A 57,671-nucleotide genomic window follows, 5' to 3' on the forward strand; every position below is an offset into this window, starting at 1 on the left:
ATCTGATTCTGTTCAAGCGCTGCCGAAAATTCACCATTTAGGGCTTTAGCAGCCGTCGATGCGCGAATCTGGTGATGGGCGGCGTTCCCATGGGCCCAGACCTCGTTGTTGGGCCATTTGCGCTGAACCCGGGCCCGTTCTTGAAGCTTGAGGAATTTGTAGAGTGTTTCCAGCCAAGTCACAGCCGATACTTCGTCAGTCACGGTCAAGCGACTGGCCGCTGGGTAATACAGACAGAACGTGCCGTCATAGTTGATATGGCGTTCAGGGCAAAAGGACGGTAGATGAGTGGGCTGTTCCTCTTGAACGTAAACCGATTCATCGCTCCGTTGAAGGCGCAATTTGTACTGCAAAACCCTGCCGTCGACGAAGCGGATCGGCAATTCCAGAAGCGCCGAAAAGTCTGAGTGAACTGTGCAAACGCCCCCGAAATCGGGGGCGAATTGTGCAATCAGATTAAGTGCGGTGATCAAGAGTTATCTGACTCGCCGGCAGTGGTGATCGCGTAAGGACGAACTTCACGGTTATCCGCGAGAATGATCGCCGGAGCACCAGCATACGCTTCCGTACGTGCCTGTTTGGCTGACTCATCACCCTTGTCGGCCAGCGCCTCAGTGGCCTCGTTATAATCCAGGTTGGCAATCTTGCGAGTCTTGCCAAACAGATCTTTCACGGCGTCAGTCGCGGCTTCATAAGCCGCTTGCCCAATCGCCGTCTCGACACCAGAACAGGCACACTGGCGATTTTCAGATTCGATCACTTTACGCCCTATCGCGCAGCGAACGCGGTCTCCTTGCCTGCCCAGGCGGGTTACCGAAATGGGGCCGATGTCAAAGCCTATCGCGAGACCCAGTTCACCCGTTTCATAATCCTTTGCATTCAAACGCTCGATTGCCAGGTTGAAGCTGCTGCGTAGTGCGCCGGCTAAGCGGGTTGATTCGGAGATCGTTGTTTGTTCGTCCGTGGTGTGGGCAGTACCATCACACGACAGCGCCTGCACACAGTCACCAATGAAGCGGACTCGCCGCCCCTGAAAGTCAGACGTAACCACACGCTCGAGTTCTGCGCGTATTACATGCAGCGTACGGACGACGTCCTCGGCGTTGTCGTCGATATGTTCCGCGACATAGGCCGTGAAGCCGTCGATATCGGCATAAAGGCTCACCATTTCTTGGCGTTTAGAGTTGGCGGGTGTCAGCGTGCTGATGTCCATGTCGCACAGTGGCGGTGTCTGGCGGGTAAACTGGTAGCCGCCAATGGGATTGTTCTTCAGGTCCTCGCGCCATTCCTCGACGATTTCGTCGGCAGTGACGTCCAATTTGGCGGCGTCCTGGCAATCCTTGATTTCTTCATTCGTCAACGCAGCTTTTTCGGGCGCGTCTTTCTCAGTCAAGCCGATTGCCATACGGGCAGCATTGGTAAGGTAGATGCCTTTGGCGCTGTTGTTGCTGGCCAGTTTTGCTGCGTGATTAGCCGGGTCGCCTAGGAATAGCGGTTCACGATTTCCCTTGCGGCCGTTATTAACTGCCAGGGCGAGGCCGGTATCAATGCCGATTCGCAGCTTCGCGGCAGGAATTTGCTCATCATCGTCACCTGTCTGGGCAAGCACATCGATCATGAGTTTGGCCGTCGCGACCGCCCGCTGCACACGCTTCAGTTCGGCATCGGTATCGCTGTTGTAAGGTTTGGTGAACAACGAATGTAGCCGTTGGCTGTGGAAGTCTACCCGTCGAGCGTCAACCCGATTTAGAATGCGCTTGACTGCTCGGTAATGCTGATCGAGGAATCGTAGCGTGCGTTTATGGCAGTCAGTGCCTTCGACATGCGTGATGTTGAGCATGTCCTCTAGGTTCTGGATATCCGCGTACATGTGGACACCGTCGACCCGGTAGGCCACGTTCGTCGGGATCGACTCCAAGGACATGTCGCGGACGTAGTCTTTGACGGTGATGTCTTTCACATCAGCAATTTTCTTATCGATATGTTCGACTGCGCGGTTGTGGCTCCAACTCTTGCTCACTAAACTCTCCTATCCTGAGGGACGCATAACCTGGCATGGTGCAAGGCAGTAATTTGCTGATGATGAATTGGTTTTATCGCGGACCTAGGTCGTTGAAAATTTCCCGCAAAGAGGTGCAGACAGGCCCCAGCTTGGCTGGTTCTTTGTCTGCGGCGGGGCGGTAGGTGATGGTGGTGAGACCTTTCAGATCTGAAGGAAGGCGAACTTCGTCGCCCCTGGGCTCCACCAGAATCGAGCGCATGCGGCCAAGTCGACCGACGAACATGCCGAGTTCAAAAATCACATTGTCACGTGGCGCGCCTTGCGATTGGCCACGGCTTGTCACTTCATCATCCGGCTGGGCGATTGCGATCGCAAAATCGCTTTCGTCCAGCTGTTCTTCCAGACTTTCAATGGTGTACTTCGACGCGCGAAACGTACCTTCGGTCCAGATTTTGACAAAGAACGCGTCATGCTCGAGCTGACGTTCGATTTCGCGTGCAATCGGCAACGCCTCTTTGGACGAGATGATGAACACGCGGGCTGATTTGTGGGAGGGTCGCACCAAAGCGTTGCGTTGATGCAGCCGTTCAACCAGTTCACGGGTGACGTGTTGCCAAATGCGGGGGAAAGCGTTTGCTGCGGCTTTAAAGTCGGGTGCTGAAACCTTCAATACGACCGAAGATTCTGTCGCGACGACGGTCGCTGAACGTTTCGCCGTCACCACCAATGCCGACATTTCCCCGACGTGCTCTCCTTGCCCACGGATTGCCACTTCCCGATCGTGGACTTTGATTTTGAGTTGCCCCGTGATGATAAAAAAAACGTCGGTATCGTGGCCTCCCTGCTCTATGAGAACCTGATCTTGCTTTAGCTCCATCAAGGAGCCAGCCTCAGCCAGAAGTTTGGCCAGCGCTTCATTGCCGAGGACCAATTTCTGCTCTAGCAAAACCTCTTCAAGGGCTGGCCGGCCCGCAGCGCCTTCAAAGCGCTCAATCATTTTTTCCGTAGACATTTATCGACAAGCCCCGCGGGGGTTAAGGGTCTCTCCAGCAAATGGGGGCGTGCCGAAAAAGTTCAATGGGATCCAAAAGATAAATGCCGTCGAGGGTGCGGGTAGCGGAGCAGGAGTTTTTCTGATCCAACTCGCTGTCGAATGGGCCGTCTGTGGGCTGGCGGGGCGTTCTTCAGCTCAGAAACTTTCTGGCGTACATTCCTGACCGAATCGAGCGTGGAGGGCGTGCGACCTTTTGCCGAAAAGATGAAGGGGGTTGATGACCAGTCCAAGACGGGTGGTGCTGGGGACCTGAGGCTTAGCGACAAATGTAACGTCGTGTTGATGGTCGCGGCGCGGGCGGCAGACGATTTTGTAGTGCTTGTTAAGTCATGTTCCGCCCTTCAGGCGTGATGATAAATCTACACCCTCCATTTCCAGGTGGAGGAATACGTCCAAATGCCCATTTCCGTCCAATACTCGCGAACCCACATGTCCGTACCATTGGTTTGTTTCAAGTCTGATGCCAACCTTTCATAGACGTCCTCGGTAATACGACTCGGCTTGTTGGCCAGATTAGTGAGTTTTGCGGCATAATTTGCTGCACGGCCCACCCAAACCAAGTCGTTGTCACCTCGCACTCCAATTCGTGCTGTTTTCAACTGACTGGTGTCGATGCCTACAACATGCTTTAAGACAAAATCTGTAGCCCATCCCTTTGAGATGGCGGGTTGAATAATGTCTTGAACGGCGAAATTGATCTTTAAAGCGCATCGGGCCGCGGAAGTGTTTTTATAATCACCCGTGAAGATTCCCATCACGCGATCGCCATCGTACGCGGTGATGACACCACCCTCATTTTTGATTATGTCTGAAGCACATTTGAGGAAGGTTTTATAGATTTCGGTGCTGAACTCCCATTTCTTGGTGTTCACCATTTCTGTAGACCCGTCCAGATCTGCATACAACACGGTCGCTGAGTCCAGATCTTTTGCATGGTTTGAGTTCAGCCGCAGATCTGCTGGGTTAGGAACCCCAGTCGTCTCTTGAACCTCCCAGGCGGCTGTGAAGGTTTCGTCGACCCATTTTTTCAGGTCTTCAGCTAATGCCATTTTCTCTTCCTTGTTGGTTAGCACGGTAAAAAAAACAAGATTGCGGCACTGGCTGCAGGTAACGCCTCTCGCAGCGGCCGCTTGCGACCGAATGAGCACCGCTAACGGATCATTGTAGTGTTGGCGGTATCCACTAGGTAAGCCAAGGCATCGTCAATGAAACGAGCTGCAAAAGCCTTCGTTGTTTAGATGAAGTACATCGTCAGGTACCGACAAAAATGGTAAATGCCGTTGATTGAGGTCTGAGATCAATTGCTTCAGGGTCACAGGCCATATTCCATTTCTGAGATGAAGGCATCAAATTTTGGCTCGTGCTCAATGGATTCATAAATATGGTTGAGCACGAACAGTGCCGCAGCCATGAGTTCAGTGTCCCTCCGGTTGTCATGCCGTTTATCACCGTGGAATAGATTGTTCCGGGCGATTTTTATGCAATCAAGCAACTCTCGCAATGTGGACGGCGTGGTGGGTGTGCCGGACCATTGGACGCCTTCACCAGTGTCGGCCACCAATCGATCCGGCGGCGCGTCGAAATAAATGGCCACCTCGGGTGCCGCGCACAAGCGGGGAAAAATATCCGCTGGAAGATCGTTAGCGAATTTGGTCCATGCCGCATCAGCGCTGTCACGCCGCCGAAAACCTCCCTTTTTCATCGCGTATTCAAAGCGGGAAAAAACCGCGAACAGATCATAGGCTGCCTGTGAAACGCGGCTGCGAAAGTAGTCTTGCAACTGGATCATGTTGATAAGCACACAGGAAGGGGTGGCAAAGGATAATGGCAGACGCGCGCCGTTCTGCCCAATAAGGCCAAAGTCAGCAGCTCAACGTGAAAATGCCCTGTTCGATAAGTCGATTCATGTGCTCGCGCATGAAGCTCACGCGTGGGTTGTGCAGGGCTGCCTTGTCCCAGGTCAAAAAGAAAGTGTTCTCTGGCGGCGGTAAGGGAAAAGCGTGGCGCGATTGATGAATTTACATCTCAAGGGCCACCTGCCAAGGGATAGGTGCGCCTGCACGAAGCAAAAAACCTCAAACTAACCCAATAACAGAGGAGCAAAGGTCAACGAAGAGCCGACAAACCACTCAATGTGGTGAGTAGGTTCTCCGATGGTGATCGTGCCTGCGTTCGGCCCAGCTGAAAATCCGCGATCCTTCCCTCACGGTTTTGATGGTCAGAACAGTGGCAGGTTATAGCTGATGATCATTCTGTTTTCATCGATATCACGCAAGTAGTTCGAGCGCAGCGTTGCATAGCGCCAAAGTACCGCGACATTTTTCAATGTCCCGCTTTGAATCGCATAGCCAATATCGGTGTCAAGCTCCCATTCCCTGCCTTCACCCGCCACGGTCGCCGGGTTGGCATGATCGGCCTTTGTGTAGCGCGTGGAGAAGGTCAGGCCTGGCACACCGAAGACGGCGAAATCGTAGGTGTAGCGCAGTTGCCAGGAGCGTTCGTCGCGCTCCATGAAGTCGTTTGCCATCATGTAGTTAGTCAAGTACGCATCGGTACCAACGATGTAAGGCATTGCAGTTGATCCGCTCAATCCCTGATAACCGAGCCCGACGCCATGGCCACCCAAGCTGTAGGCGATCAGTGCGTTAAGGGTACGGTTGTCGACCTTGCCGGCACCGGCATTACCGACATCATTGCTGAGGTAATACCGCACATCTGTCTTTAGAGTACCGCTACCCAATGGTAGGGAATGCACCAAGCCCAGATACTGCTGACGATAGATGTTTTCCAGCTCACCGTACTGATAACTCAAGGTCAGATTCTTGCTTAGAGCGTAGTCAGCGCCGGCCATTTTGAAGTCGTCGGCGTCGGGAGTGGCTTTGAAGCGCTTGTTCTTGTTGACCAGGGTCAGAGGCTGGTTATGGGAGTAGTCACGCAGCGTGGTGCGGTTGATGTCGCCCAGGGTCAGTGTGAAGTTGTCCAGTTCCTTGGCGGTGAGGATGCCGCCCTGGAAGGTCTGGGGCAGGATACGTCCGGTGCTGGAAGATATGACCGGATACTTGAGAATCTGCGTACCGACCTTCAGCTCGGTTTTCGACACCTTGATCTTGGCTGCCGCGCCGAACTTGCTGTACTCGTCAGGGGCCCGACCATCTTCGCCGACCGGCAACAAACCGGTGCCACTGCGATCGGGGGCCGAGTCTAGCTTGATCCCCAGCATGCCAATGGCATCGAGCCCGAAGCCGAGGGTGCCTGCGGTGTAGCCGGACTTGTAGTCGAGGACGAAACCCTGTGCCCATTCTTCACGTGTGGAGATACCCGGGTCTTCGCGAAAGTCTCGGTTCAAGTAGAAATTACTGGTCTGCAGTGTGGCGTGGCTGTCTTCAAGGAAACCTGCTGCGTGGCCGGTACTGCTGAACAGTCCCATTGGTAGCAAAGTCGAGCAGATGAGCACTTTGTTGTTGTGTTGCATGGTGGCTCCCGTGAATCGCAGGCATGGCTGCGCCAACCGCCTTTTCGGCGGAATCGTTGTTGTTATTTGAAGGAGAACTCAGTGCACACGGTGACTCATACGTGACGAGTCAGCCGAGCATCCTATCGAGCGACCTGCCGCAAGGCCATGCGGCAGGGGCAACGTGTAGCGACAACGGCACCGGTGTCATGCAAGCACGCCGATCTGCCATGGGCAGAACTCGTCTTCACCCAGGCCGTTGAGTTCGCTCTTGGTTTTATCGCCCGAGGCGTGGGCCAGCAGGCGCTCGAAGATTTCCTGGCCCATTTGCTGGATGGTCTTGTCGCCGTCGATGATCTGGCCGCAGTTCATGTCCATGTCATCGCTCATGCGATTGAACATGGGCGAATTGCTCGCCAGTTTGAAGGTCGGTGCCGGAACCGAACCGAAGCACGAACCACGCCCGGTGGTAAACGCGATCATGTTGGCGCCACCGGCGATCTGGCCGGTCGCGGACACCGGGTCATAGCCGGGGGTGTCCATGAACACCAGGCCATGGGTCGTAACCGGGTAGGCGTATTCATACACATCCATCAGTGGTGCGTTGCCGCCTTTTTTGGCACCGCCCAAGGATTTTTCCAGCACGTTGGCCAGGCCACCGGCGTTGTTGCCGGGGCTGACGCGACCATTGATCTGGGTGTCGCGGCCCTTGTTGTATTCCAGCCACCAGTCGATGCGGTCAATCAGTTTGCGACCGACTTCGGGGGTGGCGGCGCGGGCGGTCAAGGTGTGTTCGACGCCGAAAATTTCCGAGGTCTCGGAGAGAATCGCGGTCCCGCCGTGGCGCACCAGAATGTCAACCGCTGCGCCTAGCGCCGGGTTGGCCGAGAGGCCGGAGAAGCCGTCAGAGCCACCGCATTGCATGCCGATGATCAGGTGTTCGGCCGACACGGTTTCGCGTTGCACGGCGTTGGCCTGGGGCAGCATCGCTTGAATCATCTTGATGCCTTGGTCTACTGCGGTTTTAACGCCGCCGACGTCCTGGATCACCAGCGACTTGAGCATGTCTCCCAGTACAAGCTGCTCCTGCTCGATGAAACCATAGATATTGTTGCGCTCGCAGCCCAGGGCAATCAGCAGGCCGCCGGCGGTGTTGGCGTGCTTGATGTGGCCGCCGATGGTACGGCGCAGTAGGTTCATCGGTTCGCCGGTCATTTCCATGCCGCAACCGATTTCATGCACGAAGGGCACGACGCCGTCGATGTTCGGGAAGGCGGCCAGGCGCTCTTCGTCAAAGTGATTGGCAATTTTGCGTGCCACGGTGGCGCCGCAATTGCCGACGACAAAAATGCCGAGGTAGTTGCGCGTGGCCACCCGGCCATCTTCGCGAATGATGCCCTGGAACGTCGCGCGCTGATCGGCTGGCAACAGGTCGGTGGGCACGTAATCCAGGCCGTAGCGATAATCGCGAGCGGTTTCACCGAACTCAATGTTGTGGCTGTGCATCCAGGTACCTGGTGGCAAGTCTTCGCTGGCATAGCCAATCACGGTGTTGTACTTGAGCACCGGCTGGCCTTTTTCGATCATGCGTGCGGCGATCTTGTGTCCCAGCGGGACGTCCTGCAGGGTAGTCAATGATTCGTAAGCAATGGCAGTGCCTAGCGGGATTTCTACGCGGGCTACCACTACGTTGTCGGCAGGGTCCAGGCGGATCACGGGACAGATTTCACGGGGGGTCATAATTGAGTCCTGCTTTTCTTATGAGGTCGATGCAATTGACCGGGCGCGGTATGACCGAAGCGTCTATTTGCCGCGAGACAGTTCTCGCGTGAAGCATGCATTCGACTGCGCACGCGGCAATATACTGGCAATGCTTCAGCTGGTGATTCGATCACGCTACTACTTCGGGTCCTTGTTTTTGCAGCACTGCCTTCGTTTTTTCCTTGCCGATGCCTTCCCACAAACCCTGCAAGTACATGATGCCCAGTGCACGATCGTACAAGCCGTATCCTGGTACGCCTGTCTCTCCCCAAATCATGCGGCCATGGTCTGGACGGGCGTAGCCGGTGAAGTTGGCGTCATGCAGGGCCTTCAGGATTTCCGCCATATCCAGCGAACCACACTGCGTCGGGTGGGCGCTTTCATAAAAGTCACCGTTGTCGAACACCTTGACGTTACGCAGGTGAACGTAGTGCACACGCTGGCGAGCGGCGAATTCGTTGATGAACGACGGCACATCGTTGTTGAGGTCCGAGCCGATGGTGCCGCTGCATAACGTCAGGCCGTTCGCAGGCGAGTCAATGATGCTCAGCACGCGGCGGTGATCCTCGATGTTTTTGATAATTCGGGGAAGGCCAAACACCGAACGAGGCGGATCGTCTGCGTGTAGGGCCAGTTTCAGGCCAAGTTGCTCGGCAACCGGCACCAGTTTGCCCAGGAACCACTCAAGGTTTTTCCACATCTGTTCGGTGCTGACATCCTTGTATTCTTCAAGCAGTGCCTGGAGCTTCTCTGCAGGGTATTTTGTACCGATGCCGGGTAGGGGAATCACACCTTTAGATACGTCCAGTCGATCAACCAACGAGGCCTCGAAAGACAATGTGTTGGAGCCATCGGACAGTTGGTAATCCATCTGTGTACGAGTCCAGTCGAAAACAGGCATGAAGTTGTAGCAGACGATCTTGATACCGCTGGCGGCAAGATTCTTCAGCGTTTCGATGTACTGCGGAATAAGCACTTCACGATTGGGCTTTCCCAACTTGATGTCTTCGTGCACGCGGAAGCTGTCGACGACGTCCATTTTCAAACCATAAGCCGCCGCTGCGTCACGTAGACCGGTGATACGCTCCACCGGCCAGACTTCTCCGAGCGGGGTGTCATACAGCGATGAAACAATGCCGTATAACCCGGGGATCTGATTGATGTACTGCAAATTGATTGGATCTTTCGGACCGTGCCAACGAAAAATCATCTTCATTTTTGGTGCCTCGCATATCTTTTATTGGAGTCAGTTGGAAACCGAATTCAAGTTGTCGGATGAAGCTTGAAGCGTTGGATCTTGCCGACGATCAGCCAGTAACTGGCGACCGCTACCAATCCGTGAGCGCCGACGTAGAGCAGTGCGCCATCGAAGGAACCTGTGGTCTGAAGGATGTAGCCGATGACCACCGGCGTTACGATTCCCGCGGTGTTGCCGAAGGCATTAAATACGCCACCGGTAGTCCCGATAAGCTCTTTGGGCGCGGTGTCGGCGACCACTGTCCAGCCCATCGAACCGAAACCCTTACCGAAGAACGCCAGGCTCATCAGCACAACGACCACGGTAGCGCTGTCGGCATAGTTACAGAGAATGATGCTGGCGCTGAGCAACAGGCCAATGGTGATCGGGGTTTTACGAGCAATGCTCAAAGAGCCCGTTTTCTTCAGGATTAGGTCGGAGATAAAACCGCTGGACACGCCGCCCACCAAGCCGCACAACGCTGGAATTGCTGCGATAAACCCGGCCTGAAGGATGTCAAATCCACGTTCCTTGACCAGATAAATCGGAAACCAGGTCATGAAGAACCAGGTGATCGAAGTGATGCAGTATTGGGCCAGAAAGATCCCGACCAGCATGCGACTGCGAAACAACTGTCCGATCTCGCCGAGCTTCATGCCCTTGCCGGTATTTGCCGCTTTGGATTTCAAACTCTCCAGATCAACAAGGCCATCGCCAGCGCGGATGTATTCCAGTTCCTCGTTGTTCATCTTCGGATGGTCAATGGGCAGGTAGTAGAATTTCCACCAGATGGCACCAATCACCAGGCCGATGGCGCCCATGATGATGAATACGTACTCCCAGCCGTAGGTGTAGCAGAGCCATCCCATGACTGGGGTGAAGACAGCCAGCGACAGGTACTGCGCGCTGTTGAAGATGGCGCCGGCAATACCGCGTTCGGAGGAGGGGAACCATGCGGCAATGATGCGGCCCGAGGCTGGTCCGACCGGAGATTCAGCAGCGCCGAGCAAAAAGCGCAGGGCCAGAAGCAGTGGTACCACCATGCCAATGAAATGCACCATACCCATCATCACCGTGAAGCAAGACCAGATCACCACGGCCAGCATCATTGAAAGCTTGGAGCCGATACGGTCGGTCAGCCACCCGGAGGGGATCAGGAAGATTACGTACGCCCAGCTGAATGCCGAGAACAGGTATCCCATTTCCACAGAACTGATACCGAGCTCCTTGCTCATGTCGGTCCCTGCGACCGACAGTGCAGCACGATCCCCCGTACTCAGGGCGAGAACGATGGTGATCAACGCCAGAATCAGAAAGCGATAGCTGCTCTTTTTCGTGGTCGCCACCGCTGCCTCCTGATGGCCCTTGGATTGGGCCGAGACCGCGGCAACCGGCGTGTTGCCTTCCAGCGCATAGCGCTCGTTCTTGTTCATGTGTGCCTCGTCTAATTATTTTTGTAGAGTGCTCAGGCATTGGCGACCCTTGGGAGCCAACGCCTGTACCGAGATCAAGCGGCCTGGGTGTCTGCCTCCGTGTAGTCCACAGCGACCCATTCGAAGTACTTTTTAAGTTCGGTGACCAGCGCAACGTGTGCCGGGTGAGGTAGGTAACGGTTGACCGCATCGGCATCGTCGAACGTCGTTTCCAGCACGTAATCCCAGCAGATCGGACGGTCCAACTCATTGGCCGACACCTTCCAGCTGCGGGCAAACTCGATGTCCTTGGCGAGATCGCTCATCCAGTGCACAAGATGGCTTTCCAGCTGCGGGTTTCTCTCCACCGCAGGCAGGCGCCGGAACATCACGATGTGTTTCATCATGGCTGTGCTCCTCGCTGGGTGAGTGCCCATGCCGGAGCATCCTGCAGCGCCACCGGGCGCAGGAAGCGCTGCAGCGCGGCGTAGCCCACCGAAGTGCTTTGCGGTTGAGTCGACGCAGGCCAAGGGCCGCCGTGTTGCTGTGCATGCGTGACGGCAACGCCTGTCGGCACGCCCGAGAACAACACTCGACCGGCAATCTGGCGAGCGGCGCGAAGCAGCGCACGGGTGTCGTCGGTGGCGTCTTCGAAGCCCCAAAGCGTCGCCGTCAAGCTGCCTCCAATGGCGTGCAACACAGCGGTCGCCTGTTCGATGGACTCGACTGTCAGTACCACGGCGGCGGGGCCGAACATTTCTTCGCGAAGATTGGCGTCTTCAATAAAGGCCTTGGCGTCGACCTTGAACAGACGCGGAGCCGGGCCTTCGCTATCGGCCAGGGGCTCGAATACTTGGCTCGCTACATCGGATGCCAGCAGATGGGCGACTCCTGCATCAAATCCGTTTCGCATACCGGGAGTCAGCATGCGATGGGTCTTGATCGGTTGCAGTGCCGCGGTCAATTGCGCGACAAAACGGTCACTGGCCGGATGGTCGAGTAAAACGATCACCCCCGGGCTGGTGCAGAATTGTCCGGTGCCTTGGGTGATCGAAGCAGCAAGGGTGTTCGCCAGGGCCTCGCTGTCACGCTCTAGAATGCCGGGCAGGGCGATCAATGGATTGATGGACCCCAACTCACCGAAAAACGGAACAGGGCGACGGCGTTCGTTTGCGGCTTTCCAAAGCGCGGTTCCGCCTTGATAGGAACCGGTAAATGCAACGGCGGCAATCTGCGGATGAGCGACTAGATGCAGGCCCGCTGCGCGGGAGGCGCCATCGACCAGTCCAAGCAGTCCGCCAGGCAAGTTCATGCCGTCAAGTACGCCCTGAGCAACCTCATGTACTGCGCGCGACAGCCGTGGGTGCCCGGAATGAGTCTTGACTACCACAGGGCAACCGGCCGCCAATGCCGAAGCGGTATCGCCGCCCAGGACCGAAAAAGCGAACGGGAAGTTGCTGGCTGAAAACATCGCCACCGGCCCCAGCGGTTCGTGGGTGCGTGTCAGGCGTGGGCGACCTACGGGCGGCGCGCCAGCCACGGCCTGATCGTCGATGGTCTGGTATGGCACACCGGCCTCTACCTCGTCGGCGAAACCACGCAGGTGAAAGGCCGTTCGCGCCACTTCACCGTTGAGTCGCCCGGCACCCAGGCCGGTTTCTTCGTCGGCCAGTGCCACAAAAGCGGCTTGGTGCTGTTCAAGACCGCTGGCCAGTCCACGTAGTAAGCCGCTGCGAACGGAGGGCGCGGAGGCCGCCCAGAACCCGGCGACGGCACCGGCAGCCTCGACAGCTGCATCGATCAATTGAAAGTCGGTGGTGCTCATTGTTCACCTCCTGTGGCCGGTTCCAGGTGGTAACCACGACCCGCGTAATCGAAGTCGACGATTTCGTTGATGGCCACTTCCTTGTCGGCAGGTGAGGCGTAGTAAGCGCGGATCTCTTTGATCAGACCAGTATGCTCGTCAAAGATGTACCACTCGTCACCACGCAGTGCGGTACCCAGTTTACCCTTCCAGTGTGTCCACTCGATCACCGCTTCAGGGCTGTCATGGCTGACGAGAATCTTCTCGATGGTCCATTGCGAGCCGAGGTTCTCGACGCACCACACCCATTTGGACGCGATGGTCTCGGCAGTGCGCCAAGGAATTTCTGGCAATCCGGCTGGGAAGTAGTGCACGGCATCCGGAGTGAAGCACGACACCAATTCGGCGTGATCGCCCGCGTTGCAAGCAGCAAAGTAGCGACGGATCCGTGCGGCGTATTCGGCTTGTTTGCTCATTGTTCATCCCCCTTGTTGATGATGCTCGGGATGGCAGGACGACCTGAGGCTACCCATGCGTGGTAGTCAGAGATGGCGGTTGGACCTGGTGGATAGACGCCCCAGAGTGCTTCGCCGGCGGCGATGCGCATCGCCAGATAGCCTTCCAGGTCGTCCTGCACGGTGCAGTAATCGGCCAGCTCTTCTGCCAGATGCGCAGGAATCACCGTCAAGCCATCGCCATCGCCGACAATGATGTCTCCCGGATATACCGCCACACCGGCGCAGCCGATCGGCACCTGCAAGTCAGCCACGTGGTGATAGGAGATGCGCGTGGTCGCAGTGACTTCGCGGGCATAGGCCGGGAGTGGCAAAGCGGCAATTTCGCTGCCGTCGCGCAGGGCACCGTCGGTGACGATCGCCCGGGCACCACGGGCCAGCAGGCGGGTCACCAGGATATTGCCCGCCGACGCCGCACGCGGGTCGTTCTGGCTGTCGATGACCAGCACGTCGCCCGGCTGGATCTGTTCCACACCCTGCCATTGCAGATTGTTGTGGTTGGGTTTGGTGGTCATGGTGCCGTAGGTGTCGATGTCCTCGCGGGCCGGTATGAAGCGCATGGTGAACGCGCGGCCAGCGAACGGCTTGATGTCTTTGTTCATGGCGCGAAGGCCGACCAGGGCTGGCTGACGAAAACCCAATTTGAACAGTTGGGTGGTCAGCGAACCGCTGCTGCAACGGGCCAGGCGTGCCAGCACTTCATCGCTGACATGAACCTGACGCTCGTCGGTTTCTTCCAGTGTGTCGGCGTATTGGTGGATCTGCGTCATTGTTGTTCTCCTGTGCTCTTACGCATGGCGTGTAGGTGCACCAAGTCATTGGTTATTCCCGTAATTTGGGACAAAGAATGTTTGTGATGACCTGATATCGTCAGATCCTAGAGGTTTGTTGACGTGTGCAATACCCGTCGTATGATCCAGTTCATTCGTTGTTCCATATGGTGGGAATAAGTCATGAAAGCAGGAGAGGGCACGGGTGCACTGGAGAAGGCGCTGGATGTGTTGGAGGCCGTTGGTTCCGCGCCTCGGGGCGTCAGTCAGGCCGAATTGGCAGGGCAGCTGGAGTTACCCAAAACCACGCTGTATCGAATCATCGCCAGCCTGGTGGAGCGCGGCATGATTCGGCGCGATCCGGTGCACAAGGTCTACCGGTTGGGGTTCCGTTATCTGGAACTGGTGCGCAATGCCTATCTGATGCCGGACCTGGTAGCGGCCGCGAGTTTCGAGTTGCGGGCCTTGCGCGATCTGACCGGCGAGACGTCCTATCTGGCGGTGCTCGATGGCAATCAAGTCAGATCTCTCGAGCGTTGCGACGGCGCGCACACCACGCGTTCGGCGGCGGCGCTTGGCCAGAGCAAGCCGTTGTATTGCACGGGTCAGGGCAAGGCAATTCTTGCGGCGATGGATGAAGCCGCTCGTGAGGCAATCATCAAGGGGCTGGTGCTGACACCGCTGACCGAACTGACCATTACCGATCGTCGACGCCTGCATACCGAGTTGCAGATCACCCGGGCCAGGGGCTATGCCATCGACGATGAGGAGATTGTGATGGGCGTGCGCTGCGTAGCCGCGGCGATTCGTGACAATGCCGGAAATGTCCGCGGTGCCCTGAGTGTTGCCGGACCGGCGTATCGTTTGACCCTTGAGCGTCTTGAACTGTTGGGGCCTGAAGTCAGCGAAGCGGCGAGACGGGTAGGGGCTCAGTTGAGCGAACCACGCATTCAAATCGGTGATACCGACGTCGAATTGATCGATTGCCCATGGTCTTTCAATGGCGCGTTTCCGCGCTGGTCGAAAACCCGCAATTGCCTGTTTTGGGCAGATACCCTGGCGCCTGCGATTCGCATGCTGGATGCCAATGGCGAACGTATTTTCGCGCGCCTCGAATCTCCGGTCGTGGCCATGGAGTTGCACAGCGAGGGATTGCTGGTCGCTCATGACCAGGGCTGGTCGCTGATCGACCATGACGGGGGTGAACATCCGTTGCCCGACTGGCCCGGTAAAACGCTGCTGGGACTGTGCAGTCGTCCTGATGGCAGTGTCTGGTCGTGCCTGGCGACCCATGCCGGATGCAAGGTGGGAGAGTTGAGTCAACACGGTGATCTGCGATCGACCTGGGAGTTTCAGGAGCGCATCACGTCCATGTGTTGGGATGAGCAGGGTCAGGCGTTATACGCCGTCGGGCCAGAAACAGGCTCGGTGTACGTGATGCAGGCAGGTAGTGTGAATGTTCGGCGCCTGGCCACATTGCCCAAAGGCTCGGGGCGGTTGAGCGGCCTGGCCCTGGATCGCGAAGGGGGTGTCTGGACCACATTGCGCGATGGCTGGAGTCTGGTGCGTTTTGCCGAGGATGGCAGCATTGATCGAATGATTGGTTTACCGGTTCCTGGGCCAACGGACCTGGCTTTCGGGGGCGAACACCAGGACACGCTCTACATCACCAGTGCTCGTCACGACATCCCGATGGAAATGCTGACCAACGCTCCGGGGTCGGGGCATTTGTTCAGCATCGATGTCAAGCAAGGAGGGGCATTGGCCAATGTCACAGGGTGGGCCGTTTGAAGTTGCAGCTACCCTAAGCATTCCTGGCCAGACGACCCTCTCTTCGTTGAGGCAACTGCGCCAGCCAAACCTAGGGGAACGTAGGTCAGGACGTTTGAATGACTGCTTAAGGGAGCTTGGGACTCTCTCGATCCAAACATTATCGAGGTACTCAAGGTTTCCTTTAGCCACATCATACCCAGCTCTACACAGATACAGCCCGCCACACCCGTCTAGGCGTTGTGGCGGGACTTTTCACATTTATCCTTAAGAACCTGGCGCTTCTAACTCTTTTGGAAACGGAGTGCCGGACGCATCCTGCATCGGCCGCGGCTCCCTCGCAATTTCTTCATGTGCCCGTGCTTCTGCTTGCGTCAAATTACGTGCTGCGTAAAGCAGTGCAAACAGGGTAATCGGCAATACAGCGAGAGAACACATGATGGCAAAGCGCAGGTCACCAGTGGCATCACTGATCAACCCGACGCAGTAGGGCCCCATGCCCAGACCAAAGATGTTCGGTCCCAGTGAGAAGGCGGCGAACGGCAGCGTTTGCAATTGACGATGGGCTGCGGCGACCAGCCTTTGTTCGCTGAAGCCCAGCGCCGTACTCCACAATCCGGCCATGCCCTCCAGGTAACGATTACCCTGGTTGTCGACGACATAAACCCCGTCGCCGCGCTCGATGATCAATGGCCCTTTCTCCTGGTGCGCACGCGCATCGGTGTAGGAGTGGAGGTGAAAATCGATATCGTTTTGAGCCCACGATTCTGTCGAGTGCGGCATGCACGGGTCCTTTGCAAGCGGTAGGTGAAATAGCAGTCAGTCGTCCAGTTCGAGCACCTTGGCCAGCTCAACGTAGTCCAGGCTCCACAAGGTGCCACCGCCCAATTTCTGGTTATGCATGGACCGGAAACCGGTCAGTTGCTGACCGCGTTTGCTAAGGGTTCGGGCCATTTCAAGTGGAACGGCGAACGGGTAGGCCTCTTCAGGTACCAGCCAGCCGGGGCAGAAGGCCAGGGCCAGTGCACGGCGTGGACGATCCGAGACGTTGGCGCCGCCACCGTGGACCATTTTTCCGGAGTAGAGAATGGCGTCGCCTTTTTCCATGACGGCTGGAATGGTCGGTGTGCTGTCGATACGCTCGCGATCATTGAAATCGGGCCAGGCATGGCTGCCCGGGATGATGCGCGTGGCACCCATTTCTTCGGTGTATTCCGAGAGTGCCACCAAACAGTTGCACATCACTTCTGGCCCAGCTGGGCCAAGGTTGCGAAACACCGGGTAGTTTTCCAGATCGCGGTGTAGGAACTGCTGCTTCTCACCAGGCTGGATTTCGATGATTTGCGCAGCGTTCATCCAATAGGCGTCACTGGTGTCCAGCATCAGTGTGTCGACATACGACAGCATGATTTCGTGGTCGAGCATCTCTTCGCGGAAAGTCTTGCTGCGGCGAATCAATTGGGTGATGCGTTTGGTTTTCTTGCCGGCGAATTCTTTCATCCATTCAGGACCGTCATAGCCTGCCGCCCAGTTGGAGACAATTGGGTCCATGTCGGCATTGAATCGCTCGACCTGCGCTTTGAACAGGCCCTTGATGATCACACCGCCGTCTTCGTCGATGATGCGCTTGACGATCTCAGGTGCTGTGCCGGCGGGTACTTCTCTGATTTTTGCAGGGGCTTGGATTTCAGTCGCGAGCATGATGTTCTCCGTTCGGTAGAAACTGTATGTGCTCCTGGAATCCCGCGGAGCATGACCAGATCATAGGTAGCACCGCCGGCGGCTAACAGGTGGCTGCCGGCCAAATTTCCGCACTTCTGTGGCCAGTCGTGCGCTTGGCTTTCAACCACAGAAGTTTGGCCACCGTGCACCTGTGCACCCACGGCGTTGCGATTCACCATCTCCCCCCAGTGGCCGAATTTACGGCTGGTAATTGATTGGCAGGAGACCCTCATGCGTGCAGATATCAGCTTCAAGACAACCGATGGCCTGACGCTCAAGGGCTGGCTCTTCACTCCACAGAACGGGGCTGACTCGCATCCGGCGATTGTCATGGCGCACGGCTTTACGGCGGTGAAGGAACAATACCTGGACCGCTATGCCGAGACGTTCGCCCGACAAGGTTTTGCGGTGCTGGTTTACGACAACCGTAACTTCGGCGCCAGTGAAGGGCTGCCTCGCCAAGAGGCCGATCCGCTGTTGCAGGTTCGCGACTACCGCGATGCAATTACTTATGTCAGCAGCCTCGACAAAATTGACGCTTCGCGGATCGGTATCTGGGGCTCAAGCTACAGCGGCGGCCATGTACTGCAAGTGGCAGCCTTCGACCGTCGGGTCAAATGCGTGTCCGCGCAGGTCCCGGCCATCAGTGGTTCCGCCGATGTGCGCATGGCCGTACGCCCGGACCTGATGCCTGGGCTGGTGGAGGCTTTCGAGTCCGATCGCGCGGCGCGTTATGCCGGTGATCATCCGCTACTGATGGAAGTGGTCAATGAAGACCCGAGGTCTGACTGCGCATTGCCAGGACAGGATTCCTACGACTACTTCATCGACAGCCATCGCAGCGTGGCACCGGCCTGGCGCAATGAGGTCACGCTCAAGAGTATCGAATTGCTCAACGAGTACGAACCGGCTTACGCGATTGACCGTATCAGCCCCACACCCTTGCAAATCATCGTCGCCCAGAAAGACACCGTCACTGTTCCCGACCTCGCGCTCAAGGCCTATGAGCGTGCGTTGCAGCCCAAGCATCTGGTGCTGCTCGACTGCGGTCACTTCGACCCATACCTGAGTGAATTCGAAGCCTCAAGCTCAGCCGCCGTCGAATGGTTCAAGCGTCACCTCTGATCAAGCCTACTGCCTTTGAAGGAAACACCTATGTCCGCTGCAATATGGCCGGAAGCCCACAGCCAATCCAAAGCCCTGTATGACCGCGCCAGTCAGGTCATGCCGGGTGGTATCACTCGAATCCTTCCGTGGCAGGAACCTTTCCCGGTCTACGCCGGTAGCGGTTCGGGGGCTTATGTCACCGATGTCGACGGCACGCGTCGGCTGGACCTGCTGAACAACTTCGCTTCGCTGATCCACGGTCATGCTCACCCGGCGATCGTCGCGGCGATCCAGGAGCAGGTGACCAAAGGCACAGCGTTTACGCTGCCGACCGAGCCTGAAGTCGCACTGGCCGAAACCATCTGCGCCCGCGCCGAAGGCTTCGAGTGGATTCGCTTCTCCAATTCCGGTTCCGAAGCGGTGATGTGCGCGATCAAGGCGGCTCGCGCGATCACCGGGCGCTCTAAAATCGTCAAGGCGGAGGGGGTCTACCACGGCTCTTACGATTATGCCGAAGTCAGCCTCGACTCATCGCCGGAAAACTGGGGTGACGACCCCCAGTCCATCGGCTATTCGAAGGGCACCCCTGAAGGCGTCAAGAACGACGTCGTGGTCATTCCCTTCAACGACGTAGAGGCAGCCGAACGGATCATCCTGGCCAACCGCGATGCCATCGCGGCGATCATCATCGATCCGGCGCCCAGCTACTTCGGTTTTGTGCCAGTGTCCCAGGCTTTCGTTGAAATGATCCGCCGGGTTTCGACCGAAATCGGCGCTGTGTTCATTCTCGATGAGGTCATCACCTTCCGCGTGCACAGCGGCGGGGCGCAAACCCGCTTTAACATCAAGCCGGACCTGACCGTACTGGCGAAAATCATCGGTGGCGGATTCCCGGTCGGCGCGGTGGCGGGCTCGCGCAAGTTCATGCAGGTGTTCGACCACCGTGAGGGCAAGCCGCTGTTGCCATGGAGTGGGACCTTCACCGCGAACCCGATCACCATGACGGCCGGAAAGATCGCCCTGGAACTGTATACCCAGGCCGAATCCGATCGTATGGACGTGCTCGGCGACCGCTTGCGCGCAGGGCTGACCCAGGCGTTTGCCAATGCTGATTTCCCTGGCCAGGTGACCGGCTTCTCGTCGATGTTCATGGTGTTTGGTCATCAGCGCGAGGTGCAGGACTACCGCTCCGGTTACTCCAGCAAGGAGGAAATGAAGTGGGTGACCGCGCTGCAACGCAATCTGGTGCTGGAGGGCTATCACATTGCCAAGACCGGCAAGGCGTTCCTTTCGACGGTCATGACCGAAGAGGACGTCCATGGCTTTATTGCAGCCACGGAACGCGCGGCAAAATTGGCGGTTGCACAACGCTGATGGCGTAGACAGGTCACGGGATTGAAAAAGGGGGGCACCACTGAGTGGATGCCCCTATTTTTTGGCGTTTGGAGCGGCAGCTCCTACATGATCGCGTAACCAACCGCAAATGTTTGCCCGGCGTATGGCGTGCTATCCGGCCGTGCAAAAAAAGGAGGCGCCCAGTGGGCGCCTCCTTTGATTGCTACTGCAGCCGCTGCAATCACTGAGCGGTGTAGGCGCCATCAACGGTCAACAACGAACCGGTCATCCACTGAGCGTCTTCCGAGGCAAGGAATGTCACGGCCTTGGAAACATCCTCCACGTTGCCGATACGCGGCCAGGGCGTCAGGTTTTCCAGCAGTGTCTTGATCTCGGGGTTGTCCAGTTCCTGGCGAACCATGGCCGTGGCGAGGAACCCCGGGCAAACGGCATTGACGTTGATCTTGTGTTGCGCAAAATCGACCGCCAACTGCCGGGTCAGGTTGTTCACGGCGCCTTTGGAGGCGCAGTAGGACGCCTCTTGAGCGAGGCCAACCAACCCGCCGATGGACGAGATGTTGACGATCTTGCCGCGGGTGCCAGTATCACTGACCTCCTGTTTCATCATCTGGGTAATCGCGAACTTGCACCCCAGCCAAGTGCCCTTGGTGTTGACGTTCATGGTCAGGTCGTAATCGGCCTCGGTTTCTTCAACGATGGTCTTGAGCTCAACCGCGACGCCTGCGTTGTTGATCATGATATCCAGGCGGCCAAAACGCTTTACGGCTTCCTGAACCAGATTGTCCATGTCGGCGAACTTGGACACATCAGCCTTGACGAAAATCGCCTCACCGCCGTTCTGGCAGATCAGGTCGTCGGTGTCGATGTGCAGGTCTTTTTCAAAGCCTTCCGGGCGGGCACTTTTGGAGAGATCCGAGCACACCAGGTGGGCGCCCTCTGCGGCGAGCGCCAGGGCGATGGAGCGGCCGTTGCCTGAGCTCGAACCGGTCACAATGGCTACTTTATTATTGAATCTCATTGAATCGCCTCCATCGGCAAAAACTGTGGTCAGGTGAGGGGATGTCCCTCGGTTTTGCAGCTGCAAGGGGGAGTGTATGAAGCGCCCGAGGGCTAAAACAGGTTCAAAAAGGACAGGCCGTTGCTGTTTGTTTACCCCGGAATCCTTACGGCTTCCGAGGTTGCACGTTCAACGGTGGGTGTTGAGTTTGCGGGCAATAAATTCAGCCGCCTGCTCGAGCAACTGGCGGCCGGTTTCTATTTTTCCGGCGCTAGTCAGTACACCGTGGGTATGCCCTGGCAAGTGGTGATGAACCACCTCGGAGCCGGCGCGGGCGGCGGCGCTGGCGTAAGCGATGCCCTCATCAGCTAGCGGGTCATGGCCCACGGTCGCGATGAACAGGGGCGGTTGTTTGCGGCCCTCGGCATGCAGCAGGGGAGATAGGCGCGCATCGCGCCAGTCTTGATCCTCAGTAGTGTATTGATCCCTGAACCAGTGCATTGATCGGGCTGTCAGGGGGAAGCCGCAGGTGATGCGTTGATACGACGGCTGGCTGGCGGTCAGATCGGTAACCGGATAAAACAGCACCTGCCCCTTGAACGTCATGCCCAGTGCCTGGCACGCGGGGTCGTTGGCCAGCACGGTGGCCATGTTCCCACCCGCGCTATCACCCCCAATCAACGCCCACCTGGGGTCGACCTTAAGCACTGACGCCTGGGTGGTGATGTACTGGATGGCTGCATAGCAATCATCCAGCGGCACTGGAAAACGGTGCTCCGGCGCGAGGCGGTATTGCACTGCGATGACCGTCGCGCAAGATTGATTGGCCAGCGCACGGCAGATGCTGTCGTGGCTGTCCAGGTTGCCAATCACCCAGCCACCACCATGGATAAAGACCATCACGGGCGTCACCACGTCTGCTGGCACGCCAATGGGGCGATACAGGCGCAGACTTGCCATTCCGTCAGTCACTGGGTAATCCAGCGTGCGGATGTCCGCGACGACCTCCGGTTCCAGGCCATTGCTGGCGCAAGCCTTGAGATAGTTCGCTCGCGCCTGCTCCAGCGTTACGTCCTGGAAAGATACTTCGCCACTGACCCTGAAGGCCCTGATCAAGTCGACTGCGTCAGGGGCGATCTGATACAGCGGAACAGGCTCAGCTATTGATCTGTTCATGAATACACAGACTCCCTGGCAACCAACAGACGATAATCATCCACCTTCCAGTCCGCCGCCAGTGCGCGGTACTCATCAACGGTGCCCGACCAGTTGTTGATGACCTTGCCGGCGGCGTTTTTGTACCAGCTGGAGCAGTCTGAGGAGAACGCCGAGGACTGCATATTGGTTTGCAGCGAATCGTTGTAGGCGTTGAAGGTGTCGGGCTTGACGTCGACTGCAGTGCGCGGATGTTCGCCGAGCCCTTTGACCGCCTGGATAATGTAGCGCTGCTGGATCTCGAGCATGGTAATGATCGAGTTGTGATTCAGGTTGGTGTTGGGTCCGTAAATCATGAACATGTTCGGGAAGCCCGGCACCGTCATGCCCAGGTAGGCTTCGGCACCTTGTGCCCAGCGATCGTGCAGGGTCTGGCCGCGGGTTCCGGTCACCTGCAGATCACCATGGAAAGCCTGGCTTTCAAAGCCGGTGCCGAAGATCACACTGTCCAGTTCGTGCAGCGTGCCGTTTTTGTCGATGATGCCTTCGGGGACGAACCGGTCGACGGCAGCCGTTTCCAGTGTCACGTTGCTGCGCATCAGCGCCGGGTAATAGTCATCGGAGCGCAGGATTCGTTTGCAGGCGAACTCGTAGTCCGGGGTCAGCTTGGCGCGAAGCGCTTCATCCGACACTTGCGCCGCCAAGTGGCCGGTGGCCATTTTGATGCCTTCCTGCTGTGCGTCGGTACCGTGACGGGTGCGTGCGAAGCCGTTTTCGCGAAAGGCGTGCAGGGTGCGCCGACTTTCTTCGTACAGCTGAGGTTGCGCGCTATAAGCATCCAGTTGCTCCCGAGAGAAGACTATCTGGTTGCGCGGCATGATCCAGTTGGCGCTGCGTTGGAATACTGTCAAATGACTCGCCTGCTTCGCCACCTCCGGCACGTACTGCACGGCACTGGCCGCTGCGCCAATGCTGGCGACTTTCTTGCCGGTGAGGTCCAGGCCCTCTGGCCATTGGGCCGAGTGAAAGGCGTGGCCGGTAAAGGTCTCCAGGCCCTTGAACGCCGGGATGGCCGGCTTGTTCAGTTGACCCCAGGCCGGGACGAAAAAACGCCCTTGCAAACGCCGACCGTCGGAGAGTTCGAAAGCCCAGCGGTTGGCCTGTTCGTCCCAGTGAGCCTGGCTCAGCTCGCTGTTGAGTTTGACGTGTTTCATCAAGTCATAACGAGCGGCCATGGCGTCCATGTAGCGCAGCAGTTCATCGCGGTCTGCATACATCTTGCTGACGCGAAGGTGAGGATAAAAACTGTAGCAGTACAAGTGTGACTCGGTATCGCAGGCGGCTCCGGGGTAGGCATTATCGCGCCATACCCCGCCAATGCGCGCGCCGCGCTCCAGGATGATGAAGTTGTCGATGCCTTGCATTTTCAGCTGGGCACCCATGCCCAGGCCGCCGAAGCCCGCGCCGAGAATGACGATGTCGTAGGAAGTTTGTGCTGTGTTCAACATGGATCGATTCCTCGTGAATAGGGACAATAAGGGGGCTGGTCAGAAGGCTTTTCGGTAAAGGGCCAACGCGTCCGCCTCGCGCACTTCGACAGGGTTGTTCATCAACAGGCGCTCCTGTTTCATGGCGTCATGGGCCAGTAGCGCCAGGCTGTCTTCGCGGACGTTGACGTCGCGCAGGCGACGCGGCGCACCGGAGCGGTTCATCAGGTCTTCCATGAATTCGACGAAGCGAGTCGCACGGGCAGTGACCGTCGCGTTGCTTGCGCCCAGCAACACGTCAGCCAGTTCCGCATAGAGCGGCGCCGCGGCACTCAGGTTGAAGCGCAATACCGGCCCCAGCATCAGCGCATTGGAAAGTCCGTGGGGGATGTGGTAATGGCCGCCCAGTGGATATGCCAGTGCATGCACTGCGGCGACCGGGGCATTGGCAAACGCTTGGCCCGCGAGCGTCGCGCCGAGCAGCATGGCCTCGCGGGCCAGGCGATTCTTGCCGTCTTCGCAGGCTCCGATCAGGTTGCGCGCCAACAGCCTCAAGGCCTCGCGGGCGAGGGCATCCGATACCGGGTTCTTTCGATGCCGGCTGGTGTAGGCCTCGATGGCGTGCACCATCGCATCGATACCGGTGGCGGCGGTGATCAGCGGTGGCAGGCCGGTGGTCAGCTCGGCGTCGAGGATGACCTTGTCGGCATACAGCTGGTTGGATACGACGCCCATCTTGGTCGTCTCACCTGTGGTCAGAATGGTGAGGTTGGTCACTTCCGAGCCGGTACCTGCCGTGGTCGGAATTTGCACCAATGGCAAGCGGGTGCCCTTGACCTTGCCGATGCCATAAAGCTCGGCCAGCGCCTGGTTGGAGGGGATCAGCACGGCGGCCAGTTTGGCAATGTCCATCGACGAACCGCCGCCCAGGCCCAGCACCAGGTCGACGTTTGCGGCTTTGGCCTGGCCTACGCAGTCGTACAGCACTGCTTCAGGTGGGTCGGCAACCACGTCGTCGAACACGCTGACCGCAAAGCCGGCCTCAACCAGTGAAGCCTTGGCCGCGTCGAGCAGGCCGGCGGTGTGCAGAAATTTATCGGTGACGATCAGCAGATTGCGCCGCTCGGTCCAGTTTCCCAAGATTTCGCCCAGGCGACGCGCGGCGCCCCACTCGGCGACGATCGAAGCAACGGTGTCAAAGGTGAAGGGTTTGAAGATGCTCATGAGTCCGGATTCCTGACAGGAGTGGGTTCGTAGTCGATGGGCCATTTAAGAGCACCGGCTTCTGGCGAGCTTCAACCTGAAGGTGGAATTTGCCTTTTGACAGGGTGGAGAAAGAGGGTTGGTCAAGGGCGGGGCGCAGAAATTTGTCCACCTTGAACCTGTTGCAATTCCACCCTGGGGTTGAAGATCGGAAAACGGCATCGCGCTATAAAAATGGCCAATAACGACAAGACTCAATGCCACTGGAGGAATGATGAATCTGCCTCATCAACCGAAGTTTCTGGCGAACACAGAAAGCTTTAGATCGTCGCCGCTGCTGATTGCAGGATTGCTCGAGGCGGGTGTACGCGCAGCGGGAGACAACGAGATCGTCTATCGCAACATCACCCGTTACGACTATCCGACGTTGAATCGCCGCGTGCACCAGCTGGCTCATGCGCTGAGCGAATTGGGGGTCAAGGGGGGGGATACAGTGGCCGTGCTGGATTGGGACAGTCATCGTTACCTGGAATGCTTTTTTGCCATTCCGATGCTTGGCGCCGTGCTGCACACGGTAAACGTGCGCCTGGCCCCCGAGCAGGTGCAATTCACCATGGCGCATGCCGAAGACACCTTTGTGCTGGCGCACCGCGATTTCATTCCGTTGCTGGAATCGATTGGCGCACATCTCCCTAGCGTTCGCGGGTATGTGCTCTGCGAGGATGAGGGGCCAGGACCTGAGACGTCGCTCACTGTGCTTGGCGAATACGAAGCGCTATTGGGCCGCCAACCGACGCATTATGACTTTCCCGAGTTTGACGAAAATGCGGTGGCGACCCTGTTCTATACAACGGGGACCACCGGCAACCCCAAGGGCGTGTACTTCACCCATCGCCAATTGGTGCTCCACACGCTAGTGGGTGCCAACGCACACGCCAGTGCCGGCGCGCCCTTGCTCAATCGCGACAAGGTTTACATGCCCATCACCCCGATGTTCCATGTGCACGCCTGGGGCGTGCCCTACATCGCCACGATGATGGGGTGCAAGCAGGTCTATCCAGGGCGATACGAACCCAATGTGTTGGCGTCGCTGGTGGTGAACGAGCGCGTCAGTTACTCGCATTGCGTGCCCACTTTGTTGGCCATGGTCCTGGGCGCGGCTGAAGCGACGGGCGTTGATCTCTCGGGCTGGCATGTGCTGGTGGGCGGCTCAGCGTTATCCGCCGGCCTGGCTCGCAAGGCTTTGGCCATGAACGTGGATGTGCGCGGCGCCTACGGCATGTCGGAAACCTGCCCGATCATTTCGCTGACCAGTTTGCCGGCAGGCTTTGCCGAGGATGATGAGGAGCAGCGGTTGCACTGGCGCTGTAGCGCAGGGGTGATAGCACCACTTGTTCAGATGAAGCTGGTGGATGAGCAACATCAGCCTTTGCCCCAGGATGGTCACCAGGTCGGGCAGTTGCTGGTCCGCAGTCCCTGGCTGACGCCTGGGTATTACAAAGATCCCAAAAGCAGCGAAAAACTCTGGCAGGGCGGTTGGCTGCACACCGGCGATGTTGCCAGTATTGACCCCAACGGGTTGGTGCACATCCATGATCGCCTCAAGGATTTGATCAAGACAGGCGGGGAGTGGATTTCGTCATTGGACATCGAAAGCCTGATCAGCCGGCATCCACACGTCAACGAATGTGCAGTGGTGGGGATACCGGATGCCCGCTGGGGAGAGCGTCCGGTTGCGCTGCTGGTTCAGGCCCCGTCGACCGATACGCTGGATGCCGATTCGATCAAGGCGCATTTGATGAGCTTTGTGACTCTTGGCGCGCTGTCAAAATGGGCCATTCCGACCGAGGTTCGTGTGGTGGGGGCGATTCCGCGCACCAGTGTCGGCAAGCTGGATAAAAAGTTGATTCGCACACAGTTCTGAAACCCCCGGGGGTAAGATTGCAGTCAACACTTGTTGTCCCAAGGCAATTGTCGTGAAGATACCGATCGATACGAGCAAGTTCCGCGCTGCAACCTTGCCCCGCACTCTGATAGCGAGGCCCAGGGTGATAGGGCAGATCGCCGTTGCGCTGGACGAGGACACTGCGCTGACTTTGCTGCGGGCGCCCTTGGGCTACGGCAAGTCTGTGCTGATGAGCCAGCTGCTGGAGCAACTGGGCACACCCCAGGGGTTTTATCGTATCGATCGCTCGGACAACGAACCCATCAATTTTCTGGGGCACCTGTATCAGTTGTTGCTCAAGCGCGTGCTGGCAGAAGGCACGGGCACGGAGCAGGCCTGGAGCGCTATCCGCAGCCACCTCGACAGCCTGACCGCGCCCTTTACGCTGTGTATCGACGATCTGCATCTGTTGCGCTCTGCGCGTGTGCTCGGTTATCTGGACGCATTGCTGCACCATCCTCCCAGGCAGTTGCGGATTGTCGCGGCGAGTGAAGGCCTGCCCGCGCTGGGTTTGACTCACCTGCGACGGGACAATCGGTTGCGAATGCTGGGCCCGCGCGAGTTGGCCCTTGATGGTGAAGAAACCCAGCAATTGTTGTTGGCCCAGGGCGTGGAGCTGGAGCCTGCGTTCGTCTATCGCTTGCAAGCTGGCAGTGATGGCTGGATCAGTGGTGCGCTGTTCTGGTGTGCGGCCTATCGCGACTTGCACATCATCGACAGTCAGCCTGAACGGCTGCAGCAAGCCATTCAGGCGTCCTACCAGCAAATAGCCTTGTTCATCGAAGAGGAGTTGCTGCGCCGATTGCCTCAGGGGCTGGTTGGGTTTATAGAGCGCACCTCGGTAGTGAATGCGTTCGATCTGGAACTGGCAAGGGTGCTCACAGGGGATCCGCACGCCGAGGGTCTGCTGCGCAAGTTGTTACAACTGGACCTTTTCATCGAAGAGCGTGTCGGTGAGCGCCTGCGTTATCAGTACCATCCAGCCCTGCGCCTGACAGCGCAACAACGACTGCGCCGTCGTGATAATTCCAGCCTGTTGCAACTGCATCAACAAGCGGCAGACTGGCTGTTGGCCAATGCCTATTATGCGCAAGCGGTCTATCAATACGGTCGCGCAAAAAACACCAAGGCGCTGTTTCGAACGGTGGAGCAACACACCTTCGACCTCCTGCGTGAAGGCGAAATCAATGCGATCGTCGATTTCCTCAGCCATGCGCTGCGTGGCAGCGATTCCGATCATCTGAATCTGGCCATGACCGAAGCGTCGACCTTGATCGTGACCAACGACATCGAGCGCACGCGCGCGTGTATGAGTGCGCTGAAGCGCTTGAGCGGGCAGTCCGGGCACCATCGCCAGGATCGCGTCATGCAAACGATCGCATTCCTGCGCAGTCATCTGGCGTGGTTGGGCGGTAACCTGCGCCATGGTGTGGATGTGGTGCGTGCTGCTCTTGAGCGTTATCCCGCAGCCAACGCGGCGACTGCCATCCTGCATGCCAACAGTGCCGGGTGCCTGGCGGCGCTGGGTCGCCTGGACGATGCCCAACGCCAGAATAACGAGGCCCTGAAGCAGTTGTCGGCATTGGGCTTCAAGGGCTATACCCATCGTTTGCACCTGCAGGCCGTAGAAATCGAGTTGGCCCAGGGCAAAACCGATCAGGCTCGGCAACGTTTCTTCGAAGGCTCGCTCGACCACGTCAGGGGCAAGGTGTCGGGCAATTTCTACGACGCGTTCTTGCACTTGGGGCAGGGGCTGATTCTGATGCAGCGCAATGAGTTGAGTGCCGCGTTAGTCAGCTTCGCCAAGGCGGAAAAAATAGCGATGGATTTCCCCCAGAGTGCCGCGCTGGCGCTGATCTTCCATCATCAGGCCTGTCTGTTCGACGCACTCGGCGATTCGGCCCGTGCCGTGATGCGGTGGGACCAGGCCAGGCGCCTCGCCGAGGAGTTCGGACAATGGCGCGTGTATCGTCTTGCGGGTGCCTGGCGGGTTCGGCACGCCGTTCGCCACGGCGATCAGGAGTTTCTGTTGAATTGGCTGCGAGAGTGGCATTGGTGCAAACGGCAATACGCCGAGGACGTGCAGCCCGACGAAGTGCTCGCCTATGCCTGGGTGCAGCGTCACCTCGGACAAAGAGCCGTGGTCGTGCAGCGCTTGCAAGCGCTGAACGAGCTGGCTGAAGAGCAGCATCACCGCCGCCTCAAGCTCGACCTGTTGCTACTAGAAGCAAGCATGGCCATGGACCAGAGCGATCAGCCGCAAGCCATGCGCCTGCTAGACGAGGCGGTTGCGCTGGCCTGTGAGTTCCAGTTGGGCCAATTGCTGCATTTTGAAGGGGCCGCCCTGAGCGATCTTTTCCAGCAGTTGATCGCCCCTGAAACACGCAAACAGTATGAGTTGCAACGGGACTTGCCCGACCCGCAACAGTTGAAGAGCTTGATGCCTGACCTGATGAGGCCTTTGCACAAGGGCCAGCGCTTGGCCGAACCGGTTACCCGCCGTGAGCGCGAGGTCTTGCAACGGATGGCCAAGGGGCAGGGCAACGCGCAAATCGCCGAATCCCTGTTTGTCAGCTTGAGCACGGTCAAGACCCATATCAACAATCTGTTTCGCAAGCTGGAGGTCACTGACCGCGATGAAGCCTTGCGCAAGGCCCGCAGTGTCGGGTTGCTGAGCTGACATCCTGCGCACTCCACCCTGGGCAGGTGGACAACTCCATCCCAAACTCCACCCTTGGTTTGACGAATTGCCAAGCCTGCGCTGATACAACATCAAAGTCGTTTTCGCTCATGACTCTTCACGGCGGGGTTCACTTTTATGTTGCTCAACGAACGCGATTTTCAGTTTCTACTCTACGAATTCCTCGACACCCAGGCCTTGCTCGAGCGCGAGCGTTACGCCGAGCATGATCGTGCGGTGTTCGATGCCACGCTGACGACCGCATGCCAGGTGGCGGCGGAGTTCTTCGCGCCGCATAACCAGAAGGGCGACCACAACGAGCCCACGTTCGATGGTGAACGGGTCAGCCTGATTCCTGAAACCAAAGCTGCCTGGGATGCTTTCGCCAATGCAGGGTTTCTGGCCGCGCACCATGACTTTGCGGACGGCGGACTGCAGTTGCCCGAAGTACTCCTGCGTGCCTGCATGGCGTATTTCAATGCTGCCAATATCGCCACCACCGGTTACCCGTTCCTGAGTATTGGCGCGGCCAATCTCATCAAGAGTTTCGCCTCCAGTGAGTTGCAACAGCGCTTCCTGCCGGCCATGTTTGCCGGTCACTTCAGCGGCACCATGGCCTTGACCGAGCCGGGGCAAGGTTCGGCGCTGGGTGACTTGCGCACCCGCGCAGTACCGGGCAGCGATGGCAGCTACCGGGTGTTCGGACAAAAGATGTTCATCTCCGGTGGTGATCACGAGATGACCCAAAACATCGTGCACCTGGTGCTGGCCCGTATCGAAGGCGCGCCTGCCGGGGTGAAGGGGATTTCGCTGTTTGTGGTGCCCAAGTTCAACGTGAACGCGGATGGCTCGCTCGGGCCGCGCAATGACGTCGCCCTGGCGGGCTTGTTGCACAAGATGGGTTATCGCAACACCACCTCGACCGTGCTGAGTTTCGGCGAGCGTGACGGCGCTATCGGCTACCTCGTGGGCGAAGCCAACAAAGGCCTGGCGTACATGTTTCAGATGATGAACGAAGCCCGCATCGGCGTAGGCCTGGGCGCCGCCAGCCTCGCGTATCAGAGCTATCTGCATGCGCTGGATTACGCCCGCGAACGACCTCAAGGTCGCCTGGCCAGTTTCAAGGATCCCTTGACGCGCCAAGTCCCAATCATCGAGCACGCCGATGTGCGGCGCATGTTGCTGATGCAAAAGGCCTATGCAGAGGGCTCCATGGCGCTGTGCCTGTACGCCAGCAGCCTGGTGGAGGATGCGCACACCGGTGGCACCGAACAATCCCGTGATGATGCGGCGCAATTGCTTGATTTGCTGACCCCGATGGTCAAAACCTGGCCTTCACGCTACGGCCTGATGGCCTCAGATCTGGGTATTCAGATTCTCGGTGGAGCGGGCTACACCCGCGAATACCCGTTGGAGCAGTTGTACCGCGATAACCGTTTGAACCCCATCCATGAGGGAACCGAGGGTATCCAGGCGCTTGATTTGCTCGGTCGCAAGCTGGGTGCGAAAGGCGGTCGAGGTTATGCCTTGTTCCTTGAACAAGTCGGGCACAGCCTGCATCAGGCCAGCAGCCTGAGTGAATGCGGTCTCCTGGGCCAGCAGTTGGCCGAAGGCCTGGTGGTGCTGCAAGACGTGACCGCCTCACTTCAGCAACAAGTCGCGGCCCACGCAGACCTGGGCCTGTCCAATGCCACGGCGTACCTGGACCTGTTCGGTCGGGTGCTGGTGGGTTGGGTGTGGTTGCGCCAGGCGATGCTTGCCGAAGGCGCCTTGCAGCGTGGTGTCGTCGGTGACGAGGTCAATTTCTACCGCGGCAAGTTGCACACGGCACGCTACTACATGCAGTGGGAGTTGGCGCCGTTGCACGGCATTGCCCAATTGCTCTGCGCCGGTAACAGCGCTTGCCACGACATGCAGAACCGTTGGTTCTGAGCCTCATTACATCAGCCTTCAGCTTTCAGGAATACGACCATGACAACACTGATTGACTACCGGTTGGACGGTGAGGTGGCCCTCATCGGACTGGCTCGACCTCCGGTTAACGCGTTGGGCCAGTCATTGCGTGAGGCGCTGGCCGAAGCATTCGAGCGGGCCATCGCCGATTCGCAGGTACGCGCCGTGGTTATTCATGGGCAGGGGCGAGCGTTCAGTGCCGGTGCCGATATCAGCGAGTTCGGTTCCCCAGCCGCGTTCGCGGCGCCTGGTCTGGCAAGCTTATTGAACAGACTGGCCGCATCGCCCAAACCGCTGATCGCCGCCATCTCCGGCACAGCCTTGGGCGGCGGTCTGGAAACGGCACTGGTTTGCGGTTACCGCATCAGCACTGCACAAGCCATCTTGGGATTGCCGGAAACCCGGATCGGGTTGTTGCCTGGCGCCGGCGGCACGCAACGCCTGCCGCGTCTGATTGGTGCCGAAGCGGCGTTGGAGATGATCCTGAGCGGTGAGCCAGTATCGGCGTCCCAGGCCTTGGCGCTAGGATTAATTGACCGGTTGATAGCAGACGGCGAAGACCTGGTGGCCGCAGCGACAGAGTTTGCCAGAAACCTGATTGCAGAATCGGTCCCTGCGCAACGACCTTGGCGCTTTAGCGATCCAGCTCAAGGTTTGCCCGCCAGGTTCTTCGAGGATTACGCAGCGGCACGAGCCCGTCGCTGGAAGGGGCAGTTGGCGCCTTTACTGGCGCTGGAGGCGGTGAGGGCAGCCTGTGCAGGTTCGCTGCAGGAAGGCTTGGCTATCGAGCAGGCGCTGTTCAAGCAGGTCGAGTCGTCTACGCAGTCGGCAGCGCTGCGGCATCAATTCTTCGCCCAGCGTGAAGCGTTGAAAACCTCCGGGGTAGACAAGAACACACCACTGTTACCGGTGGGCCATGTTGCCGTGATTGGCGCAGGCACCATGGGCGGCGGCATCGCCATGAACTTTGCCAACGCCGGTATTCCGGTCACCCTGCTGGAACTCAAGGGCGAAGCGCTGGATCGAGGGCTGGCGCATATTCGCAAGCAATACGACAGCAGCGTCAAACGCGGCAAGTTGACCGCGCAGCAGCTCGAAGTTCGTATGTCCCTGATCACGGGAACCCTGAAGTATGCCGACATTGCCCAGGTCGATCTGGTGATCGAGGCGGTCTTCGAAAGTCTGTCGATCAAGCAAAACGTCTTCCGCGCCCTGGATGAGGTGTGCAAGACGGGTGCAATTCTGGCTACCAACACCTCGACGCTGGACGTGGATCAGATTGCCGCCGTCACACGACGTCCGCAAGACGTCATCGGATTGCACTTTTTCAGCCCGGCAAACGTCATGAAGTTGCTGGAAGTGGTACGTGGCCGTGAGACATCGCCGCAAGTGTTGGCAACCACGCTGGATCTGGCGCGACGAATTGGCAAAACTGCGGTTGTTTCAGGTGTCTGCTTTGGCTTTATTGGCAACCGAATGCTGGAACCCTATGCGCGCGAAGCTCACCGACTGGTCCTCGAAGGCGCTACACCCGCTCAAGTGGACGGCGTGCTGACCGAGCTGGGTTTGGCCATGGGGGTGCTGTCGATGTACGACCTGGCCGGGATCGATGTCGGCTATCTGGTGCGCGAGTCCCGTCGTGAAGCAATTGCCCATGACACCAGCTATTTCAAACTGGCCGATGAGCTTTACGCCCATGGCCACTATGGACAAAAGACCGGTCGCGGGTTCTACCGTTATGAAGGGCGTGACCGTGTCGAAGACTATGAAGTGGTGGCCAGTGCAGAGGTGCTGGCCAGCGAACTGGGGATTACCCGTCGAGTGATTTCGAACGAGGAAATTCACGACCGCTGCCTCTTCATGCTGATCAACGAAGGCGTGCAGTTGCTGGATGAAGGTATCGCCGAGCGCAGCGGTGATATCGACCTAGTGTGGATCAACGGTTACGGCTTCCCGGCCTGGCTGGGTGGTCCCATGCATTATGCCGAGCAGTTGGGCCTGGGCCTTGTACTAGCAGGTATCGAGCGATACCGCGAACATCTGGGTGAATACGGCCAGATGTGGTTTCAACCGGCGTCCTTGCTGCAACGCCTGGTAGCTGCCAAACAGACTCGCATCCAGCGCCTGTAAGGCACGTACTCAAGGAATTCTGCACATGTCAGACGCTGTCATTCTTTCAACCGCCAGAACACCGATCGCCAAGGCCTTCAGGGGGGCATTCAATACCCTCAAGTCCCCCAGCATGGCGTCGTTTGCAATTGCTGCCGCCGTCGAGCGGGCGGGTATCGAGCCGGGCGAAATCGAGGATCTGGTCATGGGCACTGCGATGCCCTGCGGTACGGCAGGGTGGAATCTGGGGCGTATGAGTGCGTTGGCCGCCGGGTTGCCCTTGAGCGTGGCCGGGCAAACCATAGATCGCCAATGCGCCTCGGGACTCATGGCCATCGCCACTGCAGCCAAACAGATCATTCACGATGGCATGCGGGTGACCATCGGCGCAGGGCAGGAAAGTATCAGCGCCGTGCAAACCAGGAACATGGAGTGGGTGTTCGCTGAGCGTGATCCTCGCGTAGAGCAGCATGCCGTGCATGCCTATATGCCCATGTTGCACACCGCAGAGCGGGTTGCCCAGCGTTATGGCATCACCCGTGAAATGCAGGATGCCTACTCCCTGCAATCCCAGCAACGCACCGCCGTTGCCCAGCGGGAGGGGTTGTTCGCTGACGAGATCATTTCGGTCAGCACCACCAAGGCGGTGGTGGACAAGGTCACGGGTGTGCTCAGTCATCAATCGGTGACCCTGAACATGGACGAAGGGAACCGCCCGGGCACCAGTCTGCAGGACCTGGGCAACCTCAAGTCAGTAGTAGAAGGCGGCAGTATCACCGCCGGCAATGCCAGCCAGTTGTCTGACGGCGCCAGTGCTTGCGTGCTGATGGACGGGCGCCTGGCGCAGCAACGCAACCTCGAGCCCATCGGCCTGTACCGGGGTATCGCCGTGGCCGGGCTGGCGCCTGAGGAGATGGGGATAGGGCCGGTACTGGCGGTACCCAGGTTACTCAAGCAGCATGGATTGAAGGTAGACGATATCGGCCTCTGGGAACTGAACGAGGCGTTTGCCTGCCAGGTGATCTACTGTCGGGACAAGCTGGGGATCCCCAACGACCGACTTAATGTGAACGGTGGCGCCATTGCCATCGGCCATCCCTACGGGATGAGTGGTTCCCGGATGGTGGGCCATGCACTGCTGGAAGGACAACGTCGCGGCGTCAAATACGTCGTGATCACCATGTGTGTGGGCGGCGGCATGGGCGCCGCCGGCCTTTTCGAGGTGTTGTGATGAGTACTCTATTTTCGTTGAAAGGCAAGGTTGTACTGGTGACCGGTGCTTCCAGCGGGTTGGGCGCGCACTTCGCGCAGGTGGTCAGCGGGGCCGGTGCAAAAGTGGTGATTGCCGCGCGGCGAGTCGAGCGCCTGCAGGCGCTGGCCGAACAACTGCGCGGTCAAGGCGGTGAGGTGATTGCAGTGGCCCTCGATGTCACATCGCGCGCGAGTGTCGAGAGCGCCTTCGACCTGGCCCGGCAAACCTTCGGTGTCGTCGATGTGGTCATCAACAACGCTGGGGTGGGCGGTGCGGTCAAGGCGCTGGAAGTGACCGAGCAGGATTGGAGCACCATGATTTCCACCAACCTCGACGGTGTCTGGCGCGTGGCCCAATGTGCCGCGCAGCGCATGGCCAAGGAAGGGAAGGGCGGTAGCATCATCAATATCGCCTCCATCCTCGGTGAGCGCGTGGGTACAGGTTTGAGCCACTACTGTGCGGCGAAGGCCGGGGTGTTGCAGCTGACCAAGGCGCTGGCACTGGAATTGGCGCGTCATGACATCAGGGTCAATGCCATTGCACCCGGGTATTTCCAGACCGAAATGAACGACAGTTACTTCAATTCGGAGAAAGGCCAAGCCTATATCAAGTCAGCGGTGCCAATGCGAAAACTGGGTCAACTGGAGCAATTGGATGGCCCGTTATTGCTGCTTGCCAGTGCGGCGGGGAGTTTCATGACGGGGGCTACCTTGGCGGTGGACGGTGGGCACCTGGTCAGTTCGCTGTAACCGCGGCGGTTTGATTTGAATACCTGACGCAAACGCCAGGCATTTTTTTGCCCGTGGATTACTGAGCCGTGAATGCGCCATCCACTGTCAGCAGCGACCCCGTCATCCACTGGGCGTCATCCGAGGCCAGGAATGCTACAGCCTTGGCCACGTCCTGGGCCGTGCCGATTCGCGGCCATGGCGTCAGCGAATCGAGATGGGCCTTGAGCTGCGGGTTATCGAGTGCAGGTCGTACCATGGCGGTTGCAAGGAATCCCGGGCAGATGGCATTGATGTTGATTTTGTGTGCGGCAAAGTCCACTGCCAGTTGCCGGGTCAGGTTGTTGACCGCGCCTTTGGAGGCGCAATAGGCAGGTTCCAGGGCGAGGCCCACCAGGCCTCCGATCGAGGACACGTTGATGATCCGCCCGCGACAGCCGTCTGCACGGGGTGCTTGCTTGAGCATTTGCGTGATGGCGTACTTACACCCCAACCAGACGCCCTTGGCGTTGACGTTCATGGTCAGGTCGTAGTCTTCCTCGGTTTCGTCGACGATGGTCTGCAGTGTGGTGAAAATTCCGGCGTTGTTGACCATGATGTCCAGTCGTCCATAGTGCTCCACGGCTTGTTGGACCAGGTTCTGCATATCCGCTGAGTTCGCCGCGTCGGCCTTGACGAAGATTGACTGCTGCCCCGCACGACGAATCAGCTCGTCGGTGTCGACGTCGATGTCGGTTTCATAGCCTTCGGTGCGGGCCTGCCTGACGAGATCCGAACACACGACGCGAGCGCCCTGGGTAGCGAGAGCCAAGGCAATGGCGCGCCCGTTGCCAGAGCTGGTGCCGGTGATCACGGCGACCTGATCCTTGAAACGCATGGGTTAATCCTCTACTTGATTATTGGATTTGTCAGAAGATGCAAGAGCGTCTTAAAGGTGCTCGCGAAACCATTGGCAGGCCGCACCGCTGGCGGCGTCGAAGTCTTGGGTGTATGCATCGAAATGCCCACCTTTGAGCGTCAACAGACGCTTGGGCTCAAGTGCCCGCTCGTAGGCGGCGAGGGCTTGGTCGGCGGCGGTCAGGTGGTCGGTCAGGCCGACAATCATCAGCAGCGGCGTCGGGCTGATGTGCGCAATATGGGCGCCGGGTTCGTAATCGAGAAACATCTCGATCGAGCGCAAGGTGACCTCGTTTTTCCACGAAGGGGCTCTGTCCCGGTGAGTCTTCGTGAACCACGCCCAGGAATCGGCGGTGGGCAGGGCGCTGGGCGCAGCAGGATCTTCAGCCACCACTGGGCTCATGGCTGGGGCGTGGCCGGCGTAGCGCTGACGGCGGTCTTCTTCGCACAGGGCCTGGAAGCCTGCGATGTAGTCGGCACGAATCAGCCGTCGCGCGTTGTCATGGCCGCTAATCAGTGGCACCTGCGACACAACCGCCTTGACGCGTCGGTCCTGCGCCGCCACCACCAGCGCGTGCGCGCCTGAATAACTTGAGCCCCACACACCGATGCGATTGGCGTCGGTTTGCGCAAGGCTTTGGGCATAGGTGATGGCATCGCGGTAGCCACGGATTTGCAGGATCGGGTCGATTTCCTGACGAGGCAAGCCGTCGCTGGCGCCAAAGTTGCGATGGTCATAGACGATGCTCGCCAGGCCCGCACGGGCGAAGACTTCGGCGAAGCTGTCCAGGTACATTTCCTTGACTGCGGAATAACCGTGGGCGATGACAACGGTCGGGAAGGGGCCTGTGCCGGTGTCTGGAAGGTAATGCCAGCCGCGCAGGGTGACGCCGTCGTCAGTCTTGAATTCGATGTCGTGTCTCATTGCCGTGTGTGCTCCAGAAAGTCAGACCGAGTAGCGCGAAAGGGTTTCACCACCATCGATGCGCACCAGTGCGCCATGGATGTAGCTGGAGCGCTCGGAAGCCAGGAACACCGCCAGGTCGGCGACATCGGCGATTTCACCCCAGCGCTTGAGCGGGATGCTTTCACTGAAGTCGTCGACATAGCCTGGCTGTTCCATCAGGGCGCGGGTCAGTGCGGTCTTGGCGTACGTCGGGCATATGCCATTGACGCGTATGCCTTCATGGCCGTATTCGATGGCCAGGCAGCGGGTCATGTTGGCCTGTGCGGCCTTGGAAATGTTGTACACCGACTGCCATGGGTGACCCTGCAGGCCCGCCGTGGATACCAGGTTGATGATGTTGCCGCCGCCACCCTGTTGCAGGAATGCCCTGACCGCGGCTTGGGCTCCAAAGAAGGTGCCCTTGACGTTGACGTTCATGCAAAGGTCCAGGTCCGCTTCGGAAAACTCGTGGATCAGTTTGCCGTCGCGATAGACCCCGGCATTGTTGATCATGATGTCGATGCGTCCGAACCGGCGGGTAGCGGCTTCGACGAGCGCGGTGAGGTCTTCGCTGCGAGTCACGTCGCAGCGCTGATACAGCGCCTGGCCGTCTCGCCGGGTGATCAACTCGGCGGTTGTGAACTCAGGCTGTTCGTCGAAGCCGCCAGGGTTGCTGGCCTCGTTGATGTCGCCTATCACCAAAAAGGCGCCTTCCTCGGCCAGCTTCAGCGCGATGCCCCGACCCAGGCCCGTGCTTGCACCGGTAATCACTACGACTTTCTCGGTCAGTTTCATATCCATCAAAGGACTCCTTCTTCTTGTTGAATCAATGGAGACAAAGGCGGTTGTTGTCGACATGGCTGCGCTTCTGCGCTTGATCGCGTACAGCCAGGGCATGACGAATACGGTAATCGGGGTGATGTGCTGCTGGAGAACCGGCACCGAGCCTCTTGTTCGTGGAAGAGGTCGGTACCGGGGTGCCTGCGTTCATCGCAACCGATGAACGCGATGCGCTGGCGAAATCGTCAGCCCATACTCAGGGCGCTTGAATGGCCCAGGCCCAGGCTGCTCTTGCCTTGGCCATACCGTGAGGCGTACTTGCCGCCGTTGTTGAGCACGCGGTACTCGCGGGGCGAGCGTCCTGTCCAGCGCTTGAAGGCGTGCCGGAAGTTCGCCGCATCGCTGTAGTTGAGTTGCTCCGATATCGCCTCGGTGGTCATGGGCGTGCTGAGCAAGTATCGAATGGCCAGCTTCTTGCGTACTTCCACCAGCAGCGAGTTGTAGGAAGTGCCAAGCGCATCGAGGCGCCGGCGTAGCGTACGAGGCGATAAATGCAAGTGGTCGGCAATTTCGGACAGCGATGCAATGCATTGACCGGAATTGAGCAGCAGGTTCTGCACCTGAAAGCTGATGTCGTATTTCTGCAGGATTTCGCGCAGTTGCGCCTGGCAATTGGTCTTGCAACTGGCGTGAGTGATGCTGTTGGATTGCGGAAGCTTGTTGTCGAGCCAATGGGGCGAGAAGCGTATGGCGGTGCGCTCACCATTGAAGCGAACTGGCACACCAAGGCTTTCGCGAATCTCGGCTTGCTGTTGAAGCGTGGCATCAATACTCAACTCGATGCCTTCGCAACTGAAATCGCGGCCCAGGATGTCCTGGAGCAGCGTCACCAGCTTCGACACTTCCAGGTAGTACCAGAACGCATTTTCCGGACTGATCAAGCCGTATTGATCGTTGAGCTCAAGAAAGGCGACGCCGCTCTCGCAGCTCAGTTGCAGGCCCATCTTGAGATTGATCAGCAGCCCGAACTGACTGGCGGTTTCCAGGGCGTCGCGCAGTGTGGCGCTACTGAGCATGGCAAAGCCGACGATGCCGTAGGAGGTTAAATGCAGGCGTTTGCCTACCTGCAGGCTGAGCAACGGGTTGCTCGCTTGCTGGTTGAACGCGGCGTGAATCAGCGATTGCTGGTTCAACGAGATCTTGGTCAGTGGATTACCCAGGTCAAACAGGGTCATGGACCCTGCAGCCAGGCATTCGCTCACCCGTCGTTCGTCACCGCCCACCAGGCTGGCGGCCGCCAGAATCTCTGCCGTGGAGAAAACCTTGTCGTCCAATGTGATAGGTGTTGTTTCGATCAATCCCATCGTACTGCCCTCACTGGTGTAGCCAAACCAAAATGACCGCGTGAAATCGTGCTGACGCAACGAATCAACTGCGTGGGTTTATTCGGGAATAAAAAGCGGTGGCGTGGGCAGGCCGGGGACGTTCGTACAAAGGTGCAGGGTTGAAGCGCAACACCAGACCCATGGAAACGGACTGAACGAATCCATGAAATTCAAGCGTTATCGGGAGTAGCTTCGCTACTGTCCCGGTGTGGGTCTTGGACCTCATTTGTTATCTCCTGACCTTTTGGGGGCTGTCGTGCAGCACCCTTTTTTTGTTGGTCTATCAGGTAGGGAACGATGTGAATCAGACCTGGTAAAACGCGGTTGCATTTACTAGGTCATGTGACCGATTAAATACGGTCGGGCGACCTAGGTCAAGTGACAGATGAGTGTCATCGCAATTAATTTCGATGAACGGAACAGGAGGGGGGGAGGGGGATGGGCTGCCCAATTCGATTGAACTGGGCAGCAGGCGTCTCAGACGCGGAATTGTTGGGTCTTGTAGGTGAGGTCGTTGGCCAGGCCGTCCAGGCTTTCGCTGAGCTCAGAGGATTGCAGGCCTCCCTCGCTGAGGGTCTGGCTGAGGTCGCGTATCGCATTGACGTTGGCATTGATTTCTTCTGCAACCGCAATTTGTTCTTCGGTGGCCGTGGCAATCTGTACGTTCATCTCATTGATCAGGCCAACCGCGTCACTGATCTCCTGCAGTGAATCAACCGCCTTGCGCACTTCTTCGACGCTCAGGGTGGTGAGGTCCTGACTGCTGCGCATCGCACTGACGACGGTTCGGGTGTTGTCTTGCAACAGTTCGATCACTTGCTGGCTTTCAATGACCGATTCCTGGGTTCGTCGGGCGAGCGAGCGGACCTCGTCGGCCACTACCGCGAACCCACGCCCGGCCTCACCCGCGCGTGCCGCTTCAATGGCCGCATTCAGCGCCAGCAGATTTGTCTGTTCGGCGATACTGCGAATCACGTCCAGTACATCGCTGATTTTCGCGCTGCTTGAAGCCAGGCTTTCGACCCGAACCATGCTGTCGTTCATTTCCGACGCCAGGGCTTCTATGGTGAGGGTGGCGCGGTCCACTTCAGTTCGTGCCCTGCTTGCCGCCTGGTCGGTGTCCTGTGCAGCCTGCGCGGCCGAGGCGGTACTCCGGGCTACCTCGTGGGCGGTCGCTGCCATTTCGTTGGAAGCGGTAGCCACCTGGTCTACTTCGCCAGCCTGCTGTACCAATCGCGCTTGCGCGTGGCTGGCCAGATGGGAGGCTTGCCTTGCGGCCTGCTGGGTCTGTAGCGAAGCCTGTTGAATGTCCCGGATAACGGGGTGCAGCTTGTCCAGAAAGCAATTCAACCAACCCGTCAGCTGGCCCAGTTCATCTTGTCGCGGATAATTGACGCGCTGGGTGAGATCACCGTCTCCCACAGCAATCTCCCGCACCATTTGGGTAATCGACTGGAGTGGCGCCAGCGTGCTGCGAATACTCCACATGATCAAGGTCAACCCGATGATGGCCAGCACGCCGCCCAACAACACGACATTCAACGTTGTGGCCTGGCGCTGCGCGGTCAATGCCTCAGCCAACGTTCTGGCAGGTAACATCAGGACATCCCAGGGTACGTCAATCTTGATCGCCCAGGCTACGTTGCCTGGCACGGGACTGAAAGGCACCAGCAGTTGATAGTGGTCGCCTTGTCGGGTGGCGTCGGGCTGGGAGGGGAAGCTGGCCGCACTGTAGGTGTTGTTCGACCCGGCCCAGACTTCAGCGCTGTTTTTACCGCTGGCTGTGCCGTCATTACTCTTTGCTGCGACCACGCCGGTGTTGCTGATGATACTCACCGCAGCCTGTGCGTCATAAAGTCCGCTAGCCAGTTCACGGCTTTGGGACTGGAGATCGGAAATATTGATATCGATCACGGACATGCCAATGACGTTGCCGGCCTCGAGCATGGGAACAGCCATCGAAATGAGCGTCACGCCTTGCCCGTTGAGCAGGTCGTGGTAGGGAGATGTGAGGCATTGCGTACGTGTTTTCAGTACGCAGGTGTACCAATAGTTGTAGGGCGTGCCGCTGGCGTCGGGTGTGGTGCGAGAAAACAATTCTTCCGGATAGACGGCGTACTCCGGTTGGGACGGGTCTGCCTGGGACCAGTAGCTGGAAAAACGCCCCTTGTCATTACCGCCCAGTGCGACCTGGCCGACGAATGAGGCGTCGCTACCACCCAGCGCGTCGGGCTCGAACGTTACAAAAAGGCCGAGAAGTTCGGGATGCGCGGTCAACATGTTGCGGCTTTGCTCGATCATCTCCTTGCGCACCACTGCCTCGTGCGTTCGGTCGTTGCCAATCCGATTGCGCAAGGCCAGCATCTGTCTATTGAACTCACGCCCCAATAACAGCGCATCACTGAATTTCTTCTCGATGAGTTGCCGCTGCACAGCGCCACTTGTCGTCAATTGCAGGCGCGCCGTGTCTTCCAGAAGCGTGCTGCTGCGTTGGCCGACCATTTGATCGGTATGATTCATTTGATACAGGTTGGCGGTAATGACTGCGGCCAGGCAAAGCAACAGGCACAAGCCTGTCAAGAAAACGATTTTCAGTTTGATCGACAGGGTTGTGCGCATGCGTCACCGACAAAAAAGGAAAGAGAAGGGGCTCAGTTCTCGAGGGTCGCACCACAATCGCTGCCCAGATAAGTCAACGCAGCGCCCAGTGTCCGGCACAGCGGCTGAAGCCGCTGATAGGCCTTGAGAGGGCCTGAACAGAGCAGTTCGCAGTCTTGCTGGCCAATTGCATCAGCCTCACTGTTCAGGCTGAGTTCCAGGTAATCGATTTGTTCGCTGCGAGCCCATTCACCCATCGACCGTGCCGACGCCGCGGGACGCGTTTGCGTGGTGTTGAAGCTGATAAGCGCAGTAGTCTGAAACCTTCAAAAGGCGCCACCAGGTTGTTGCGTAGCGGGTCCAGTCCAGCCACTTCAAAGCCCTGCCGGGAGAGGGTGCGTGCAATGGTGCTGCCGAAGTGATCGAGGCCGATGATGGCGACGCGTTGGGGTGCGGTAGTCATGGCGAGGTCTCTGTAACGATCGATTCACGGATGCATGGCTTTGAACAGCGATGCGATGTCCAGCTCACCCATGCCGGCGGTCTGGGCTAGCCTGCAGTAGCTTAAGTAGGCGTCAGTGCTGGCGTGGGGCGCGCTCGCACGCTGCAGCGCGTCGAGCACCACCTCTTGTCCGGCGACGTGCACATCGACTGACGCTTGTTCGCCGCTGAAATCGCTGGCGGCAATGCGATCGGCCGCGGTGTTGATGCCATCCACCAGCATGTCGCTCATGATCGGCGACAGTGCCTTGAAATCCTGTACCGAAACGCCGGCGCAGGAGGCGAGCACCGCGCCTTCGAGCCAGGCGGCAAAGGCACCGAAGTAAAAGGCGTAGAGGGCCAGGTAGGTAGGCGTGCAAGCGGTGGGGTCGGCGCCGAGAAACTTCGGGTTTCCCGCCAACACCTTCAGGGTGGCCTCATGGGCATGGTAGGCGTCGCTGTTGCCCGAGTAGAGGATGGTGGTGTGTTGCTCGCCAATGTCCTTGGGGTAGCACATGATGCCGGCGTCCACATACAGACCGTTGTGCTGGTTCACTCGCTTGGCAATGCGCTGCACATCGTCCACGGTACCGGTGCTCATGTTGACGATGGTTTTGCCGCTCATGTCCAACAAGGGGTCAAGGCTGCTCAACACGTCCTGCGAGACGGCCTTGTCGATCATGCAGATGATGATCAGGTTGCTCGCATTGATGGCTTCGCTGGCTTCCCGCGCCAGGCTGGCGCCGTCTTGCAGCAGGGCAGTTGCGCGCTCCGGACTGCGGTTCCAGACGGTGACGCCATACCCGGCTTGCAGCAAGGTACGCGCCAGCACACTGCCCATGGCCCCCAGGCCCAGGACGCTGACGCAAGGCTTGTTTGATCCAGACTTTGACATGATCTGCCCTCGAGACAGTAGGGTATTGAAGGGGTCGAAGCCACGCGCTGAGGTCGAGAAGATCTGCGCGTGGCAGCATGATGTTTGACATCAGCGAGGAGGGTTCAGTCCGATGTAATCGGCGATTTCCTCGTAGTTGACTTGCCACAGGCCCGGCAGGCCGTAGAGGTCCGCGGTGAAGGAGCGGAAGCCAAGGATCTGCTGTACGCGCGGCGACAGGGTGCGAACCAGTTCCATGTCGACCACAAAAGGATAGGCTTCCTCCGGTACCAGCCAACCGAGGTTGAAGGTAAAGGCCACGGCGCGGCGGTACTGGTCAGTCGTCACGTTGGCGCCCCCGCCATGCGCGATCTTGCCAGTGAAAAACAGCGCGTCACCCGGCTCCAGCTCGGCGGGCACAGTCATTTCCGGCGTGCCCCGGTCATTGTAGTCCGGCCAGTTCTGGCTACCAGGAATGATCCGGGTCGCCCCGTTTTCTTCAGTGCAGGGGCTCAGGGCGATCAGGAAATTGCAGATCACGTCCGGGGCTTTGGTCCCCATCTCCTTGAACGCCATGTAGTTCTCGAAATCGCGGTGCAATGGTTGGGCTTTGTTGCCCGGTCCGATCTCGATGACTTGCGCAGTTCCCATCCAGTAGGTATCGCACCATGGGCTCAGGATCGCGTGAGCCAACTGGTGAACCTTGTCGTGGTCGATGATTTCCTCACGGAAGGTTTTGCTGTGAGTCACCAGGTTGGTCAGGCGCTTGGTGTTGGCACCATGGAAATCCTGCGCGCCTTCGTTGGTCTTGGACGAGCCTGCGGGAATCTTGTCCATCTGCGGCTGGACGTCGGCGTTGAATCGAGCGACCTGGTCTGCTGTGAGCATGCCTTTGATGATGACCCCGGCGTCTTCCTTGAGGATCTTCAGAACCTCTTCTTTCGGGGTATCGAGGGTGATTTTCTTGAATGCGCTGGCCATGGGAAGAACCTGAAAAGCGTAAGGGGAATAATCTCGGTGCGGTCGGTGATGACCGCACTCGAGGGGCCGACTAAACGTTGGCGGGGGTGCTGTAGTCCACGGCAGTGCCGAGCCAGCCGTCCCAGCGTTTGGTCCAGTAAAGGTTGTGCAGTCGGGTGGTCAATTCGCCGGGGCCAGCCTTGCCACCCAGTACGGTGTCGTCGACGCTGTTGATGGGCATGATCCCGCCGGCGGTGGACGTCAGGAAGGCTTCGTCGGCATTGAGCAACTGTTCGACATGGACCCGCTCGACATGGATCGGCATGCCGGTTTCCTTGGCCAGCTCCAGCGTGGTTTTGCGCGTGATGCCTTCCAAACAACCTGAATCGGGGGTGTACAGCGCGCCGTCCTTGATCAGGAAGATGTTGGAACCGGGTGCTTCGGTCAGATAGCCATTGGCGTCACACAGTACGGACCATTCCTTGTTGGCGGCCTTGGCTTCGAACAACGACAGCTTGAGGTCCATCCAGTGGAAATTCTTCGCGGTAGGGTCCACCGCCTCGGGCGGAATGCGAATGTATTGCTTACTCACCAGCAAGTCGGTGCCACGAGTCCTTTGTTCGTCATCGGAGATGAACACGTAGGGCACGACAAACGCATAGAAGCGGTTTTCGTATGCCTTGGGATTGATCCGGTCACCGCCATCAGGCATGAAGCCGCGGGTTACCGCCCACCAGACGTAAGCCTCCTTGGCACCGGCCTGTTTGACCAGGTTCGTGAGGATCTCGGTCGTCTGCACTTTGGTGTAGGGGTTGGTCAGCTGAAATTTGGCGCACGCGCTTTCGAAGCGCTCCAGATGGTCTTCGAGGCGGAAAAGATAGCCTTTGCTGACACTGACTACATCGTAGCAAGCATCCGCTTGGGTAAAGCCCAGGTCGGACATCGGGATTGCCGCGTTATCCAGATCCACGTAAGTGCCATTGATGAATGCCGAGCCGTGGCTGTACTTGGGCTCATGGGCGACGCGCACATGGGCGGGGTCGTTCAACATGATGTGGTGTGCCTGAATGATGCTCATCGGTCGCTCTCTATTCCAAGGTGAGATGGAAGCTGCGGATTACGCAGTGCCTTTGCGCGGTGTTGCCGGTGAGTTCATGTTAGGGCGGTGGTGGCTGCGCCAAACAGGTGAGCGGGGGCCAAATTACAGCGTCTGTGCGGCCACCCTTCGGCGTGGCAGGACCTTGCGCAACACCTGGCAAGCGACTGTCCTGTCGAGGATGCTTTGTTGGCCATAACGCACCTTTTTCGCCAAGCGTCAGCTGCCTAGAGTTCTTGGGCACCGCGGCCGACGCGGTTGACTGTTCATCAGCAAGAAGGAATTGGCATGAAGCATTCAAAAGCAACGTTTATCGGTCTTGGCCAAATGGGCGCGGCACTGGTCCCGCCATTTATTGATGCCGGTTTGCAAGTGACGGTCTGGAATCGATCCGCAGCCAAGGCTGATCCATTGGTTGCATTGGGCGCGAAGGTCGCGGCGGACTTTATTGCCGCAGTGAGTGCCTGCGACCTCATCATCGTCTGCCTGGCTGACTACGCCACGAGCAATGCGCTGTTTCACCGGGATGAGATCACGCCTCTGCTCAAGGGCAAGACGATCGTGCAATTGACCACCGGCGATGGCAGGGAGGCCGAACTCGGCGCCCTGTGGGCGGCAGAAGTCGGGGTGAATTACCTGGACGGTGCGATCATGGATTATCCGACCAAGGTCGGTGGTCCGGAATGCCTGCTATTGGTGTCCGGTGATCGTGCGGCGTGGGACAGCTGCGAGGCACAAATGAAGCTGCTGGGTGGCCGCATGACCTATGTCGGCAGCAAGCCTTCCTCAGCCAATCTGCTGGATGGCAGCTTGCTGACGATGTACTACGGCAATACCTTCGCCTTGATGCAAAGTGCGGCGATGCTGGAGGCCGAGCAGGTCGATATCAAGGACTTCAAGACAGCTTTGAATGCATTTAAACCGGTGATAGAAAGCACCTGGAAGCGCACCATCGAGGCCATCGATCAGCATGATTACTCCGGTAAGGAGGCTTCAATTCATGTTCATTCGCTGGGTGTGCAGTCGTTGCTGAAGCGGGCCAGAAATTCAGGCGTTGAGCACAGTTTGCTGCAGTTGTTTTCCGAGTACGTCGACCAGACGGCTGCGCGTGGCTTTGAAGCGGATGAGCTGCCAGCAGCCTTCGAAGTGTTCCGCCGCAAAGGCTGATCGATACCGTTCGGCAGCAGGTTGGCGGGGCGGGCGCGACGACCCTCAAAATGTCCCCTGCGCACCTGTTTGCCAAGGTTGGCAAGCCCATAATCAAGGCGTCAACGGATGGCGCGGAACTGGCCGGTCATGGTCAAGGCCCGCAAGGATGCTGGCACACAATAAAAACGATCTTTCTAGACATTCTGCCCTCTACCGTTTTTCAGGAGCAGCTCATGCGTGATGCATCCAGCCTTCATCTCTCAGGCGAACATTCTTTTCTGGTCGACGACACGATCGGCGATCTTGACCTCGACCTGGTCAAGAGCTTGATCGCCTTGAATTCCCCCGAGAACCTCAATGACGAAACCAGTCTGCCGACCGGTTCGATCATCCTGACAGCGGCATGCTGGTTTGTTGCCGGTATTGTCCTTTGGGCCCTCGTGGGCTTTTACATCTGATAGAGGTTTGCCATGAGCAATTCAGGTGAAGACGTAAGCGGGCTTATCTCTCGGGAAACACTGGCAGGGCGCTTGCCGGTGCCAGGTTCCGCGCGGTTGTACAATGGCTTCGGCACATTGCTGGGGGCGGCCATTGCAATCGGGGCGGCCAGTTTCAACTATTTGTTTGGTGCTTCGATCGCCTACATCGGTAACACGAGCATCGGCATTGCTGGCTATGTTATCGGCCTGATGATGACCCTGGCGCCCATGTACCTGGCCTCCGGGATGCTGAGTTATCGGCATGGTGTCGACCCTGTGGACGCCGCGAAAAGTGCGTTGGGTACTCGGGGTTCCGCATTGCTGTTGTTGATGATCCTGGTGACTACCCTGGGCTGGTCGTTCGTGCTGGTCGCCATGACGGGGCAGGCAGCAGGGCGGCTGCAACAGGTGCTGTTCAATCCGGGCGGTGGTATCGACAACACCTTCGTGGCCGTTGTTTCGATTTTCATGCTGGTGCTGATCTGGGTGCTGCTCAGAAAAGGCCCCGCCATGATTGCGATGCTCACGCGTTTCACTTCACCGGCGATTCTGATCATTGCGGCAGTGGTGTTGTATCTCGTCACCCGTGACGTCAGTTTCTCCGCGCTGTTGCATACCAATGTCGACCCGAAACTGGCCTATACCACCGACCCGTTATTGCAGTTGGCCTACGGCGTTGAATTTGGTGCTTCCAATGCACTGACCATCGTGCCGTTTTTTGGCGGCATGGCGCGGTTGATCCACAAACGCAAACACCTGGTCACGCCATGCCTGCTGGGCGCTGGTTTGATTGGTGCGGGTTTTACCACCGCTGTGGGGGCCCTGGCAGCCGTGGCTACGGGATCTACCGAGCCAGCGGAGTGGGTAGTCAAGACCGCTGGAAATGGCCTGGGTACGTTGATCGTGACGATACTCTTGCTGGCCAATCTCGGGACCTTGGTGAGCTTCTTTTACCTGGCCGGTGTGTCGGTTCAGCAGATCAGGTTTTTCGCTAAGATGCGCTGGGACATGATCATCGCCATTCTGTTACTGCCTGGCATAGTCGTCGCCTTTGAAACAGATTGGTTGATTGCCCATGTGATGAACTGGCTGGCCTACAACGGCGCGATGTTTGTCGGCATCGCCGCGATACTGCTCACCGACTATCTGCTGCTGCGCCAACAGAAAGTCCTGCCCGGCCACTTGTTTGTCAAAACCAGTGACAGCGCTTACTGGTTCTGGGGAGGGGTGAACTGGGTTGCGATGGGCGTCATTGTGTTGGGTGTGTGTTCCTACCTGTCACTGTTCAACCCGATGACACTGGCGGTTGGCGGCTCGTTTCGCTACATCGGTGCGGCCATGCCTTCCTTTGCGCTGTGTATCGTGACGTACTATGCGGCCATGCGCCTGGTGATTGCATGGAGTGACAAAGGCGGTTATCGAAATGTTGTACAGTTGGCCTTGAAGAAGGTCAGTGTCGGGCTGTAAGACAGACCCGCGAACCAGGCCCTGGCGCAATGCCGGGGCCTTTGCATTTTTTGCAGCAGCCTTGATTTTACCCTTTGATCGGTGCGTCGTTCACCGGTAATTTGTCCGCGTCGCACCTGTTGGGCTATCGCTGCCGGCTCATAATTCGAGCCTGTCTTGTCGACGGTAGATCAGGGGAATTCCATGAGTGATTCGGGTGCGGATGTGAGCGGCGCAATATCGCGCGAAGCCTTGGCAGGGCGCCTGCCGGTGCAGGGTTCAAACCGGCTGTACAATGGCTTTGGCTCATTGCTGGCGGCATGTGTTGCCATCGGTGCGGCCAGTTTCAATTATCTGTTCGGGGCTTCCATTGCCTACATCGGAAATACGTCTATCGGTATTGCCGGTTATCTGATCGGGCTGATAGTGGGGCTCGCGCCCGTGTATCTGGCTTCAGGAATGATCTGTTTTCGCCACGGCGTCGATCCGGTCGATGCGGCCAAAAGCTCGATGGGCACCCGTGGTTCTTCTTTGCTGCTGGCGCTGATCCTCATTACTACCCTGGGTTGGTCATTCGTGCTCATCGCCATGACCGGACAAGCCGCCGGTCGCCTGCAGCAGCTCCTGTTCAACCCTGGCGCCGAAATCGATAACGGCTTTGTCGCCACTGTATCGGTGCTCATGCTTGCCCTGGTCTGGACGCTGCTGAGAAAGGGCCCGGCGATGATTGCCCTGCTGACGCGGTATACCTCACCGGCCATTCTGATAATCGCTTGCATTCTGCTCTACCTGATTACGCGTGATACCAGTTTAACGACCCTGCTGCATACCAATGTTGATGCGAAGTCAGCCTACACCACCGACCCCTTGCTGCAACTGGCCTACGGCGTCGAGTTCGGGGCATCCAATGCGTTGACCAGTGTCCCGTTTTTTGGCGGAATCGCTCGGCTGATTCATAAGCGCAAGCATCTCATCACGCCTTCGCTCTTGGGGGCAGGACTCATTGGTGCAGGTTTCACCTCTGCCGTAGGTGCGCTGGCGGCGGTGGCGACCGGTTCAACCGAGCCGGCAGAATGGGTGATCAAGACCGCTGGCAATGGCGTTGGCACGGTGATCGTATCCGTACTCCTGCTGGCCAACCTGGGCACGCTGATCAGCTTCTTCTACTTTGCCGGGGTCTCGGTTCAACAAGTACGGTTCTTTGCCAGGATGCGCTGGGACATGATCATCCTGGTGCTGTTGTTGCCGGGGTTGGTGGTTGCCTTCAATACGCAATGGTTGATTGCGCATGTGATGAACTGGCTGGCTTATAACAGCGCCATTTTCGCGGGCATTGCCGCCGTGCTGCTGACGGATTTTCTCTTGCTGCGTCGCCAGGTGTTGTTGCCGACACACCTGTTCGTGAAGAGCGAAGAAGGTGCTTACTGGTTCTGGGGCGGTGTCAATTGGGTTGCCATGGCGACCATCGCCCTGGGGGCAACTGTGTACCTGATGTTGTTTGATCCGTTGACGTTGGCGGTAGGCCCCAGCTTCCGGTACGTTGGGGCAACGATGCCGACGCTTGCCGTGTGTGTCCTGGCCTATTACCTGGCCATGCGCCTGGTGATTGCCTCCAGCTACAAGGGTGGCTACCGCAATGTCCGCCAACTGGCACTCAAGAAGGTCACTGTCGGCCTTTGATAGAAATAGACGGGGCGGCCCTTATGGTTCTGGACTGACTTTGACTGAAACAAGGTCATACGATTCATAAAACTCGGTCGCTTGACCTATATCAAGCGACCTCCCTACAATTCCTATCAGTCTGCAGATCGCCATGGAATGGCCGATGCCCATGAGATCAGATCCCGGCGTTGGCAGCAGGCATTCTGTAAAAATGGAACATGCGCTTTTGGAGCATTACGCGATGTCGAGTGAAAGCACACGGGCCGAGTCGCTGTTCGACAGGACCGCCAGCCCCCGGGAAAAGAAACGCGTTCAGCGGATCGAGGACATCATTGAAGCAGCCGCCATGCTTTTCGTACGCGACGGCTACGCTCAGTTTTCCGCCCGGCGGGTTGCCAGTGAGTTGGGCATCAGCCTCAGTAACCTCCAGCATTATTGCGGGACTACCGAAAACCTTCTTCTGTCCATGATTCGGGCAAAAATCGAGGTCTTCGTCACTCGCTTCCGCGACATTGCCAATGAGACCTCGCTCACGCCCGAGCAGCGCTTCGTGAAGGTCATCGATGAAGACATGGCGGCAACGCTGGACCCCTGGATTGCATCGTTCTCCTTCCAGACGTGGGCGTTGGCTGAACATGACAAAGCCGTCAATGAGCATCTCAAGCTTATCTACGGTGAGTTCTGCCGCATCCTGGCGAACCTGATCAGGGACGTGAATCCGCAGTTGACCTCCAGCAAGGCTGATGTCTACGCGACGCTGATCGCTTCGCAAATCGAAGGGCTGATGTTCTACAACAAACAGATCGCCGCCGATCAGCGCCATTGGGACGAAACGCTGGAGACGATGCGTACGATGTGGGTAAACATGATTCGCCTCGGCCATTAAGTTGTGACGAGGCCGTCGTGCCCCGATTTTTGGTCGTTTGGCACCTGTTTCTGATTTCCGACCAAGGTTTATGCTCCCCGCTGAATCAGCATGTGGAGCGGGAATCATGGGAGGATCTTTAGATGACATCGATCGACTGGCTACGCTGCACTTCATCGCACTGGTCGATTCGCTGATGATAGAAGCGGGTCACCCGACGGAACGGCTGTTGCAGGGAACCGACCTTGATGCCGAGGAGCTTCAGGCTGGCCTGCGACTGATCGCACCTTTTCAGGAATACGCCATTCTGCGCAATGCGCTTGCCATGACCGGCAATGCCCATCTGGGCCTGGAACTGGGCAATCGTTGCCGATTGGCCGCATACGGTATTTTCGGCTTCACCCTGCTTTCCAGTTGCGACCTTCGCTCAGCGCTGCGCCTGCTTTTCGATTATCCGTTGCCGCTGGGCACAGGCTTCGAGCTGAGTCTGAACGAAGAACAAGGCGTAGCGACCTTGACCGTCAGCGACACGTTTGACGTTGAGGATCAATTACGTGGGTTGGCGATCGAGTTCTGCCTGACGGCATTGCAAAGTCTCATGGCCGACTTGCTTTACCAGCCCTTGCCGATGTTGAACATCAATATCGGCTTTCCTGAATTGGCGGATGCGCACACCTATAAACGTTATTTTGAATGCCCGGTGTCGTTTGATTCGTCGCGCCCTCACTGTCTGTCTTTTGATGCTCGTTGGCTCGACCAGCCGCTGCCTTGTGCGCATTCGGTTTCCCATGCCCAGATGAAGCAACACTGTTCCCAGCTCAAGTCCCAGCTGGAAAGTCCGCGGGATTTTCTCGCCCATGTGAAATCGGCCATCTGTACCCGGTTTGATTCTGTTCCCACCCTCAACAGCATTGCCTTGAACATGGCCTGTTCAAGCAAAACCCTTCAGCGTCATTTGCGAGCCGCGGGCACCAGCTTTCATGAGTTGCTCGGCGAGGTACGCTACCAGCGCGCGCAGGAACTGCTGCTACAGCAAGTGCCTATCGCACGCATTGCTGAGCAATTGGGCTTCAGCGAGGCCGCCGCCTTCCGAAGGGCATTTCAACGTTGGAGCGGGTGCACACCTTCGCAGTATCGCTCGCAGGTCAGACACTGAAAAAGTGCGATCGCTGCGACGTTGAAGTGTCGCTTACGATCCCCTTTTTTGACCCGTTTGCGCCTTTAGCCACGCCCGCTTAAACCAGACAATCAATCGCAAGTCGCCATTATTGGCTTAACGTATTGATTGAAAGGAAAGGGCAGTGATGAAAGTGTCGATTCGCAGTTTGGCGGCAGGTATCGGAACACTGTACGCAGGGTCCAGTTTTGCATTCGACAGCTTTCAGATCGGCGATGTGTTGGTCGAACCCTCTATGACGGTAGGGGCTGCATACCTCTACCACAAGAACCAGGCATTTGGTGGCCGTACCAGCAGTATCGGGCTTGAGGTGGACCGCAGTTCCAGCCGCTTTGAAGGGTTTGTCTTGCCAGGGGTGAAGGTCACGGGTCCACAGACTGCCTACGGTACGGTGTTCGGTGGTGCCTCGGCTGTCGGCGCGATGACCCGCGGTGGTAGCGATGCCGGTGGTTTTACCCATGACAACCCGGAATCCATCGGGATGGAAACCGCGTACCTCGGCTGGAAAAGCGCGGATCTGTTCCCTTCGCTCGGTCAGGATGCGATTACCCTGAGCGGCGGCCGCCAGAACTTCATGATCGATAACGGCTTCCTGATCGGCGACGGTCATGCTGACCAGGGTAAGGATGCGGCCGCCTGGATTGGTCCGCGTACCGCGTTCACCAATACACTGATCGCCCAGTTGAACACGGGAAAAATTCATGCGGACCTGTTCGACCTGACCGCAACTCAAGATCTCGACTACGCCGATTACAAGGAAAACCTGCGCCTGCGTGGCGGTAATCTCGAATGGCGCGACACACTCGGTACCCTGGGGGCGACTTACTACCACACCATGGACGCCGACAACACGGCGCGTGACGGGGTTGATGTCTATGACCTGCGCGCCAAGGGCACGCCGTTCACGGCACTGCCGCAAGTCAGCCTGGCAGGCGAGTATGTCTGGGAGAAGGGTGGCGAAGCCAACAAGTCCGCCAATGGCTGGTACGCACAAGCCAGCTATGCCTTTACGGACGTGGCGTGGTCACCGACCCTGACGTATCGCCGCACGCAGTATTCCAACGACTACGACCCGATGACCTATGGCTACGGCGGGGAATACGGGACCTGGTACCAGGGGGAGATCGTCGGTGAATACATGTTGTTCAACAGCAACGTCGACATCGACTTGCTGAAGCTGGCCGTGCAACCACGTCAGGATGTCGCTGTAGGGTTGATGGGCTACCGGTTCCGCCTGGAGAAGGCCCCCGAGGGAGTTACCAGTCGCGACTTCGCCAACGAAGTCGACCTGTATGTGAACTGGACCATTACGCCAGCCTTGACGCTCAGTGCCTTGTACGGCGTGGCCTTGCCGGGGGACGCGGCCAAGCAGATCTACGGTGACAACGACCGCTCCAGCCTTTTTGAAACCCTCGTCACCTGGAGCTTCTGACCACTGGAGGAGGCCTGCGGCCGCTTCTTCAAATGGCCGTCATTCCTCCCTTTTCTGTCAGTTGCGAACCTGTGAATCGCGTTCGCGCGTCCCTACAGTCGATTTCATTCCTGCTGATGGTTTTTTTGAGAAAACCATCAGCGCACCCTACATTTCCAGAGGGCTCCAAACATGACTAATGCTTCCCTTGTGACTCTGCCCGGTACTGCATCCGTGGAGCAGGTCGTTGAGATCATCGAGCGCGATGGCGGCGTGATTATTGCTGACTTCATGGCTAGCGATGTACTGGTGGAGCTCAAAGCGCAGATTGATGCAGCACTCGATACCTCGAGTTTTGGTCATGAAAACTTTTTCGTCGGCACATCGACTCGTCGTGCCAGTCGCTTGTTTGCCCGATGCTCGCGCATGGTCGATGTCGTAATGCACCCCTTGTATTTTGGGGCTGCACGCAAAATCCTGCAAAAGCCTGTGGATGTGTGGTTCGGCCAGGAGCGCACGACGGTCACTCCGCAAATTCAGATCGGCATGACTCAAGCCATCCAGATTCATCCTGGCCAGGGCAAGCAACCTTTGCATCGGGACGACACCAGTTTTCTCTGGCGTCATCCGAACTATGGTCGCGAAGCCCGTTTGCAGATCATGCTGGCGATCACAGAGTTCACCGAGGCTACAGGTGCTACCAAGGTCATCCCGGGCAGCCACAAATGGGACGACGAACGTTGCCCGCAACCTGAAGAAACGGTGAACGCCGAAATGGCCGCAGGCTCGGCCCTGTTGTTCATTGGCTCGACCTACCATGGCGGCGGCACCAACACCAGCGACACGCCCCGTACGGGCCTGACCATGGGGATCGACCTGGGATGTGTGCGTCAGGAAGAAAACCAATATCTGTCCATCCCCTTCGAGACGCTCAAGGGGCTTCCGAGCGAAGTGCAACGATTGCTCGGCTGGGATGCGGGCGAGAACTTCATGGGTTGGGTGGAGCGGGGTGGCAAGATGCTCAGTCCCCATACGTTCCTGGAGTCTGAAGATGTGCTCAAGTTACTTGGGTTGGTAGTGGAATGAAGGAGCGAGCTAGCTCGCGAAGGACGTGAACAATAACGCGTTTATTCTGAAATGAATGCGTCGACCTGTAGGAGCCGGCTTGCTGGCGATCGCGAACGTGCAGTCGACATAGTTGTCGGCTGACACACCGCTATCGCCAGCAAGCCGGCTCCTACAGTAATTGACGTTTCCTCATTTTTGATTAGCAATAAAAAAAGGCGCCCGAAGGCGCCTGAAATACACCTGAACCGAGGGGCAAAGCCAGGTGAGCTGAACAAACCAGTGGAGCGTTGGTAAGGCGCAAAGTCTGTCCCGCCTCGCGATTGAGCGAGTCCGGCAATTTTAGGGGTTTGTACAGCATTGAGTAGGTGATGCTCGGCCATTTGTGGCGACGCGGTGGCCAATTGAAGCTTGCGTGAGGTTGAACACCGGCAGGCTTACTTTCGCCCGAGCAATTCTGCGAGCTGGTTATCCACCTCCCGCACCCAGTCGCCATCGATGCCGAAAAGGCCAAGGTGGCCGCTGGGGCTGCTTGACGCATGAAACGCCGCGCCCTGAATCATTTTGGCCTCGGCAAGGCACGTAGATGGCGGAAAAAACATGTCTTGGCTGATCGGCATGATTAACGCTTTGGCGGTTATGCGTCCCAGTGCAGCCCTCAAATCTCCGCCTTCAAGGAGGCTGACATCAGCAGCCCGCCATTTCTCGAGCATGGTGATCAGGTTATTCGGGTCCATGGCTGAAAAGTAGGGTTTCATGAACCCTTCAAAAAGTGCCTCGACAGTGTCGAAGCCCAGTGGCTTGTAGTGTTGCCGTTCAAAGAAATCCGCGCTCAAGCCATACAGTGTCATCAGCCTTGCGTGTTGGGCCAGCCCCGCGCTCACAGCCTGCGCGTCAACATAGTTGCCATTGTTGAACGACGGATCGGTGCGCAGCCCGTGAATGATTGCGTCGGCCATGATTTTGTTGATGTCCGAGGTGCGTGCTGTACCGGCGATGGCCGCCATGCGTTCAACCATCGAAGGGTAGCGCGCAGCCCATTCGTAGGTCTGTTGCGCGCCCATCGAGCCACCCATCACCAGGGCCAACGATGTCAGCCCCAGGTGTTCTGTCACCAATCGGTGTTGAGCGGTGACATCGTCGGCAATTGAGATTGTCGGGAAACCGGCTTTTGCGTAAGCCCCAAGAGTGTTGTGAGGCGAGCTGGAAAGGCCGTTGCCGATCTGATTGACGACGATCACGAAGTACTTGTCGGGGTCGATGGTCCTACCGGCTCCGATGAAGACATCCTGGATGATTTTGCTGGTGCCGGAGTACCAGGTGGGAATCAGTATGGCGTTGTCTTTTTTATCGTTCAGCTGGCCGTGTATCGCCACCGCCAGCTCACAATTGTGCAGCGTCTTGCCACAGGCCAGGTGCAGATCACCGATGCTGATGATTTCATAAGGGCCGTGGTTTTCAGCGTTGTAATAAGGATGCAGGCTCATTGGGCTACCCTTTATGACCAGTGGGTGAGCAGCCGGCGCTCAGGCCGGCAACTTTTTATTTGATCTGGAAATCCGCATAGGCTTGTGCCGCGACTGCCTCGCAACGCTCGCGGTAGACGTTGACGCCACCGGCATAGGCCAGCAGGCGTTTTGGTTTACCGGCGACATTGCCCCCCGTATACCAGGAGCGTGTCCTGGAGAGCAGGGAGCTTGCTGCCAGTTCGTCGTGGTGTTCGACCCATTGGTCTTGCTGGACTTTTGTGGGCTCGATGGAATGACGCTGCTTTTCTTCCAGGAAGAGAATGCAGTCGGTGATCCACTCCACCTGATGCTGCAGGCAAGTTGGGGCATTGCACAGCGCAGCGCCTGGAGACAGCGGAGCGGCCGTCATGAACAGGTTAGGGAACTTGTGAACCATGAGTCCGAGTGTGGTCTTGATGTCGCGCGACCACTCCTCGCGCAGCGATTGGTTGTTGCGGCCACGAATATCGATCTGGGTCAGGGCACCGGTGGACGCGTCGAATCCGGTGGCAAGAATCAAGACGTCCAGTTCGTGGATCTTGCCATCGGTGGTTTGAACGCCCGTTGGCACAATCCGCTCGATCGGTGCGGATTTGATGTCGATGATTTCCACGTGAGGAAGCAGGAAAGCTTCCAGATAGCGGGTGTCCAGAGGCACCCGGCGTGTGCCGAAACCATAATCGGTGGGCACCAGTTTCTTGATGAGTTCCGGGTCCTTGATGCGGTCGCTCATTTTCCGCCGGACAAATTCAGAGACCTCTTTATTGACCGCGTCATCGGTGAAGATTTCGCCATAGGAGCCTGCCCACAGTGCGAGCGAGCCATCGTCCCAGAGCATTTCCAGCACCTTGAGCCGGTCCTGGGCAGAGGCTTCGTGGTAACTGCCGTAGGTGAAGTCGAAATCGAAGCCGACGAAGCTGTTGCGAGCCAGCGCCTTGATCTCATGAAAGCGCGCCTTGAGTTGCGCGCGGTCCGCGTCGCTGTAGGTCTGATTTTTCATTGGGATCGTGTACGGCGCCGTGCGCTGAAAGACTTTCAGTGCAGCCACTTGCGGCGCGATGGTCTGGACCACCTGGATGCCGGTGGCGCCTGTTCCGACTACGCCCACGCGCTTGCCTTTCAAGTCCACGGCGGTCTTTGGCCAGCGAGAGGTGTGATAGACCTCGCCTGTGAAAGACTTTTCGCCTTCGAACAGATCCTTGAGGGGGGTCGATAAGGTTCCGGCGCAAGAGATGACGTACTTGGCGTCGATGATCGCTCCGCGATCGGTGCGTACCTGCCAACGACTTTTGCTTTCGTCAAACACGCAGGACAGTACACGAGTACTGAGCTGAATGTCCTTGCGCAAGTCATAGCGGTCAGCGACGAAGTTCAGGTAGCGCTCGGTTTCAGGCTGCGCGGGAAAACGCTCGCTCCAGTTCCA

The 57,671-nt window shown here is 58.0% G+C and carries 47 protein-coding genes and 1 pseudogene (2 of these 48 only partly in view); 17 read left to right on the forward strand and 31 right to left on the reverse strand.

What is annotated here, in order from left to right; all coding sequences use genetic code 11:
- The 13 genes from DKB71_RS13180 to DKB71_RS13240 all read right to left on the reverse strand — a co-directional run.
- Positions 1-473, reverse strand: the 5' portion of a protein-coding gene (locus tag DKB71_RS13180) for an E2 domain-associated cysteine-rich protein (protein WP_408600652.1). 307 nt of this gene lie to the left of the window's left edge; 473 of the gene's 780 nt are visible here — the first part of the coding sequence; the start codon lies at positions 471-473; its stop codon lies beyond the left edge, outside the window.
- A complete protein-coding gene (gene pycC / locus DKB71_RS13185) occupies positions 470-2,020 on the reverse strand; it encodes a Pycsar phage resistance system uridylate cyclase PycC (RefSeq protein WP_408600653.1) in 1,551 nt (516 codons plus the stop codon). The genes DKB71_RS13180 and pycC (DKB71_RS13185) overlap by 4 nt, the downstream gene beginning before the upstream one ends.
- Positions 2,021-2,093: 73 nt before the next feature.
- A complete protein-coding gene (locus DKB71_RS13190) occupies positions 2,094-3,014 on the reverse strand; it encodes a TIR domain-containing protein (protein ID WP_168758477.1) in 921 nt (306 codons plus the stop codon).
- Between the two features lie 401 nt (positions 3,015-3,415).
- Entirely contained in the window at positions 3,416-4,105 is a 690-nt protein-coding gene (pycC, locus tag DKB71_RS13195; protein ID WP_408600654.1) for a Pycsar phage resistance system uridylate cyclase PycC, read from the reverse strand.
- Positions 4,106-4,368: 263 nt separating this feature from the next.
- Entirely contained in the window at positions 4,369-4,845 is a 477-nt protein-coding gene (locus DKB71_RS13200) for a hypothetical protein (RefSeq protein ID WP_408600655.1), read from the reverse strand.
- Positions 4,846-5,274: 429 nt separating this feature from the next.
- Positions 5,275-6,528 carry an OprD family porin gene (locus DKB71_RS13205; protein ID WP_408600656.1) on the reverse strand — a complete coding sequence of 418 codons (1,254 nt, stop codon included), beginning with the start codon at positions 6,526-6,528 and terminating at the stop codon, positions 5,275-5,277.
- A gap of 186 nt (positions 6,529-6,714) precedes the next feature.
- The gene (locus tag DKB71_RS13210; RefSeq protein WP_408600657.1) at positions 6,715-8,247 is read right to left on the reverse strand and encodes a UxaA family hydrolase; all 1,533 of its coding nucleotides are present in this window, start codon (positions 8,245-8,247) and stop codon (positions 6,715-6,717) included.
- Positions 8,248-8,398: 151 nt separating this feature from the next.
- Positions 8,399-9,484 (reverse strand): mannonate dehydratase, encoded by a 1,086-nt coding sequence (locus tag DKB71_RS13215; protein ID WP_408600658.1) that lies wholly within the window; start codon positions 9,482-9,484, stop codon positions 8,399-8,401.
- Positions 9,485-9,531: 47 nt separating this feature from the next.
- Positions 9,532-10,851, reverse strand: a complete 1,320-nt coding sequence (locus DKB71_RS13220; protein WP_408601094.1) for an MFS transporter — start codon at positions 10,849-10,851, stop codon at positions 9,532-9,534.
- Positions 10,852-11,012: 161 nt separating this feature from the next.
- The gene (locus DKB71_RS13225) at positions 11,013-11,324 is read right to left on the reverse strand and encodes a Dabb family protein (protein WP_408600659.1); all 312 of its coding nucleotides are present in this window, start codon (positions 11,322-11,324) and stop codon (positions 11,013-11,015) included.
- Complete coding sequence (locus tag DKB71_RS13230) at positions 11,321-12,742, reverse strand: aldehyde dehydrogenase (NADP(+)) (protein ID WP_408600660.1); 1,422 nt, start codon at positions 12,740-12,742, stop codon at positions 11,321-11,323. The genes DKB71_RS13225 and DKB71_RS13230 overlap by 4 nt, the downstream gene beginning before the upstream one ends.
- Positions 12,739-13,197: a nuclear transport factor 2 family protein gene (locus tag DKB71_RS13235; protein WP_408600661.1), complete on the reverse strand. Its 459-nt coding sequence runs from the start codon at positions 13,195-13,197 to the stop codon at positions 12,739-12,741. Before DKB71_RS13235 ends, DKB71_RS13230 begins: the two co-directional genes overlap by 4 nt.
- A complete protein-coding gene (locus DKB71_RS13240; protein ID WP_408600662.1) occupies positions 13,194-14,006 on the reverse strand; it encodes a ribonuclease activity regulator RraA in 813 nt (270 codons plus the stop codon). The genes DKB71_RS13235 and DKB71_RS13240 overlap by 4 nt, the downstream gene beginning before the upstream one ends.
- Positions 14,007-14,189: 183 nt before the next feature.
- Here DKB71_RS13240 and DKB71_RS13245 point away from each other — a divergent pair, with 183 nt between their 5' ends.
- On the forward strand, positions 14,190-15,797 hold the full coding sequence (locus DKB71_RS13245; protein WP_408600663.1) for an IclR family transcriptional regulator C-terminal domain-containing protein: 1,608 nt from the start codon (positions 14,190-14,192) through the stop codon (positions 15,795-15,797).
- Between the two features lie 246 nt (positions 15,798-16,043).
- Here DKB71_RS13245 and DKB71_RS13250 read toward each other — a convergent pair whose 3' ends face one another.
- A complete protein-coding gene (locus tag DKB71_RS13250; protein WP_408600664.1) occupies positions 16,044-16,559 on the reverse strand; it encodes an aminotransferase class III-fold pyridoxal phosphate-dependent enzyme in 516 nt (171 codons plus the stop codon).
- Between the two features lie 36 nt (positions 16,560-16,595).
- A complete protein-coding gene (locus DKB71_RS13255) occupies positions 16,596-17,477 on the reverse strand; it encodes a phytanoyl-CoA dioxygenase family protein (protein ID WP_168758473.1) in 882 nt (293 codons plus the stop codon).
- A gap of 252 nt (positions 17,478-17,729) precedes the next feature.
- Between DKB71_RS13255 and DKB71_RS13260 the strand changes: the two genes are divergently transcribed.
- Together DKB71_RS13260 and DKB71_RS13265 are read left to right on the forward strand one after the other, a co-directional pair.
- Positions 17,730-18,623 (forward strand): alpha/beta hydrolase, encoded by an 894-nt coding sequence (locus tag DKB71_RS13260; protein WP_408600665.1) that lies wholly within the window; start codon positions 17,730-17,732, stop codon positions 18,621-18,623.
- Between the two features lie 30 nt (positions 18,624-18,653).
- Positions 18,654-19,979 (forward strand): aspartate aminotransferase family protein, encoded by a 1,326-nt coding sequence (locus DKB71_RS13265; protein ID WP_408600666.1) that lies wholly within the window; start codon positions 18,654-18,656, stop codon positions 19,977-19,979.
- A gap of 202 nt (positions 19,980-20,181) precedes the next feature.
- On the opposite strand, the gene DKB71_RS13270 is transcribed toward DKB71_RS13265, so the two are convergent.
- The 4 genes from DKB71_RS13270 to DKB71_RS13285 all read right to left on the reverse strand — a co-directional run bounded on the left by DKB71_RS13270 (position 20,182) and on the right by DKB71_RS13285 (position 24,824).
- On the reverse strand, positions 20,182-20,979 hold the full coding sequence (locus DKB71_RS13270; RefSeq protein ID WP_408600667.1) for an SDR family NAD(P)-dependent oxidoreductase: 798 nt from the start codon (positions 20,977-20,979) through the stop codon (positions 20,182-20,184).
- A 168-nt stretch (positions 20,980-21,147) separates the two neighbouring features.
- Positions 21,148-22,134 carry an alpha/beta hydrolase gene (locus DKB71_RS13275; RefSeq protein ID WP_408600668.1) on the reverse strand — a complete coding sequence of 329 codons (987 nt, stop codon included), beginning with the start codon at positions 22,132-22,134 and terminating at the stop codon, positions 21,148-21,150.
- The gene (locus tag DKB71_RS13280) at positions 22,131-23,621 is read right to left on the reverse strand and encodes a flavin-containing monooxygenase (protein ID WP_408600669.1); all 1,491 of its coding nucleotides are present in this window, start codon (positions 23,619-23,621) and stop codon (positions 22,131-22,133) included. Before DKB71_RS13280 ends, DKB71_RS13275 begins: the two co-directional genes overlap by 4 nt.
- Positions 23,622-23,660: 39 nt before the next feature.
- The gene (locus DKB71_RS13285; RefSeq protein WP_408600670.1) at positions 23,661-24,824 is read right to left on the reverse strand and encodes an iron-containing alcohol dehydrogenase; all 1,164 of its coding nucleotides are present in this window, start codon (positions 24,822-24,824) and stop codon (positions 23,661-23,663) included.
- 253 nt (positions 24,825-25,077) lie between these two features.
- Between DKB71_RS13285 and DKB71_RS13290 the strand changes: the two genes are divergently transcribed.
- The 6 genes from DKB71_RS13290 to DKB71_RS13315 all read left to right on the forward strand — a co-directional run bounded on the left by DKB71_RS13290 (position 25,078) and on the right by DKB71_RS13315 (position 35,491).
- Entirely contained in the window at positions 25,078-26,727 is a 1,650-nt protein-coding gene (locus DKB71_RS13290; protein ID WP_408600671.1) for a fatty acid--CoA ligase, read from the forward strand.
- Positions 26,728-26,851: 124 nt separating this feature from the next.
- Complete coding sequence (locus DKB71_RS13295) at positions 26,852-29,428, forward strand: LuxR C-terminal-related transcriptional regulator (RefSeq protein ID WP_408600672.1); 2,577 nt, start codon at positions 26,852-26,854, stop codon at positions 29,426-29,428.
- A gap of 138 nt (positions 29,429-29,566) precedes the next feature.
- Complete coding sequence (locus DKB71_RS13300; protein WP_408600673.1) at positions 29,567-31,360, forward strand: acyl-CoA dehydrogenase; 1,794 nt, start codon at positions 29,567-29,569, stop codon at positions 31,358-31,360.
- Between the two features lie 39 nt (positions 31,361-31,399).
- On the forward strand, positions 31,400-33,511 hold the full coding sequence (locus tag DKB71_RS13305) for a 3-hydroxyacyl-CoA dehydrogenase NAD-binding domain-containing protein (RefSeq protein WP_408600674.1): 2,112 nt from the start codon (positions 31,400-31,402) through the stop codon (positions 33,509-33,511).
- Positions 33,512-33,536: 25 nt separating this feature from the next.
- A complete protein-coding gene (locus tag DKB71_RS13310; RefSeq protein WP_406590881.1) occupies positions 33,537-34,721 on the forward strand; it encodes an acetyl-CoA C-acyltransferase in 1,185 nt (394 codons plus the stop codon).
- On the forward strand, positions 34,721-35,491 hold the full coding sequence (locus DKB71_RS13315; RefSeq protein ID WP_408600675.1) for an SDR family NAD(P)-dependent oxidoreductase: 771 nt from the start codon (positions 34,721-34,723) through the stop codon (positions 35,489-35,491). Before DKB71_RS13310 ends, DKB71_RS13315 begins: the two co-directional genes overlap by 1 nt.
- 58 nt (positions 35,492-35,549) lie before the next feature.
- On the opposite strand, the gene DKB71_RS13320 is transcribed toward DKB71_RS13315, so the two are convergent.
- From DKB71_RS13320 to DKB71_RS13365, 10 genes and pseudogenes are all read right to left on the reverse strand, one after another.
- Positions 35,550-36,347, reverse strand: a complete 798-nt coding sequence (locus DKB71_RS13320) for an SDR family NAD(P)-dependent oxidoreductase (protein WP_406590883.1) — start codon at positions 36,345-36,347, stop codon at positions 35,550-35,552.
- Between the two features lie 51 nt (positions 36,348-36,398).
- A complete protein-coding gene (locus tag DKB71_RS13325) occupies positions 36,399-37,292 on the reverse strand; it encodes an alpha/beta hydrolase (protein ID WP_406590884.1) in 894 nt (297 codons plus the stop codon).
- A 21-nt stretch (positions 37,293-37,313) separates the two neighbouring features.
- Positions 37,314-38,114, reverse strand: coding sequence for an SDR family NAD(P)-dependent oxidoreductase (locus DKB71_RS13330; protein ID WP_406590885.1), 801 nt, complete (start codon positions 38,112-38,114; stop codon positions 37,314-37,316).
- 224 nt (positions 38,115-38,338) lie between these two features.
- A complete protein-coding gene (locus DKB71_RS13335; protein WP_406590886.1) occupies positions 38,339-39,457 on the reverse strand; it encodes an AraC family transcriptional regulator ligand-binding domain-containing protein in 1,119 nt (372 codons plus the stop codon).
- Positions 39,458-39,955: 498 nt separating this feature from the next.
- On the reverse strand, positions 39,956-40,660 hold the full coding sequence (locus tag DKB71_RS13340; RefSeq protein ID WP_408601095.1) for a methyl-accepting chemotaxis protein: 705 nt from the start codon (positions 40,658-40,660) through the stop codon (positions 39,956-39,958).
- A gap of 183 nt (positions 40,661-40,843) precedes the next feature.
- A pseudogene (locus DKB71_RS13345) lies at positions 40,844-42,097 on the reverse strand (HAMP domain-containing protein); the annotation flags it as partial.
- 32 nt (positions 42,098-42,129) lie between these two features.
- Entirely contained in the window at positions 42,130-42,333 is a 204-nt protein-coding gene (locus DKB71_RS13350) for a hypothetical protein (protein WP_408600676.1), read from the reverse strand.
- Between the two features lie 230 nt (positions 42,334-42,563).
- Positions 42,564-43,451 (reverse strand): NAD(P)-dependent oxidoreductase, encoded by an 888-nt coding sequence (locus tag DKB71_RS13355; protein WP_408600677.1) that lies wholly within the window; start codon positions 43,449-43,451, stop codon positions 42,564-42,566.
- A 90-nt stretch (positions 43,452-43,541) separates the two neighbouring features.
- Positions 43,542-44,411, reverse strand: a complete 870-nt coding sequence (locus tag DKB71_RS13360) for a phytanoyl-CoA dioxygenase family protein (protein WP_406590889.1) — start codon at positions 44,409-44,411, stop codon at positions 43,542-43,544.
- Between the two features lie 70 nt (positions 44,412-44,481).
- Positions 44,482-45,468 carry an aminotransferase class IV gene (locus DKB71_RS13365; protein ID WP_408600678.1) on the reverse strand — a complete coding sequence of 329 codons (987 nt, stop codon included), beginning with the start codon at positions 45,466-45,468 and terminating at the stop codon, positions 44,482-44,484.
- Positions 45,469-45,774: 306 nt separating this feature from the next.
- On the opposite strand from DKB71_RS13365, the gene DKB71_RS13370 reads away from it, so the two are divergent.
- From DKB71_RS13370 to DKB71_RS13405, 8 genes are all read left to right on the forward strand, one after another.
- The gene (locus DKB71_RS13370) at positions 45,775-46,653 is read left to right on the forward strand and encodes an NAD(P)-dependent oxidoreductase (RefSeq protein WP_408600679.1); all 879 of its coding nucleotides are present in this window, start codon (positions 45,775-45,777) and stop codon (positions 46,651-46,653) included.
- Positions 46,654-46,703: 50 nt separating this feature from the next.
- Positions 46,704-47,093 carry a hypothetical protein gene (locus DKB71_RS13375; protein ID WP_408600680.1) on the forward strand — a complete coding sequence of 130 codons (390 nt, stop codon included), beginning with the start codon at positions 46,704-46,706 and terminating at the stop codon, positions 47,091-47,093.
- Positions 47,094-47,105: 12 nt separating this feature from the next.
- Positions 47,106-48,581: a cytosine permease gene (locus tag DKB71_RS13380; RefSeq protein ID WP_408600681.1), complete on the forward strand. Its 1,476-nt coding sequence runs from the start codon at positions 47,106-47,108 to the stop codon at positions 48,579-48,581.
- Positions 48,582-48,737: 156 nt separating this feature from the next.
- Positions 48,738-50,240 (forward strand): cytosine permease, encoded by a 1,503-nt coding sequence (locus tag DKB71_RS13385; RefSeq protein ID WP_408600682.1) that lies wholly within the window; start codon positions 48,738-48,740, stop codon positions 50,238-50,240.
- 133 nt (positions 50,241-50,373) lie between these two features.
- Complete coding sequence (locus DKB71_RS13390; protein WP_408600683.1) at positions 50,374-51,108, forward strand: TetR/AcrR family transcriptional regulator; 735 nt, start codon at positions 50,374-50,376, stop codon at positions 51,106-51,108.
- Between the two features lie 106 nt (positions 51,109-51,214).
- Positions 51,215-52,243 carry an AraC family transcriptional regulator gene (locus tag DKB71_RS13395; protein ID WP_406590896.1) on the forward strand — a complete coding sequence of 343 codons (1,029 nt, stop codon included), beginning with the start codon at positions 51,215-51,217 and terminating at the stop codon, positions 52,241-52,243.
- A gap of 148 nt (positions 52,244-52,391) precedes the next feature.
- A complete protein-coding gene (locus tag DKB71_RS13400; protein WP_406590897.1) occupies positions 52,392-53,696 on the forward strand; it encodes an alginate export family protein in 1,305 nt (434 codons plus the stop codon).
- A 171-nt stretch (positions 53,697-53,867) separates the two neighbouring features.
- Positions 53,868-54,761, forward strand: coding sequence for a phytanoyl-CoA dioxygenase family protein (locus tag DKB71_RS13405; RefSeq protein WP_408600684.1), 894 nt, complete (start codon positions 53,868-53,870; stop codon positions 54,759-54,761).
- A 416-nt stretch (positions 54,762-55,177) separates the two neighbouring features.
- Here the strand turns inward: DKB71_RS13405 and DKB71_RS13410 are convergent, their stop codons facing one another.
- On the reverse strand, positions 55,178-56,227 hold the full coding sequence (locus DKB71_RS13410; protein ID WP_406590899.1) for an alpha/beta fold hydrolase: 1,050 nt from the start codon (positions 56,225-56,227) through the stop codon (positions 55,178-55,180).
- Positions 56,228-56,282: 55 nt separating this feature from the next.
- Positions 56,283-57,671, reverse strand: the 3' portion of a protein-coding gene (locus tag DKB71_RS13415) for a flavin-containing monooxygenase (RefSeq protein ID WP_408600685.1). Its footprint extends 258 nt past the window's final position; 1,389 of the gene's 1,647 nt are visible here — the last part of the coding sequence; the start codon falls outside the window, past its right edge; it ends in the stop codon at positions 56,283-56,285.

Origin of the sequence: Pseudomonas sp. PLMAX, assembly GCF_046042685.1 — a bacterium.
In the GTDB taxonomy this organism is placed as follows: Bacteria; Pseudomonadota; Gammaproteobacteria; order Pseudomonadales; family Pseudomonadaceae; genus Aquipseudomonas; species Aquipseudomonas putida_AE.

Coding starts and splice junctions, on each gene's coding strand:
- DKB71_RS13380 (WP_408600681.1), top strand. CDS start 47,106: ATGAGCAATTCAGGTGAAGACGTAAGCGGGCTTATCTCTCGGGAAACA.
- DKB71_RS13370 (WP_408600679.1), top strand. CDS start 45,775: ATGAAGCATTCAAAAGCAACGTTTATCGGTCTTGGCCAAATGGGCGCG.
- DKB71_RS13310 (WP_406590881.1), top strand. CDS start 33,537: ATGTCAGACGCTGTCATTCTTTCAACCGCCAGAACACCGATCGCCAAG.
- DKB71_RS13190 (WP_168758477.1), bottom strand. CDS start 3,014: ATGTCTACGGAAAAAATGATTGAGCGCTTTGAAGGCGCTGCGGGCCGG.
- DKB71_RS13325 (WP_406590884.1), bottom strand. CDS start 37,292: ATGAGACACGACATCGAATTCAAGACTGACGACGGCGTCACCCTGCGC.
- DKB71_RS13300 (WP_408600673.1), top strand. CDS start 29,567: ATGTTGCTCAACGAACGCGATTTTCAGTTTCTACTCTACGAATTCCTC.
- DKB71_RS13375 (WP_408600680.1), top strand. CDS start 46,704: ATGTCCCCTGCGCACCTGTTTGCCAAGGTTGGCAAGCCCATAATCAAG.
- DKB71_RS13290 (WP_408600671.1), top strand. CDS start 25,078: ATGAATCTGCCTCATCAACCGAAGTTTCTGGCGAACACAGAAAGCTTT.
- DKB71_RS13330 (WP_406590885.1), bottom strand. CDS start 38,114: ATGGATATGAAACTGACCGAGAAAGTCGTAGTGATTACCGGTGCAAGC.
- DKB71_RS13410 (WP_406590899.1), bottom strand. CDS start 56,227: ATGAGCCTGCATCCTTATTACAACGCTGAAAACCACGGCCCTTATGAA.
- DKB71_RS13205 (WP_408600656.1), bottom strand. CDS start 6,528: ATGCAACACAACAACAAAGTGCTCATCTGCTCGACTTTGCTACCAATG.
- DKB71_RS13340 (WP_408601095.1), bottom strand. CDS start 40,660: ATGGCAGCGACCGCCCACGAGGTAGCCCGGAGTACCGCCTCGGCCGCG.
- DKB71_RS13395 (WP_406590896.1), top strand. CDS start 51,215: ATGGGAGGATCTTTAGATGACATCGATCGACTGGCTACGCTGCACTTC.
- DKB71_RS13225 (WP_408600659.1), bottom strand. CDS start 11,324: ATGATGAAACACATCGTGATGTTCCGGCGCCTGCCTGCGGTGGAGAGA.
- DKB71_RS13305 (WP_408600674.1), top strand. CDS start 31,400: ATGACAACACTGATTGACTACCGGTTGGACGGTGAGGTGGCCCTCATC.
- DKB71_RS13270 (WP_408600667.1), bottom strand. CDS start 20,979: ATGAGATTCAATAATAAAGTAGCCATTGTGACCGGTTCGAGCTCAGGC.
- DKB71_RS13360 (WP_406590889.1), bottom strand. CDS start 44,411: ATGGCCAGCGCATTCAAGAAAATCACCCTCGATACCCCGAAAGAAGAG.
- DKB71_RS13200 (WP_408600655.1), bottom strand. CDS start 4,845: ATGATCCAGTTGCAAGACTACTTTCGCAGCCGCGTTTCACAGGCAGCC.
- DKB71_RS13255 (WP_168758473.1), bottom strand. CDS start 17,477: ATGCTCGCGACTGAAATCCAAGCCCCTGCAAAAATCAGAGAAGTACCC.
- DKB71_RS13315 (WP_408600675.1), top strand. CDS start 34,721: ATGAGTACTCTATTTTCGTTGAAAGGCAAGGTTGTACTGGTGACCGGT.
- DKB71_RS13350 (WP_408600676.1), bottom strand. CDS start 42,333: ATGGGTGAATGGGCTCGCAGCGAACAAATCGATTACCTGGAACTCAGC.
- DKB71_RS13230 (WP_408600660.1), bottom strand. CDS start 12,742: ATGAGCACCACCGACTTTCAATTGATCGATGCAGCTGTCGAGGCTGCC.
- pycC (WP_408600654.1), bottom strand. CDS start 4,105: ATGGCATTAGCTGAAGACCTGAAAAAATGGGTCGACGAAACCTTCACA.
- DKB71_RS13390 (WP_408600683.1), top strand. CDS start 50,374: ATGGAATGGCCGATGCCCATGAGATCAGATCCCGGCGTTGGCAGCAGG.
- DKB71_RS13275 (WP_408600668.1), bottom strand. CDS start 22,134: ATGAACAGATCAATAGCTGAGCCTGTTCCGCTGTATCAGATCGCCCCT.
- DKB71_RS13215 (WP_408600658.1), bottom strand. CDS start 9,484: ATGAAGATGATTTTTCGTTGGCACGGTCCGAAAGATCCAATCAATTTG.
- DKB71_RS13265 (WP_408600666.1), top strand. CDS start 18,654: ATGTCCGCTGCAATATGGCCGGAAGCCCACAGCCAATCCAAAGCCCTG.
- DKB71_RS13235 (WP_408600661.1), bottom strand. CDS start 13,197: ATGAGCAAACAAGCCGAATACGCCGCACGGATCCGTCGCTACTTTGCT.
- DKB71_RS13250 (WP_408600664.1), bottom strand. CDS start 16,559: ATGCCGCACTCGACAGAATCGTGGGCTCAAAACGATATCGATTTTCAC.
- DKB71_RS13400 (WP_406590897.1), top strand. CDS start 52,392: ATGAAAGTGTCGATTCGCAGTTTGGCGGCAGGTATCGGAACACTGTAC.
- DKB71_RS13355 (WP_408600677.1), bottom strand. CDS start 43,451: ATGTCAAAGTCTGGATCAAACAAGCCTTGCGTCAGCGTCCTGGGCCTG.
- DKB71_RS13210 (WP_408600657.1), bottom strand. CDS start 8,247: ATGACCCCCCGTGAAATCTGTCCCGTGATCCGCCTGGACCCTGCCGAC.
- DKB71_RS13335 (WP_406590886.1), bottom strand. CDS start 39,457: ATGGGATTGATCGAAACAACACCTATCACATTGGACGACAAGGTTTTC.
- DKB71_RS13280 (WP_408600669.1), bottom strand. CDS start 23,621: ATGTTGAACACAGCACAAACTTCCTACGACATCGTCATTCTCGGCGCG.
- DKB71_RS13405 (WP_408600684.1), top strand. CDS start 53,868: ATGACTAATGCTTCCCTTGTGACTCTGCCCGGTACTGCATCCGTGGAG.
- DKB71_RS13285 (WP_408600670.1), bottom strand. CDS start 24,824: ATGAGCATCTTCAAACCCTTCACCTTTGACACCGTTGCTTCGATCGTC.
- DKB71_RS13365 (WP_408600678.1), bottom strand. CDS start 45,468: ATGAGCATCATTCAGGCACACCACATCATGTTGAACGACCCCGCCCAT.
- DKB71_RS13320 (WP_406590883.1), bottom strand. CDS start 36,347: ATGCGTTTCAAGGATCAGGTCGCCGTGATCACCGGCACCAGCTCTGGC.
- DKB71_RS13260 (WP_408600665.1), top strand. CDS start 17,730: ATGCGTGCAGATATCAGCTTCAAGACAACCGATGGCCTGACGCTCAAG.
- DKB71_RS13240 (WP_408600662.1), bottom strand. CDS start 14,006: ATGACGCAGATCCACCAATACGCCGACACACTGGAAGAAACCGACGAG.
- DKB71_RS13245 (WP_408600663.1), top strand. CDS start 14,190: ATGAAAGCAGGAGAGGGCACGGGTGCACTGGAGAAGGCGCTGGATGTG.